At 72.0% G+C, this 57,671-nt stretch carries 43 protein-coding genes, 1 tRNA gene and 2 pseudogenes (1 of these 46 running past the window's edge); 16 read left to right on the top strand and 30 right to left on the bottom strand.

From position 1 onward, the window contains the following. Together ACLJWH_RS14285 and ACLJWH_RS14280 are read right to left on the bottom strand one after the other, a co-directional pair. Positions 1-291, bottom strand: partial view of a DUF6297 family protein gene (locus ACLJWH_RS14285; protein ID WP_411142037.1) — the beginning only. The gene continues 1,389 nt to the left of window position 1, outside the view; 291 of the gene's 1,680 nt are visible here — the first part of the coding sequence; it begins with the start codon at positions 289-291; its stop codon lies beyond the left edge, outside the window. After that, the gene (locus ACLJWH_RS14280) at positions 288-1,007 is read right to left on the bottom strand and encodes an ABC transporter ATP-binding protein (RefSeq protein ID WP_411142035.1); all 720 of its coding nucleotides are present in this window, start codon (positions 1,005-1,007) and stop codon (positions 288-290) included. Before ACLJWH_RS14280 ends, ACLJWH_RS14285 begins: the two co-directional genes overlap by 4 nt. A 269-nt stretch (positions 1,008-1,276) precedes the next feature. Between ACLJWH_RS14280 and ACLJWH_RS14275 the strand changes: the two genes are divergently transcribed. Together ACLJWH_RS14275 and ACLJWH_RS14270 are read left to right on the top strand one after the other, a co-directional pair. Next, entirely contained in the window at positions 1,277-2,500 is a 1,224-nt protein-coding gene (locus ACLJWH_RS14275; protein WP_411142033.1) for an aminotransferase class I/II-fold pyridoxal phosphate-dependent enzyme, read from the top strand. Between the two features lie 541 nt (positions 2,501-3,041). Next, entirely contained in the window at positions 3,042-4,196 is a 1,155-nt protein-coding gene (locus tag ACLJWH_RS14270) for an MBL fold metallo-hydrolase (RefSeq protein WP_411142215.1), read from the top strand. Between the two features lie 56 nt (positions 4,197-4,252). On the opposite strand, the gene ACLJWH_RS14265 is transcribed toward ACLJWH_RS14270, so the two are convergent. Next, entirely contained in the window at positions 4,253-4,900 is a 648-nt protein-coding gene (locus tag ACLJWH_RS14265; RefSeq protein WP_411142032.1) for a DedA family protein, read from the bottom strand. Beyond that, positions 4,897-5,679 (bottom strand): MBL fold metallo-hydrolase, encoded by a 783-nt coding sequence (locus ACLJWH_RS14260; protein WP_411142031.1) that lies wholly within the window; start codon positions 5,677-5,679, stop codon positions 4,897-4,899. Before ACLJWH_RS14260 ends, ACLJWH_RS14265 begins: the two co-directional genes overlap by 4 nt. A gap of 184 nt (positions 5,680-5,863) precedes the next feature. Here ACLJWH_RS14260 and ACLJWH_RS14255 point away from each other — a divergent pair, with 184 nt between their 5' ends. Both ACLJWH_RS14255 and ACLJWH_RS14250 read left to right on the top strand, forming a co-directional pair. Further along, on the top strand, positions 5,864-8,038 hold the full coding sequence (locus ACLJWH_RS14255) for a phage holin family protein (RefSeq protein WP_411142214.1): 2,175 nt from the start codon (positions 5,864-5,866) through the stop codon (positions 8,036-8,038). An 87-nt stretch (positions 8,039-8,125) separates the two neighbouring features. Continuing rightward, positions 8,126-9,484 carry an amino acid permease gene (locus ACLJWH_RS14250; RefSeq protein ID WP_411142030.1) on the top strand — a complete coding sequence of 453 codons (1,359 nt, stop codon included), beginning with the start codon at positions 8,126-8,128 and terminating at the stop codon, positions 9,482-9,484. Here the strand turns inward: ACLJWH_RS14250 and ACLJWH_RS14245 are convergent. Continuing rightward, complete coding sequence (locus ACLJWH_RS14245) at positions 9,481-10,548, bottom strand: fatty acid desaturase family protein (RefSeq protein WP_411142029.1); 1,068 nt, start codon at positions 10,546-10,548, stop codon at positions 9,481-9,483. The two genes, ACLJWH_RS14250 and ACLJWH_RS14245, sit on opposite strands and share 4 nt — an antisense overlap. Positions 10,549-10,870: 322 nt before the next feature. Between ACLJWH_RS14245 and ACLJWH_RS14240 the strand changes: the two genes are divergently transcribed. Beyond that, positions 10,871-11,293: a nuclear transport factor 2 family protein gene (locus ACLJWH_RS14240; RefSeq protein WP_411142028.1), complete on the top strand. Its 423-nt coding sequence runs from the start codon at positions 10,871-10,873 to the stop codon at positions 11,291-11,293. Positions 11,294-11,320: 27 nt separating this feature from the next. On the opposite strand, the gene ACLJWH_RS14235 is transcribed toward ACLJWH_RS14240, so the two are convergent. The 3 genes from ACLJWH_RS14235 to ACLJWH_RS14225 all read right to left on the bottom strand — a co-directional run bounded on the left by ACLJWH_RS14235 (position 11,321) and on the right by ACLJWH_RS14225 (position 15,019). Then, entirely contained in the window at positions 11,321-12,133 is an 813-nt protein-coding gene (locus ACLJWH_RS14235; protein WP_411142026.1) for a helix-turn-helix domain-containing protein, read from the bottom strand. A gap of 108 nt (positions 12,134-12,241) precedes the next feature. Continuing rightward, positions 12,242-13,198 (bottom strand): YihY/virulence factor BrkB family protein, encoded by a 957-nt coding sequence (locus ACLJWH_RS14230; protein ID WP_411142025.1) that lies wholly within the window; start codon positions 13,196-13,198, stop codon positions 12,242-12,244. Positions 13,199-13,918: 720 nt separating this feature from the next. Then, the gene (locus tag ACLJWH_RS14225) at positions 13,919-15,019 is read right to left on the bottom strand and encodes a DUF1266 domain-containing protein (RefSeq protein ID WP_411142024.1); all 1,101 of its coding nucleotides are present in this window, start codon (positions 15,017-15,019) and stop codon (positions 13,919-13,921) included. A gap of 473 nt (positions 15,020-15,492) precedes the next feature. Between ACLJWH_RS14225 and ACLJWH_RS14220 the strand changes: the two genes are divergently transcribed. Then, positions 15,493-17,580 (top strand): hypothetical protein, encoded by a 2,088-nt coding sequence (locus ACLJWH_RS14220; protein WP_411142023.1) that lies wholly within the window; start codon positions 15,493-15,495, stop codon positions 17,578-17,580. 166 nt (positions 17,581-17,746) lie between these two features. Continuing rightward, a complete protein-coding gene (locus ACLJWH_RS14215) occupies positions 17,747-19,447 on the top strand; it encodes a hypothetical protein (protein WP_411142022.1) in 1,701 nt (566 codons plus the stop codon). A 26-nt stretch (positions 19,448-19,473) separates the two neighbouring features. On the opposite strand, the gene ACLJWH_RS14210 is transcribed toward ACLJWH_RS14215, so the two are convergent. The 5 genes and pseudogenes from ACLJWH_RS14210 to ACLJWH_RS14190 form a co-directional block, all read right to left on the bottom strand. Then, complete coding sequence (locus ACLJWH_RS14210) at positions 19,474-20,070, bottom strand: hypothetical protein (protein ID WP_411142021.1); 597 nt, start codon at positions 20,068-20,070, stop codon at positions 19,474-19,476. After that, the gene (locus ACLJWH_RS14205; protein ID WP_411142020.1) at positions 20,070-20,348 is read right to left on the bottom strand and encodes a hypothetical protein; all 279 of its coding nucleotides are present in this window, start codon (positions 20,346-20,348) and stop codon (positions 20,070-20,072) included. The genes ACLJWH_RS14210 and ACLJWH_RS14205 overlap by 1 nt, the downstream gene beginning before the upstream one ends. 77 nt (positions 20,349-20,425) lie before the next feature. Beyond that, positions 20,426-21,637, bottom strand: a complete 1,212-nt coding sequence (locus ACLJWH_RS14200; RefSeq protein WP_411142019.1) for a hypothetical protein — start codon at positions 21,635-21,637, stop codon at positions 20,426-20,428. Positions 21,638-22,074: 437 nt separating this feature from the next. Next, positions 22,075-22,583, bottom strand: a pseudogene (locus ACLJWH_RS14195) (hypothetical protein). Between the two features lie 142 nt (positions 22,584-22,725). Beyond that, positions 22,726-23,247 (bottom strand): CGNR zinc finger domain-containing protein, encoded by a 522-nt coding sequence (locus ACLJWH_RS14190; RefSeq protein WP_411142018.1) that lies wholly within the window; start codon positions 23,245-23,247, stop codon positions 22,726-22,728. Between the two features lie 380 nt (positions 23,248-23,627). On the opposite strand from ACLJWH_RS14190, the gene ACLJWH_RS14185 reads away from it, so the two are divergent. After that, on the top strand, positions 23,628-24,935 hold the full coding sequence (locus ACLJWH_RS14185) for an MFS transporter (RefSeq protein WP_411142017.1): 1,308 nt from the start codon (positions 23,628-23,630) through the stop codon (positions 24,933-24,935). 451 nt (positions 24,936-25,386) lie between these two features. Here the strand turns inward: ACLJWH_RS14185 and ACLJWH_RS14180 are convergent, their stop codons facing one another. The 5 genes from ACLJWH_RS14180 to ACLJWH_RS14160 all read right to left on the bottom strand — a co-directional run bounded on the left by ACLJWH_RS14180 (position 25,387) and on the right by ACLJWH_RS14160 (position 32,213). Then, the gene (locus ACLJWH_RS14180) at positions 25,387-26,577 is read right to left on the bottom strand and encodes a sensor histidine kinase (RefSeq protein ID WP_411142016.1); all 1,191 of its coding nucleotides are present in this window, start codon (positions 26,575-26,577) and stop codon (positions 25,387-25,389) included. Between the two features lie 605 nt (positions 26,578-27,182). After that, the gene (locus ACLJWH_RS14175) at positions 27,183-27,689 is read right to left on the bottom strand and encodes a peptidase inhibitor family I36 protein (protein ID WP_411142015.1); all 507 of its coding nucleotides are present in this window, start codon (positions 27,687-27,689) and stop codon (positions 27,183-27,185) included. Between the two features lie 311 nt (positions 27,690-28,000). Beyond that, a complete protein-coding gene (locus tag ACLJWH_RS14170) occupies positions 28,001-28,840 on the bottom strand; it encodes an aldo/keto reductase (RefSeq protein WP_411142014.1) in 840 nt (279 codons plus the stop codon). A gap of 331 nt (positions 28,841-29,171) precedes the next feature. After that, positions 29,172-30,998 (bottom strand): AMP-dependent synthetase/ligase, encoded by a 1,827-nt coding sequence (locus ACLJWH_RS14165; protein ID WP_411142013.1) that lies wholly within the window; start codon positions 30,996-30,998, stop codon positions 29,172-29,174. Positions 30,999-31,349: 351 nt separating this feature from the next. After that, positions 31,350-32,213 carry a LysR substrate-binding domain-containing protein gene (locus ACLJWH_RS14160; RefSeq protein ID WP_411142012.1) on the bottom strand — a complete coding sequence of 288 codons (864 nt, stop codon included), beginning with the start codon at positions 32,211-32,213 and terminating at the stop codon, positions 31,350-31,352. A gap of 444 nt (positions 32,214-32,657) precedes the next feature. On the opposite strand from ACLJWH_RS14160, the gene ACLJWH_RS14155 reads away from it, so the two are divergent. Further along, positions 32,658-33,794: a bile acid:sodium symporter family protein gene (locus ACLJWH_RS14155; RefSeq protein ID WP_411142011.1), complete on the top strand. Its 1,137-nt coding sequence runs from the start codon at positions 32,658-32,660 to the stop codon at positions 33,792-33,794. A gap of 481 nt (positions 33,795-34,275) precedes the next feature. Here ACLJWH_RS14155 and fdhD read toward each other — a convergent pair whose 3' ends face one another. Both fdhD and ACLJWH_RS14145 read right to left on the bottom strand, forming a co-directional pair. After that, entirely contained in the window at positions 34,276-35,130 is an 855-nt protein-coding gene (fdhD, locus tag ACLJWH_RS14150) for a formate dehydrogenase accessory sulfurtransferase FdhD (protein WP_411142010.1), read from the bottom strand. Between the two features lie 495 nt (positions 35,131-35,625). Continuing rightward, on the bottom strand, positions 35,626-37,038 hold the full coding sequence (locus ACLJWH_RS14145) for an FAD-dependent monooxygenase (RefSeq protein ID WP_411142009.1): 1,413 nt from the start codon (positions 37,036-37,038) through the stop codon (positions 35,626-35,628). 417 nt (positions 37,039-37,455) lie between these two features. Between ACLJWH_RS14145 and ACLJWH_RS14140 the strand changes: the two genes are divergently transcribed. From ACLJWH_RS14140 to ACLJWH_RS14125, 4 genes and pseudogenes are all read left to right on the top strand, one after another. After that, positions 37,456-38,139 carry a GntR family transcriptional regulator gene (locus ACLJWH_RS14140; RefSeq protein ID WP_411142008.1) on the top strand — a complete coding sequence of 228 codons (684 nt, stop codon included), beginning with the start codon at positions 37,456-37,458 and terminating at the stop codon, positions 38,137-38,139. Between the two features lie 184 nt (positions 38,140-38,323). Further along, entirely contained in the window at positions 38,324-38,692 is a 369-nt protein-coding gene (locus ACLJWH_RS14135; protein ID WP_411142213.1) for a chorismate mutase, read from the top strand. A 321-nt stretch (positions 38,693-39,013) separates the two neighbouring features. Further along, a complete protein-coding gene (locus ACLJWH_RS14130; protein WP_411142007.1) occupies positions 39,014-39,364 on the top strand; it encodes a hypothetical protein in 351 nt (116 codons plus the stop codon). A 473-nt stretch (positions 39,365-39,837) separates the two neighbouring features. After that, positions 39,838-40,238, top strand: a pseudogene (locus ACLJWH_RS14125) (haloacid dehalogenase); the annotation flags it as partial. A 130-nt stretch (positions 40,239-40,368) separates the two neighbouring features. Here the strand turns inward: ACLJWH_RS14125 and ACLJWH_RS14120 are convergent. The 4 genes from ACLJWH_RS14120 to ACLJWH_RS14105 all read right to left on the bottom strand — a co-directional run bounded on the left by ACLJWH_RS14120 (position 40,369) and on the right by ACLJWH_RS14105 (position 46,977). Next, positions 40,369-41,793 carry an OFA family MFS transporter gene (locus ACLJWH_RS14120; RefSeq protein ID WP_411142006.1) on the bottom strand — a complete coding sequence of 475 codons (1,425 nt, stop codon included), beginning with the start codon at positions 41,791-41,793 and terminating at the stop codon, positions 40,369-40,371. A gap of 79 nt (positions 41,794-41,872) precedes the next feature. Next, positions 41,873-44,026: an acetate--CoA ligase family protein gene (locus tag ACLJWH_RS14115; RefSeq protein WP_411142005.1), complete on the bottom strand. Its 2,154-nt coding sequence runs from the start codon at positions 44,024-44,026 to the stop codon at positions 41,873-41,875. Further along, positions 44,026-45,282, bottom strand: coding sequence for a formyl-CoA transferase (frc, locus tag ACLJWH_RS14110; protein ID WP_411142004.1), 1,257 nt, complete (start codon positions 45,280-45,282; stop codon positions 44,026-44,028). Before frc ends, ACLJWH_RS14115 begins: the two co-directional genes overlap by 1 nt. Before the next feature lie 12 nt (positions 45,283-45,294). Beyond that, positions 45,295-46,977, bottom strand: a complete 1,683-nt coding sequence (locus ACLJWH_RS14105; protein WP_411142003.1) for a thiamine pyrophosphate-binding protein — start codon at positions 46,975-46,977, stop codon at positions 45,295-45,297. Positions 46,978-47,350: 373 nt separating this feature from the next. Here ACLJWH_RS14105 and ACLJWH_RS14100 point away from each other — a divergent pair, with 373 nt between their 5' ends. Both ACLJWH_RS14100 and ACLJWH_RS14095 read left to right on the top strand, forming a co-directional pair. Next, the gene (locus tag ACLJWH_RS14100) at positions 47,351-48,946 is read left to right on the top strand and encodes an aldehyde dehydrogenase family protein (protein WP_411142002.1); all 1,596 of its coding nucleotides are present in this window, start codon (positions 47,351-47,353) and stop codon (positions 48,944-48,946) included. Between the two features lie 576 nt (positions 48,947-49,522). Beyond that, positions 49,523-49,610: transfer RNA gene (locus ACLJWH_RS14095), tRNA-Leu, on the top strand. Between the two features lie 294 nt (positions 49,611-49,904). Here the strand turns inward: ACLJWH_RS14095 and ACLJWH_RS14090 are convergent. From ACLJWH_RS14090 to ACLJWH_RS14065, 6 genes are all read right to left on the bottom strand, one after another. Further along, entirely contained in the window at positions 49,905-50,324 is a 420-nt protein-coding gene (locus ACLJWH_RS14090) for a 3-aminobutyryl-CoA ammonia lyase (protein ID WP_411142001.1), read from the bottom strand. Then, on the bottom strand, positions 50,317-50,715 hold the full coding sequence (gene acpS, locus ACLJWH_RS14085) for a holo-ACP synthase (RefSeq protein ID WP_411142000.1): 399 nt from the start codon (positions 50,713-50,715) through the stop codon (positions 50,317-50,319). Before acpS ends, ACLJWH_RS14090 begins: the two co-directional genes overlap by 8 nt. Further along, a complete protein-coding gene (locus ACLJWH_RS14080) occupies positions 50,709-51,887 on the bottom strand; it encodes an acyl-CoA dehydrogenase family protein (protein ID WP_411141999.1) in 1,179 nt (392 codons plus the stop codon). Before ACLJWH_RS14080 ends, acpS begins: the two co-directional genes overlap by 7 nt. Continuing rightward, positions 51,880-52,482, bottom strand: a complete 603-nt coding sequence (locus ACLJWH_RS14075) for a hypothetical protein (protein ID WP_411141998.1) — start codon at positions 52,480-52,482, stop codon at positions 51,880-51,882. The genes ACLJWH_RS14080 and ACLJWH_RS14075 overlap by 8 nt, the downstream gene beginning before the upstream one ends. After that, complete coding sequence (gene asnB / locus ACLJWH_RS14070) at positions 52,479-54,674, bottom strand: asparagine synthase (glutamine-hydrolyzing) (RefSeq protein WP_411141997.1); 2,196 nt, start codon at positions 54,672-54,674, stop codon at positions 52,479-52,481. The genes ACLJWH_RS14075 and asnB overlap by 4 nt, the downstream gene beginning before the upstream one ends. A 493-nt stretch (positions 54,675-55,167) precedes the next feature. Further along, complete coding sequence (locus ACLJWH_RS14065) at positions 55,168-55,764, bottom strand: HDIG domain-containing metalloprotein (protein ID WP_411141996.1); 597 nt, start codon at positions 55,762-55,764, stop codon at positions 55,168-55,170. 187 nt (positions 55,765-55,951) lie between these two features. On the opposite strand from ACLJWH_RS14065, the gene ACLJWH_RS14060 reads away from it, so the two are divergent. After that, on the top strand, positions 55,952-57,001 hold the full coding sequence (locus ACLJWH_RS14060; RefSeq protein ID WP_411141995.1) for an aldo/keto reductase: 1,050 nt from the start codon (positions 55,952-55,954) through the stop codon (positions 56,999-57,001). Positions 57,002-57,671: the final 670 nt, after the last annotated feature.

Raw genomic sequence — 57,671 nt, 5'->3', positions numbered from 1 at the left:
ACCGAGGGCGAGGAAGACCAGACCGCCCGGGAGCGCGCGGCCGATCGCGACGCCCGTGTCCCCGTGCAGCGCGTCGTGGTGGAGATGCTGGGCGAAGCGGTAGGCGAACGTGGTGCCGTACCCGGCGGCGAGCAGCAGCACGGTGTAGAGGACGACGGCCAGATCGCGGTGGCGCTGCCGGCGGTGCCGGCGGCGCCTGGTGCGCAGCCAGCGCAGCGTCTCGGGGGTGCGGTCGTCGTCCGCGGCCGTCCAGACCGGTTCGTCGGCCACCAGGGGCGGCGCCTGGCTCATCCGCGCCCGCCGAGCCGGGCGAGCACCGCGGCGGGCGGTCCGGCCGCGATCACCGCGCCGTCCTCCAGGGCCACCATCCGGTCGGCCACCGCCTCGGCGAGCTCGGCCTGATGGGTGGCGATCAGCACCGCGACGCCGTCCTTCTTCTCGCCGATCAGCAACTCGGCCAGCCGGCGCCGGGAGTCGGGATCCAGCCGCTGCTCGGGCTCGTCCAGTACGAGCAGGTCGCGCGGCCGGACCAGGGCGGCGGCGAGCAGCAGGGACTGCAACTGCCCGGAGGAGAGCGAGGCGGGCAGCGCGCTCGCGTGGTCGGTGAGGCGGCGGTCGGCCAGCACCTGGTCGATCCAGGCGTCCGCGTCGTCCACGGCGTGCGCCACCGTGATCAGTTCGAGGTGCTCGCGGACCGTCAGGTCCGGGTAGCAGGCGACGGTGTCGCCGACGACCGCGACCCGGGCCCGTACCTCGGGATCGTCCTCGTCGATCTTCCTGCCGTCGAACAGCGCGGTGCCGCCGGTCGGTTCGTCCCGGCCACTGGCGATCCGCAGCAGGGTGGACTTGCCGGAGCCGTTGTGCCCGAACAGGGCGGTGCAGGTGCCCGCCCGGACATCCAGGTCCAGCGGGAGCAGCGCCCGCCGCTCGCCGTACGTGCGGCTGATCCTCCGCAGCTGGAGCAGCGGGCGGCCGGTGCCGCCGCCACCGTCGATGGTGCTGGGCATTCGACCTCCGAGGCACATGAACCGTCGCCCGACCCTAACGCGCGGGCGGTACGGCCCCCGGGCGGGCCCGCCCGGCCTCGTACAGGTGAGCGAGCGGCTGCGCCGTACGGCCCGACCGTGCCCCGCCGCGGCGTGCCGGGCCCCCACCGCCAGCCCCGCCTGACGTGTCGTCCCCCGCCGCCACCCCCGTGATCTGCCAAGGTGGTCGAGGCCGTCAATCATGTGATGGGCCCACCATCGACCTGCCGACGTGGCGTGTGGAGGTACGGATGCAGCGGACCGCACCGGACCCGCAGCGGGAGCCGGAGCCGGGGCCGGGGTCGCCGGCGGGCCTGCCGGTCCTCCCGGACCTCGCCGCCCGCCTCGCCGCGGCCGCCGGCCGCACCGCGCCGGAACCCCCGGGCGGCGGACCGCCGCTGCGCTCCGCCGCCTGCGGCTACTGGGAACGCCGCGGTCTGTTCACCGCCGCGGACCGGGTACTCGCCGCCCCCGGGGCGGCCGCCCTCCTCCTGGCCCTGTACGCCGCGGCCGACGGCGCCGTCCTGCTCCCGCGCCCCTGCGCCGAGGAGTACGCGCCCCCCGCCCACCTGCTCGGACTGCCGGTGCACCGCGTGCCGGTACCGGCCGAATCCGGCGGCGTGCCCGACCCGTTCGCCCTGCTGGAGACCGTCCGCCGGGCCCGGCTGCACGGCGAGAGCCCGCAGGTGCTCGTGCTGTCCGTCGCCGACGACCCGACCGGCACCTGCCCGCCGCCCGAGCAGCTGCACGAGGTCTGCGAGGCGGCGGCGGGGGAGGGGCTCTGGGTCATCAGCGACGAATCGCGCCGCGATCTGCTGCACGATCCGCACGACACGGTGCTGCTCAGCCCCGCCGAGATACTGCCGGCGGAGGTCGTGGTCCTCACCGACCTGCGGGCCGCGCTGGTCCCCGCCTCCTGGCCCGTCGCGCTCGCCCGCTTCCCGGCCACCGACCGCGGCGCCACGCTCCGCGCCGCGACGCTGGCCGCGCTCGCCGCCCTGCGCACCCCGCTCGCCGGACCGGTCGCCTGCGCCGTCACCCACGCACTCGGCGAACCCGCGTCCGTCCGCGCCAGGACCGCCACCGCGGCCCGGGTGTACGGCACGCTCGCCGCGGCGCTGCACCACACCCTCACGGCGGCCGGCGCGGTCTGCCGCCCGCCGCACTCCGGCAGCCACCTCTACGCCGACCTCGACCCGCTGCGCCGGCCCCTCGCGGCCCGCGGTATCACCGAATCGGCCGCGCTGGAACGGGAGTTGGCGCCCTGGTCCGCGCGCGGCGGGCACCGCTTCGGCGACGATCCGGGCGCCCTGCGGGTACGGCTGGGCGCCGAGGCGCTGCTCGGCGCCGGCACCCAGTTGCGTCAACGCGTCCTGGACGCCCCCGACCCGCTCGCCCTCCCGCATGTCAGGGAGGCGCTGACCACGCTCTCGCGTGAGCTGGCCGTGCTCACGGAGCCGGCGGGGGGTGGCTGATCCGCTGCCCGCTGCCCGCCGTCCGCCGTCCGCCGTCCGTTGCCCGTTGCCCGTTGCCCGCTGCCCGCTGCCCGCTGCCCGCCGTCCGCCGTCCGTTGCCCGTTGCCCGTCGCGCCCCGCCCGTCGTCGGTCGCCCGCCGCCCCTCGTGCCCGCCCGGGTACGTCCGCCGGCCGGACGGAACCCGCCCCGACCCGTCCCGGAACCGCTCCGCGCCCGCCCCGGGTCTGTCCCCGAATCCCGGTTCTGTCCACCGAATGGAGCCCCTCGATGACCGAACAGACCGAGCGCTCCCGCACCGAACGCTCTCTCGCCGAGCCCTCCGCCGCCGAGCGGCTCCCGTACGCCGGGCCGGGCCATGGCACCGGGCCGAGCGGCGGGGAGGGCGGGGGGAGCGGTGGGCCGGCCGCGGACCGGCCGGGCGAGCCGGATCAGCCCGGCCAGGTGAACCAGTTGGAGCAGCTGGACCGGATGAGTCAGGCGGGTCAGGCGGGTCAGGCGGATCGGGTGGGGCAGCTGGTCGGCGGGAGCGGCGTCGTGGCCATGAGCGTGGCGGCGCCGTCGCCGGACGCGGCGGCCGCCGGCGACGGCGCCGCCCTGGAGGTCCTCGACGGCGCCGCGGCCCCGGGGAGCTCCCCGAATCCGCCCGCCGCCACCGTCCCCGCGGACCCCCTCGCCCCCGACGGCCTGGTGGAGCCGCGGCCCGCCCCGCCGCCACTCCCCGAACCGCGCCCCCTGGGGGAGACCCGCAGCTGGCCGCGGGACTTCACGGACCGGCTGACCGCGCCGCTGCCCGGCGTCCGCGCACTGGCCAGGATCGCCCGGGACGGCAAACTGCGCCCGGCCCCCGAGGCGCTCCGGGAGATCCCGCAGCTCCCCTTCGAACCCGGCCCGCTGCCGGCCGCCGGCACCACGGCCGTCGCCCTCACCTGGGCCGGGCACGCCAGCTGGGTGATCCGGACCGGCGGTCTGACCGTACTGACGGACCCGGTCTGGTCCCGCAAGATCCTCGGCACGCCCGCCCGGGTCACCCCGGTCGGCGTCCGCTGGGAGGACCTCCCGCCGGTCGACGCCGTCGTCATCAGCCACAACCACTACGACCACCTGGACGCCCCCACCCTCAGACGGCTGCCCCGGCACACGCCTCTCTTCCTCCCCGCCGGCCTCGCCCCCTGGGCCCGCCGCCGCGGCTTCACCGAGGTCACCGAGCTCGACTGGTGGGAGGCGGCCGAACTGCCCGGCCCCGCGGGCCCGGTACGTTTCGACTTCGTCCCGGCCCACCACTGGAGCAAACGGACGCTGACCGACACCTGCCGCTCCCTGTGGGGCGGCTGGGTGCTCACCGCGCCCGGCGGGCGGCGGATCCACTTCGCCGGGGACACCGGCTACGGCCACTGGTTCGAGGAGATCGGCCACCGCTACCCCGGTATCGACCTGGCGCTGCTGCCCATCGGCGCGTACGACCCGCGCTGGATGCTGCGGCCGGTGCACACCGACCCCGAGGAGGCCGTCCGGGCCTGCCAGGACCTCGGCGCCCGGGTCCTGGTCCCGATGCACTGGTCGACGTTCCTGCTCTCCGCCGAACCGCCCCTGGAACCACTGCACCGAGTCCGCGCCGCCTGGGCCGCCACCGGCCGTCCCCGCGCGGACCTCTGGGATCTGCCGGTCGGCGCGTCCCGCGTGCTCGGCGAGGACTGAGCGGGGCAGCCGGGCAGCCGGCGCGCCGGGGGCGGGGGTCCGGCCCCGTGCCCGCGCTACACGTGCTCGCCGCCGCTGTCGTCGCGGCCCGCCGGCCGGAGGCGTCGCCAGAGGGCGGGGGCCACGCTGATCAGCACGGTCAGGGCGAGCGCCGCGACCACCCCCTGCCACGGTTCACGGAACAGCGAGCCGCCCAGCAGCCCGACGAGCTGGTACGTCGCCGCCCAGGCCAGGCAGGCCGGAATATCGCCGTGGACGAACCGGCGCAGCGGCATCTTCGAGAGCAGACACGCGAGCATGACCGGGATGCGGCCGGCCGGCACCAGCCGCGACAGCACCAGCACCAGGACCCCGTGCTCCCGCAGTTTGTGCTGTGCCTGCGCCAGCCGCTCCGGCGCGGCATGCGTGCGCAGCCGCTCCAGCCAGCGCGAGCCGCCCCGGGAGCGCACGCCGCGCTGTCCGAGCCAGTACAGCCCCAGATCGCCGAGGAGCGCCGCGAACGACGCGACCGCGAAGACGATCAGCAGGGCGAACGGCGACGTGTGGTGGAAGGCCACCACCGCGGCCGAGCTGACCACCGCTCCCGTTGGCACCACCGGTACCAATGACCCCAGGACGACCAGCAGAAAGAGCGACGGATAGCCCACCGCCTGCTGCGTCGACTCCGGTGGCACGCTCACCATCAGCTCGCCGGCGAGCGTCATCGCGCGACCACCGGCCGAACGGACTCGCCGTGCCCGAGCCGGTAGACCGTCATCGTCGGCACGAGGAGGGCCAGCCGGCGCTCGAACTCCCGCCCGGGAGCGTGGAATTCGGCCGGCCGTACGGCGGCCATGCCGATCGGCCAGTACGTGCCGTAGTGCACCGGGACGGCGCAGGCCGGTGCCAGCCGGGCCGCCGCCTCGGCGGCCCGGCTGGCGTCGAGATGGCCGGGCCCGAGGAACGGCCCCCAGCCGCCCACCGGCAGCAGCGCCGTCTCGCACGGTCCGACCTCGTCGGCCATCCCGTCGAAGAGCCCGGTGTCACCCGCGAAGTACGTCCGCGCCGCGCCGTGGATCACATAGCCGAGCGCGGGGACCCGCTGCGGCCCGTACGGCAGCCGCCGCCCGTCGTGCGCCGCGTGCACCGCCCGTACGGTCACGGCACCCGCCGCGACCTCGTCGCCCGGCCGCACCTCGGTCACCCGCAGCCGCCGGGCCCCGGCCACCCGGCGCAGCCCCGGCACGGCGTCCGCCGCCCCGCGCGGCACCACCAGCCGCGTCCCGGGCGCGAGCCGGGCCAGCGAGGCGGGGTGCAGATGGTCGGCGTGCAGATGGGAGACGAGCACGAGGTCGGCCCGCGCGGCCTCCGGCGGCGGCAGCGCGCCCCGCCGGCGCCGCAGATGCGCCAGCCGACGGGTGAACAGCGGGTCGGTCAGCACCCGTACCCCGGAGTCCTCGACCGTCACGGTGGCATGTCCCCACCAGGTGACCTCCACCGACACCGTCGACCTCCCGATTCGCCGCGCCCATCCGGTCGCGCCCTCCGATCCTCCACCATCCGCCCGGATCCGCGAGTGCCGGGGCCCCGCGGATCCGGCGCCCTGACGCCCACACGATGTACCGGGCATTTCGGATATCCGGGTGCACAAGTGGCTGACCAGGCGGTCTATGACACGCTGGACGGCGATGCCCGCTGCCGGTGCGGGCCGGAGCGTGAGGCGGGACGGCGTGCGGACGCGGTGGCGAACACGGGGCGGTGCCCTGCTGCGGGTGCTCGCGGTCTGGCTGGTGTCCTCGTGCACCCTGCTCGTGCTCGCCGCCCTGCTGCCCGACTTCCGGCTGCAAGCCGCGGGCGGCACCGGCAGCACGGACGCGGCCGTCACCGCCGCCCTGGGAGCCGGGGCGTTCGGCCTGCTCAGCGCCCTGGTGTGGCCGCTGCTCGTGCGCGCCCTGCTGCTGGTGCCCGCGTTCGTCCTCGGCCTGCTGGTCTTCTTCCTCAACGGTTCCCTGCTGCTGCTCGCCCTCGACCTGACGCCCGACGCCGGCCAGGCCGCCCCGGAGACCGCGGTGATCGTCGCGGCCGCGATGTCCGCGACCTCCTCGGCCACCTCCGCCTTCCTCGCGGTGCGCGACGACGAGGCGTACCACCGCCGGCTGGTGCGGCTGGCGGGCCGTCGCGCCCGGCGTGCCGCCCGCGGCCCGGACACCCCCGGCACGCTCTTCCTCCAGCTCGACGGGGTCGGCCACGACCTGCTGCGGGAGGCGACCGAGGGTGACCACCCGCTGATGCCGACCGTCGCCCGCTGGCGGGGCGGCAGCCACCGCCTCACCCCCTGGCGCACGGACTGGTCCAGCCAGACCGGCGCCAGCCAGCTCGGCATCCTGCACGGCAGCAACGAGGATCTGCCCGCCTTCCGCTGGTACGAGAAGGAGACCGGCGCACTCGTCGTCAGCAACCGGCCCACCAGCGCCGCCGAACTCCAGCGCCGCGCCGTCGAGCGCACCGGTGACCGCGGACTGCTCGCCCACGACGGCGCCAGCCGCGGCAACCTCTTCAGCGGCGGCGCCGAGCAGGTCGCCCTGGTCATGTCGGTGGCGGCCCGCCGCGGCAGGTACAACCGCTCCCGGGCCGGCTACTTCGCGTACTTCTCCGACCCGGCCAACGCGACCCGCACGGCCGTCTCCTTCGTCGCCGAGGTCGTCCGCGAGATCGTCCAGGCGCTGCGCACCCGCTTCCGGCGCGAGCTGCCACGGGTCAAACGGGGCGGGCTCTATCCCGTCATCCGGGCCTTCGCGACCGTCGTCGAACGCGATGTGGTGGTCGCGGCCGTCATCGGCGACATGCTCGCCGGCCGGACCGCCGTCTACGCCGACCTGGTCGCGTACGACGAAGTGGCCCACCACTCCGGGCCGCGCCACCGCGACACCCACCAGGTGCTGCGCCGCCTCGACCGGTCCCTCGCGCTGATCGAGCGGGCCGGCCGCCACGCCCCGCGCCCGTACCGCATCGTGCTCCTCTCCGACCACGGCCAGAGCCCCGGCGCGACCTTCCTGGAGCACTACGGGCTGAGCCTGGGCGATCTCGTACGGGCCGGGTGCGGGCTGCCGGTGCCGCGGCGGGCCGGGCGGACGCCGAGCGGGGCCGAGGCCAGGGAGGCGGCCCGCGCCGCGCTGCACCGCCGGGAGGGGGCGGCGGGGGACGGCTCCCCGGACCCGGCGGGGCCGCCCGCGGCGGCGGCGCACCCGATCGTGCTGGCCTCCGGCAATCTGGGCCTGGTCTCCTTTCCCGATGTGCCCGGCCGGATCACCCGCGAGGAACTGGACCGCAGGCACCCCGCACTGCTCAGCACCCTCGCCAATCACCCCGGTATCGGCTTCCTGCTCGTCCGCTCCGCAGCACACGGCGCCGTCGTGCTCGGCCCGGCCGGCGCCGAGCACCACCTCGACACCGGCCGGATCGTCGGCACCGACCCGCTCGCGGGGTTCGGCGACGGCGCGGCCGACGCGGTGCGCCGCACCGACCGCTTCCCGCACGTCGCCGACCTCATGGTCAACTCCGCCTACGACCCGCGGACCGGTGCGGTGCACGCCTTCGAGGAGCAGATCGGCTCGCACGGCGGGCTGGGCGGTGCGCAGCGCGAGGCATTCCTGCTGTGGCCCGCGGAGCTGACGCCGCCGGTCCCGGACGGCGAGCCGCTGACCGGCGCCGAGCAGGTGCACCGGGTGCTGCGGCGCTGGCTGCGGGAGGCGGACGGGCCGCAGCAGCCCCTCGAAGCCGAGGTGAACGAAATGCGGTACGAAGAGGTCGAACCAGGAGCTTTTCCGTCGCAGAGGCGTACCCCACAGGACAAAACTCGTTGATTTTGGTGCAAGGGCACCGGTCGCCGACGATATGCAGTCGTCCGGCAATCCCGGGCGTTCAGCGCACGACGAGAGGCCCACCACGCCATGCACGACCGGCACACCCGCCGCTTCGGTCTGGGCACCGCCACCTGCCTGGTGATGGGCAACATCATCGGCGGCGGCATCTTCCTGCTGCCGGCCTCGGTGGCCCCCTTCGGCACCGTCAGCCTGGTCGCGTTCGGCGTACTGACCATCGGCGCCCTCGCCCTCGCCCTGGTCTTCGGCAAGCTCGCCCGGCGCCACCCGGACACCGGCGGCCCCTACGTCTACGCGCGCGAGGCGTTCGGCGACTTCGCCGGATTCCTGTCCGCCTGGTCGTACTGGACCATGACCTGGGTCAGCAACGCGGCGCTCGCGGTCGCCGCCGTCGGCTACGTACACGTCCTCTTCCCCGGACACCAGTCCCGGGGCGTCGATCTCATGGTGGCGCTGGGCGCCCTGTGGCTGCCCGCCCTCGCCAACTTCGCGGGCACCCGCTACGTCGGTGCGGTCCAGCTGGTCTCCACCGTCCTGAAGTTCGTCCCCCTCCTCTTCATCGCGGTCGTCGGCCTCTTCTTCTTCGACCCGGACAACCTCGGCCCGTTCCACACCGGCGGCGGCAGCGCGATCGGCGGGATGTCCGCGGCGGCGGCGATCCTCCTCTACAGCTATGTCGGCGTGGAGTCCGCGGCGATGAGCGCCGGCGAGGTCCGCGACCCGGAACGGAACGTCGGCCGGGCCACCGTCCTCGGCACCATCGGCGCCGCCGTCGTCTACCTCCTGGGCACCGTCGCCGTCTTCGGCACCGTCGCGCACGACAAGCTGGTGAACTCCAAGGCGCCGTTCTCGGACGCGGTCAACGCCATGTTCGGCGGCCACTGGGGCGGCACCGCCATCGCCGCCGCGGCGGTGATCTCCATCGTCGGCGCACTCAACGGCTGGACGCTGATGAGCGCCCAGTCGCCGTACGCCGCCGCCAAGGACGGCCTCTTCCCGGCCCTCTTCCTCACCAAGCGGCGCGGGGTGCCGACGTTCGGTGTGCTGGCCGCCGTGGTGCTGGCCAGCGCCCTGACGGTGATCAACTACCTGACCGGGGCCGGCGGCGTCTTCGAGATCCTGGTGCTCATCACGACCTTCTCGGCGACCGTCCCCTACCTGCTCGCGGCCGGCGCCCAGATCTACTTCCTGCTGACCGGACAGCGCGACAAGGTCCGCCCGGCCCGCTTCGCCCGCGATCTGACGCTCGCCCTGGTCGCCTTCGGCTTCACCTTCTGGCTCGTCGCCGGTGCCGGCTACGCGGCCATCTACCAGGGCGTGCTGTTCCTCTTCGCCGGCATCCTCGTCTACGCGTGGATGGCGGCGCGGCGCACCGGACGCCTGCGGGCCGGGGCCCCGGACCAGAGCGCCCCGGACGGCCCCCGCTAGTCCCCCCGGCCGGCCTCCACCGGACGGGCCCGCAGGGGTTCGCCGACCCGGTGGAGGTGGCGCAGCGCCTCCGCGTACGAGGCGAACAGCCCGGTCTCGTGGTACGGGACGCCGATCTCGGCACAGTAGTCGCGCACGATCACCTGGGCCCGGCGCAGATGCGGGGTCGGCATGCTGGGGAAGAGATGGTGCTCGATCTGGTAATTGAGGCCGCCGAGCATCAGATCGGTGACCGGACCGCCGCGGACGTTGCGCGAGGTCAGCACCTGACGGCGCAGGAAGTCCGGGCGGTCGTCGCCGGTCAGGGTCGGCATGCCCTTGTGGTTGGGCGCGAAGGTGCAGCCCAGGTAGACGCCGAACACGGCCTGGTGGACGAAGAGGAAGGCCAGTGCCTTGCCGGGCGACAGGACGAGAAACAGCGCGCCCAGATAGCAGACGATGTGCGCCAGCAGGAGGGCGGCCTCGGTGCCCTTGCGCTTCATGGTGGGTGAGCGCAGCGCCCGGATGCTCGACACATGGAGGTTGAACCCCTCCAGGGTGAGCAGCGGGAAGAACAGCCGCGCCTGGTGGCGGCCCAGGAAACGGGGTATTCCCGTGGCGGCCCGCGCCTGGTCCTGGGACCAGACCAGGATGTCGGGCGAGACGTCCGGATCCAGCTCCTCGTGGTTGGGGTTGGCGTGGTGGCGGGTGTGCTTGTTCATCCACCAGCCGTAGGACATCCCCACCCCGAGGTTGCCGAACAGCCGGCCGCCGATCCCGCTGGGACGGCGCTTGCGGAACACCTGCATATGCGCCAGGTCATGGGTGACCAGCGCGATCTGACCGAAGACGAAGGCCAGGAGGACGGCGGTGCCCAGCTGCCACCAGCTGTCGCCGAGGAGGACGAACGCCACCCAGCCCCCGGCGAAGGCGGCGGTCACGAGCGAGAGCCGCGCGGCGTAGTAGCCGGGCCGCCGCTTCAGCAGTCCGGCGGCCGTGACCCGGCGGGACAGCCGCGCGAAGTCGCTGCCGGCGGGCGCCTCGGGAGCGCGGGTCGGGGAAGGGGGCTGGAGACTGGTCGTCATGCGCTCAAGTCTGCTGAGCGGACCGGGCCCCCGACAGCCGGTGCGCCCCCGGACACAAGGTGGGGCCTGCCGGTGTTCCTCAGGGGTGGTAAGCACGCCCCCCCCGCGAAAACATACGCCGCGACACGGCCAGGACGGGCCCCTCTCCCGCGTGGCGACACGGTGGCCGGGCCGAGTTCGCCCTTACCTCCGGAGTAATCGACCGCCGTGCGGCGGCCCGGCAGAGTACGGGTACCGGGTCACGGGCCGGCGCACTCCGGCCCGTGAACCCGGCCCACCCATCTCGTCCCTCCCCTCCCACGGAATTCACGAGGAGCCCGCCATGACCCGCACCGCGCAGCAGACCAACGCCCCCCGGACCGCCGACGCCGGGGCCCTCGACTACCAGGCCGCCGCCGCGCGGTACTTCGAGGCGTGGAACGCCGTCGACCCGGCGGCGCTCACCACCGCGGTGGCCGCGGCGTTCACCGAGGACGGCAGCTACACCGACCCGCTGGCCGATGTCGCCGGTCACGAGGGGCTCACGGCGGCGATCGCCGGGGTCCACCAGCAGTTCCCGGGCTTTGTGTTCCGGCAGTTGGGGGACGTGGACGGACATCACGACATCGCCCGGTTCGGCTGGGAGCTGGTCAGCGGGGCCGACGGGTCGGCGCCGGTCGCCGGCTTCGACGTGGTGCGGCTCGCCGCCGACGGCCGGATCCGCTCCGTACTCGGCTTCCTGGACCGGGTGCCGTCGGGGGCGTGAGACCGCGGCCGCCCCAGGGCGCACCCGCTACGGCACCAGCTTCCGCAGCCGGGCAGCCGTCTCCGCGTCGGCGGGCAGAAAGGTCTCCACCGCCAGTTCGGAGACGGTCACGTCCATCGGTGTGTTGAAGGTGGTCATGGTCGAGATGAAGGAGAGCACGGCGCCCTCGTGCTCGATCCGCAAGGGCAGTGCGAACCGCGGATGCTCGCCGCCGGCCGCCTGCTCCCGTCCGCCCCCGGGCAGCGGATAGCCGCTCACCTCGTCGTAGAGCGCGCGCAGCGGCGCGGACCGCAGCAGCGCCAACTGCCGTTCCATCTGGGCGAGGAGATGGCCGCGCCACTCCGGGAGGTTGCGGATCCGTGGCGCCAGGCCCGCCGGATGCAGGGTGATCCGCATGGCGTTCAGCGGCGGCCGCAGCAGCTCCTCGTCGACGCCCGCCAGCAGCATCGCGATACCGCGGTTCGCCGCCTGCACGTGGTACGTACCGTCCACCACCAGCGCGGGGAACGGCTCGTAGCCGGTCAGCAGCCGCGCCATCCCCGCGCGCAGGGCGTCCATCGACGGGTCGTCCATCGGCGTCTCCGGGAAGACCGGGGCGTAGCCCGCCGAGATGAGCAGGGCGTTGCGTTCCCGTACGGGCACGTCGAGATGCTCGGCGAGCCGCAGCACCATCTCCTGGCTCGGCCGGGAGCGGCCGGTCTCGATGAAGCTGATGTGCCGGGCGGAGGAGTCCGCGCGCAGCGCCAGCTCCAGCTGGCTGATCCGGCGCCGGTCACGCCACTCGCGCAACAGCCTCCCCACGCCCATGGCCTCCGGCGGGCACGCCGCAGCAGTCGTCATGGGCCCGAACCTAGCCGACGCCCGCGGCGGCGGGCGTCGGTGGGGCGGCCGGCAGGGCAGGGGTGGGGCCCGGTCCTGCCGGCTGGTGCCGCCCGTGGCGCGGCGCGGTCAGGAGCGGCGGGACGACCGCCGCCGCGGCCGCACGACCCGGCCCGCGCGTATCAGCTCCACATTGAACTGAGCGCCGCACAACAGCGACAGATGGGAGAACCACAGCCAGATCAGAAAGACCACGGGGCCCGCCAGCGAGCCGTAGAGCCGGTTGAAGGTACCCACGTACGACACATAGAGCGCGAAGCCCGCCGAGCACACCAGCCACATCAGCACCGAGACCAGCCCACCGGGCGCCGCGGCCCGCACCCCGCGCGAAATCGGCGGCCCGGACCGGAACAACACCATCACCAGGACACTGGCGAGCAGCACCAACAGCGGCCACTTCAGCAGGTCCCAGGACGTGTCACCGCTCGCACCCAGCTCCAGCGCACGCAGGACGGCGCGCGCGATCGGCCCGCTCGCCAGCAGCGCCACCGCACTGCTGATCAGCAGCGCCATGAGCAGCAGCGCCGTGGCGAGGATGCGCGGCGCCTTGTGCCACGGCGGACGGTCGTCCTGCATACGGTGCATGGCGTGCAGCGCCCGGCGGAACACCGCCAGATAGCTGCACGAGGACCACAACGCGCTGACCAGGGCGCCACCCACCACCAGCCAGGCGGCGGTGCGCTGCTGGGACATCCCGATCAGCGCGCGGCGCACGGTCGCGCCCGAACCGGTGGGGGCGATCGAACTGAGGTGATTGATGAGGACCGCGGTGGCCGAGGGATCGGCGAGACCGATCAAGGACACCGTGACGATCAGCGCCGGCAACAGCGCCAGCACCGAGTAGTACGTCAGGCTCGCCGCCCAGTCCGTCACATCGTCGTGCCAGACGGACACCGGCGTACGGCGCAGCGCGGTGCGGCACTGGGCCCACGTCGGCAGGGCGGTGCGCGACGGCTCGGCGGCGGACTCGGGGCGCGGCCCGGGGTCCGGCCCGGGGGAGGCGCGCCCCGTGGCGTCAGCACCCATGGCGGTCTCCCGCCGCCGTGGTCCGCGACCCGAGCGGCAGGCGCAGCCGCTGCCGCATCCGGAGCCGTGGCCGCAGTGCGTCGCGCGGACGGTCCCGGCCGGGCGCGGACGGCCCGGCCGTTACCACCACCCCTGGGCGCGCCGGCCCGTCGAACGCGATCCCGCCGCTCCCGCCCATGCTCTGCCCGTCCTCTCCGCCGATACGGTTCCGCCGGCCGGCCCGCTCTCCCGGACCGGCCCGGCCCTCCGGCCGGCCCGCTCTCCTCGACCGGCCCGCTCTCCCGGACCGGACCGCTCTCTCTGAACGGTCCGGTCGATGAGATAGATCCAGCATCTTCGACCGTGCCGCCTGCCCGAGGTGGTACCGCCCGTCCGAGGCCATGGTGGCCGCATCGTCCCCCGGCACCACGGTCATCCCCCGTATCACGGCCGACCCCGTGTCACGGCAGTCCCGGCCACGACAGCCGCGCTCGCGGCCGAGGCCCGTCCACCAGCTCAACCAGCTCAGGCCGCTAGACCAGCACAACTGACACAGTGCTCAGCTGCCCCATAGTGGCTCAACCGACCCATAGCGATCCAACCGGCCCAGGCCGGAGGAAGCCGAGGGACCGAAGCCAAGTACGGCACATACGGCGCGTACGGCACATACGGGCCGCACGTACCACCGTCGCCGCGACACCGGGCACCGACACCGGCCCCGGACGGCCGCCCGCCCCGGCGTCAGGCGAATGCCAGCCCCCGCCACGGTGAGCCCGGGTCCTGGGTGAGGACGCGGTGGATGTTCACCGCCTCGGCGTACTGCGGGCCGAACCAGCCGTTGTCGAAGGCCAGCATGCGGCCCAGCGCATAGCCCGCGGCGAACTCCGCCCACGAGCCGTACACCTCCCGGGCCCGCGCGCCGGCCCGCTGTACGGCCTGCTCGGCCTGGTGCGGCGCGCACAGCCGGGCGCCGAGGCCCCAGCGGACGAGGTTCACCGCGTGCGCGAGGTCCAGCGCGACGAGGGAGACCACCCGGCCGTCCGCCGGCAGCAGCCCGTCCGCCCGGAACCGCTCCTCGTACCGGCCCACCACCTCGGGAACCCCGTGCGCCGCCGCATCGCCGTCCGACCCCTCGGCGCCGCCGCGCTCGCCGTCCTCGGCGTGCTCGCCACCGTCAACGCGCTCGCCGCCGTCCCGGAGACGGGCACGGGCGCGCAGCGCCGCCTCCGCCTCGGCCGGTACGAACTGTCCGCCGAGCAGCTGGTCGAAGCGCTGTTGCCAGGAGGCGGGATCGGCCACCGACCACTGTTCGCGCAGCGTCTGCGTGTCCGTGGCGTGGTCCAGGAAGGTGGTGCCCAGTTCATTCCACGGCACGCTGTGCTGTACGGCGATCGGCGCACCGCACGCGAGCCCCTGCGCCAGCGGACCGTGCAGCGGACCGCCGAGATGTGTGGTCAGCAGACCGCCGGGCCGCACGCCGACCTGGGCGCGGAACTGGAGCCAGGTGGCGCGGTGCGCGGCGGAGGCCGCCAGGTATGTCGCGCACGGCGTACCCGGATTGACCGCGAGCCGCCATTTGTCGTTCGGCCAGTCCTGCGCCAGATCCTCGACCGAGACCCGGTCGAAGAACTGCTGCGGCTGCCACGGCGGCAGCATGCCGCGCGTCAGTACGGGGAGGCACCTACCGCCCGTCGCGGGGTCGTCGTAGACGGGCAGCGGGTCCTGCCCCTGCTGCGGCACCGCCAAGTACAGATCCTCGCCGGCGAGCGCCGCGAGCTGCCCGTTCCAGTCACCACGCGCCGTCGCCTCGCACAGCCGCCGTTCCGTCTCGGTCGGCGGCACCCATCCCGGAGTACCCACAGATCCAGACCCTACGGCGACCGACGGATCCGGCGGGAAGCGGGGCTGTCGTACCGACCGCGCGGACATCCCAGGAAGGCCGGAAAGCCGGAAGGCCGGAAGGCGTCGTCACGTGGGGACGGCCCGGCCCGTGGGCCCGTTCCAGGAGCCCCGCCCGCCGGGAGCCGGCCGCCGAGGGCTCCGCCCGTCCGCAGGCCGGCGCCGCCGCCGGAACCGCCGCGTGGGCAGGCCGGATCGCACCGGATCCGCAAGGCCCTGGCCCGGTACCGTCGCGCAGGCAATACGCTGGGCGGGCCGCACGGACGCCAGGGCGGCACACGGACGGGCGCAGGGGCGCGGGGCACACGGACGGATGCGGGGACGCGTGGACGCAAGGACGCAGGGTTCCCCCGGACCCACGCGCTCAGGGCAGGCCGGGACACGCCGTTCCGGAGTGCGGGACGGAGGGAGACCGGGTGGACAGCGGTAGGACTGATGGCGCCGGTGAGACCGTCCGCAACGTCGTATCGGGCGACGCCGTGGTGAACGGTCCGGTGTTCCAGGCCGGACGGATCGACTCCATCACGTTCGGCACCCCCACACCACTGACGCCGCGTCAGGTTCCCGCGCCCAGAGTGGGTTTCGTGAACCGTACGGCGGAGTTCGCCGAGCTGTCCGCGGCGGCCGGTGCCCACCGGCAGGACAGCCCGCCCGCCACGATCGTGATCACCGGCCTGGGCGGCGTCGGCAAGACCGAACTCGTCGCCCAGTGGGTCTGGCGCGAACTGGCCGAGCGTTTCCCGGACGGACAGCTCTACGCGGACCTCGCCGAGGTGCGCCGGGACGGCGGCATCGACGTCGGTGGCGTCATCGGGACCTTCCTGCGGGCCCTGGGCGTCCACGAGAGCTTCATCCCCGCGGGACTCGCCGACCGGTCGGCCGTGTTCCGTTCGGCGACGGCCGGCCGCAGACTCCTCGTCGTCATCGACAACGCGCAGCACGCCTCGGAAGTGCGCCCGCTGCTGCCCAGCCACGGCCTGACCGTCGTCCTCAGCCGCACCCGGCTCGCCTCCCTGGTGGTGGACGGCGCGGTGCCGGTCGCGGTCGAACCACTCGATCGCGACGCGGGCGTACAGCTGGTACGGCGCTGGCGGGATGCCGGGGCGGACCAGGGCGCGGACGAGGGGGCGGCGGCCCGGCTGGTCGAGGTGTGCGGCGGACTGCCGCTGGCGCTGCGGGCGGCCGGCGAATGGCTCATCGAGCGGCCGCACCTGAGCCTGCAAGCCGTGGTCCGCGATCTGGCCGGCGGGCGGTTCCCGTCCGGCGACGGCCGCGCACCGGTGGCGGCGGTCTTCGACGCGGTCGCCGAGACCTTCGCCGAACACACCCGGACCCTCTACCGGATCCTGGGCTGCTTCCCCGGTACCACCTTCACCGCCGCCCTTGCGCGGGCGGCCGGCGCGGAGCGGTTCGACGACGCGCTGCGCGATCTGCTCACCGCGCATATGGCCGTCGGCTCCGGCGCGCCCGACCGGTTCCGGCTGCACGACGTGGTGGCCGCGCATGCCCGTGCCCGTACCCGCGGCGAGCCGGCGGAGGAAGTCCGCGCCCTGCGGCACCGGGTGACCGATTTCTATCTCGCCACGGCCGCCCGCGCCGACCGGCTCGTCTTCGGCCGGCGCTTCCGCCTCCAGGAAGCCGCCGGGGACGGCACGGCCCCCGAGGCGCAGACGCTGTTCACCACCCGCGCCGAGGCGCTGGAGTGGCTCGACGCCGAACGTGCCAACCTCCTGGCGGTGCTGCGCGCCGCCGCCGACGAGGGCCGGCACGACGCCGTATGGCGCCTGTGCGAATCCCTCTGGGCGCTCTACCACAGCCGTAAGCACTACGCCGACTGGATCGAATCCCACCGGCTCGGCATCGAGGCGGCGCGCTGGGAGGGCCGGATCGACGCCGAGGTCAGAATGCGCAACCAACTGGCCCGCGCCCACTACGAACTGGGCGAGTACGAGCGCGCCGACGCCGAGCTGGACCGGGCCGGGGAACTGCTGGGATCGGTCGGGGACGCGCGGCTGCCCGGCATCGTCTGGGAGACCCAGGGCCTGCTCTGCCTCGCCCGCAGCCGCCCCGACGACGCCATCCGGCTCTTCGAACGCGCACTGCGCGCCAACGAGGGCGACGCGCACGGCATCGTCGTGCAGAGCTACAACCTCGGCCAGGCGATCCTCGCCGCAGGCCGTCCGCAGCAGGCCCTGGACCTGCTGACCGGGGCGCTGATGAGGGCGGAAGCCGACAACGACGACGCGATGCGGCCGCGCATCGGCATCGTCCGGGCCCGGTGCCTCCAGACGCTGGGGCTGCTCGACGACGCGCTGGAGGCCGTCACCGACGCCGCGTTGCTGGCCGAGCGGCTCGGCCAGGTCGTCAAGCTCGACCAGGCCCTGGAGCTCGCGGTGGAGCTGGGCGACCGTATCCAGAACGCCCAGGTGCAGCGCGCGAGCCGGGCGAAGGTCCGCGAGCTGCGGGCGCACGCGGGAATCGCCGAACCGGCGTTACCGGCATAGGCGGCCGGGGCCCGTCGCTCTTGGGCCCCGGCCCGGCTCCCCTCCGGTCCCGCCGCCATCCACATCCGCTTGCCCCGCCCTCCCCGTCCTCCCCGTCCTCCTCATCTTCCTCATCCCCTCATTCCCCTCGTTGCCGTTTCCCGTTCCCGCCGTCCGGAGAGTGGTTGTGCCCCTGCTGCCCCGCCGCCACAAGAGGCGCCAGTGGTCGCGCTGGAACACCGTGGAAGAGGACGCCCAGGTCCTGGGGGTCGCCCGCACCCTCACCTCGGCGACCCGGCTGATGGACGTGATGCGGCTGCTGCGCCCGGAGGACGGCATCAGCGTGTCCTTCACCGTCAACCCCGGTTCGGTCTTCGCCGACGGGCTGGAGGACTACTTCACCGGGCTGGGCGCCAGCGTGCTCAGCTGGCGGGAGGCCCGGCGGCGGTCGTTCGATCTGGCCGTCGCCTGTGCGGTGCACCCTTCCATGCGGCGGCTGGACGCCCCGCTCGTCGTCATGCCGCACGGCGCCGGATACAACCGCCTGGTCACCGAGTCCACCGGTGACGCGGCCGCGCCCGCGGGGCTGTCCCGGCGCGAACTGACGCGGTGGGGACGGGTGCTGCCCGCCGCGATCGGTGTCTCGCACGAGGACCAGATCGCGCGGCTGGCCCGGACCTGTCCCCAGGCCGTCCCCGTGGCCCGCCTCATCGGTGACTACTGCTGGGACCGGATCGAGCAGAGTATGCCCCGGCGCGATCTCTACCGGGCGAAGCTGGGCGTCGGACACGGCCGCCGACTGGTCGTCATCAACAGCACCTGGAGTGCGCACTCGCTGCTCGGCCGGTGTCCCGACCTGCCGTTGAAGCTGGTCACGGCGCTGCCGGCGGACGAGTTCGCGGTCGCCCTCGTCCTGCACCCCAATGTGTGGGCACGGCACAGCCGGGACCGCGTCCACCTGCGACTGGCCCCGGCGATGGACGCCGGGCTGCTCGTCCTGCCGCCGGAGGAGGGCTGGCGCGCCGCCGTGATCGCCAGCGACTGGGTCGTGGGGGACCACGGCAGCACCACCTTCTACTCCGCCGCGCTGCACCGCGTCCTGCTGCTCGCGGCCACCGGCCTCGACGAACTGGATCCGGCCTCGCCCACCGCCGCCTTCAGCCGCGCGGCCCCCCGCCTCGACCCCGACGGCGATCTGCTCGAACAGCTCCTGACCGCCGCCGAGAAACACACTCCGGAGGACTTCCAGGACCCCGTGGACCGGCAGCTGGCCGCCCGGGGCGAAGCCGGCCGACGGCACCAGGAGGTCATGTATCCGTTCCTCGGACACCGGAACATCACCCTGCCCCGGAACCACCCCGGGCCGGACCCCGTCCCCGAGCCGTCCCCCGAGCGGCACCTGGGGCCCACCACCTTCGACGTGACGGGCACGGTACTGCCCGACGACTCCGTGGCGGTCCGGCGGTGGCCGGTCATCGCCCACCACCACGAAGAGGCCCGCGGCTTCTACGCGGTGTCGGACCAGGAGACGCACGAGATCTGGCGGGCCACCGCGGCGGTGCTGGCCCGCACCGTCATCGATGCCGAACTCGCCCCCGAGGACTGGCTGCGCCACCACATCCAGCACCCCAACTCCGGCCTCGACGTCGCCGTCACCGCCCTCGCCGACGACCGCTGCCTGCTCCTCCTGCGGCGCGGCGACATCCTCCTGGAGGCCCACGCCCCACGGCCGTTCGGCAGCCCCCGCCCCCGCCTGGACCCGCTCCTGCTGGGCGCCGCCGTCACCGTATGGCTGCACGCGGCCCGCACCGCCGAGGACCTCTCCCGGGGGCTGCTCATCCGTACGGGGACGCGGGCCACCCGGGTGGCTTTCACCGCGCAGCCATAGCCGTCCGCCGCGTCCCCGAGGGCCGCTCAGCCCCGCAGCGGATTGGCCGTGAGATCGACCGCGGACTTGCGCGGGTCGGTGGCGGCGTAGGTGTTGAACTGGGTGACACAGGCGAGGACGAGGAGGCGGCTGACGCGGGGGTCGTGCACCGTGACCGTGTAGCGCGCCCGGACCCCGGCGAGGCGGGCGAAGGCGAAGCCCGCCGATTCGGCCGACCGGAAGCGCAGGCGGTACGAGAAGAGCGCGTCCCCCCAGGAGTGACCGAGCACCATCCGCAGCGGGGAGCTGTGGCGCAGCCTGCTGCCGGAGCCCTCCGGCAGCCCGCACAGGACGCCCAGGTCGTGCTGGGTGAACATCCAGTCGTCCGGGCGCAGCGTACGTTCCCGGTGGCGTACGGTGCCCACCTCGACGCGCTCCGCCGTCATGGCCGCGAACTCGGTGACGTAGCCGGCGAGTTCATCGAGACCGGCGCCGGTATAGACGCGGAAGGGGTACCGCGTCTCGTACGCGCCGTCCTTGTGCATACGCGCCGCCGGCTCCCGCTGCCCCTCCGGGTGGAGGAGGAAGGTCGTATGGGAACGGCCGTACTCGGCGGTGACGGTGAAGGAGTCGAGCGACTGCATCACGACCTGCCGCCCGTCGCGCGGTGCCCCCGGTGCCGGCCGGCGGCGTCCTCGGTGCCCGCTCTGCTGAGCCGGGCGATGAGGTGCTTGATGTCGTCCACCTCCGAGCCGGCCTTGAGCTGTTCGTAGATCTCGTGCGTCAACTCCTCCTGGCGCGCGGTCTTGTTCCCCTCCAGTTCCTCTCCGAGCCGGTTGGCCGCCTCCGCGCGCTCTTCGGCAGCAGGATCCTCCGGCTGGACGTCGGGCCCGTCGGGGTGGGGCGAGTGGTACGAGGACATGTCGCGCTCCAAGACGTCGAAGAACCGGGGATCGGCGGATCGGGGGCGGTGAGTCGCAGGGGTGGTCGGGCCGGTGGTCAGGCGGAGGGGAGCATCCCGATACGCGCGGCGCCGAGCGTCGGGCGCCAGCCTCCGCCCTTCTCGAATGTGAAGCCGCGCTGCTCGACGTCGTTGATGAGGCTGCCCACGCTCGGCATGGGAGATTCGAGGGCCGCGGTCACCTTTTCGGCCTCACTGGCAATGGTCTGCACCGCCTTGACGATCCCCTCATAGATTTTCTCGATGGCGGTGATGACGGTGACGATTCTCCGTACGATTTTGTAGATTTTATAGAGCTTGTACGCGGAGTAGATGCCCGCGCCGATATCCGCCAGCGGATCCTCCGGACCGAGCCCGGCCGCTTCGATCGCCGCGTCTCCTGCCAGCATTTCCCCTGCCTGCTCGGCGAGTTGCTTGATCTCGTTGTTGATCAGGTTGTTGATCTCTCGCAGTGCGGACTGCACCAGCACGACGATGGCGTCGTAGCCGACCTGATACGCCTTGGCCGTCATCTTGGCAGCGTCCCCGACCCCGCCGATACCCATCGTCCACCGGAACAGATAGGAGTCGAAGGCGGTGGCGGTGTCTCCCTGCCATTCGCTCCCGAGCGCCCAGGACCCCTTGCGCAGCGTTCCGGCCACGGTGTAGGTGCCGTCACCCAGCGCGTCGTACGCGTCGTGCAGATAGCGCAGTCGGCCGTAATTGCCGACGATGGGCTTCACCAGCAGTTCGACCAGACTCTGCCCGGTGCAGAACATGAACACCTTGTCCGCGCCCCGGAGTTCACTGTTGCGCCCCAGCAGCAACAACTGGTGGTGGATGTTCTTCTCCGTGTCCGCGTCCGCGTCGGCCGGCTCCTTGAGGGTGACGTCCTCATCGGTGAAGTTCCCGGCACGGGAACTGCCGGGGATCGCCCCGATGTCCGGAAAGTGGGACAAGGCGCCGGGATAGATGGCGTGCAGATCCGTCATGGCCTGGTGATCGGCCTTGGCGTAGTCGGCGCTCGTACGGTGGATCTTGTCCTCGATCACGCCCATGCCCCGCCCGCACTGGTCGAGTTTCCCGGAGAAGAAGTGCGAGGTTTCCGGGACGACTTCACGCAGTAGCAGGAGCAGCCCGTCCAGCCCGTCGGTATGGGCGCATTGGGTGCTGCTCCACTGGGAGAGCTTGCTCAGGTGATCGCTCTGTTTCGCCGTGAGACCGGCATAAGCATGGAAATCGTCCTGCGGCGGTGCCTTGAAACCGGACACTGACCCTCCCCGTCAGGCATGCTCTCCGGCCCGCTCGCGGTCCCTGATGGCGGACACGAATCAGCTCATCGCCTGGTGCGGACACGGGCTCCTTCTCCCATGGGGGCGGGCCTCCCGGAGAGGTTAGGCGGTTAATGTCATGCCTGAATCAAATCGATCTCTCGGCTACACCTCGCCGGCCTCAATGTTTCCCCATCTCGCCATTTACCTCCCGTTTGCCTTGCCGTTCACCACCGGCCGCTTCTTGTTCGTTGTTTGTGGCGGAGAGGGAGACCGGTGAAGAAGAAAGGGGGCAATGAGGAGTATGCGGATAACGGGAATCCGGAGAACGCGTCATACCGCTCGGCGAGAGCGCGGCCCACCCAGGTGGGTTGTCAGGACCACGGACAAGCCGGGCGGCCGCGACAGATGATCCCGCTGCCGTTGCCCGGCTCCGCTCACGCCGTGAGTTCGTACGCCTCCTGCCGCTTGATCATGCGGCGGACGATCAGCAGCGGGATCGTGCCGAACACGCCGAACGACATATCGACCAATTGCCAGTAGAAGGGATTTCCCGGATCTGACCACAGGTCAGGGCCAGCGGAATGATCCCGGCGCACGCGATCACGCCGAATTCGATGACCCAGATATTGCGGACCGGATCCCGGAACGGGCCGTAGAACGCGACCGCGATGACCAGGTGCGCGAAGGCCGGCCAGTCGGTCCCGTACAGCACGAACGGATGCTTCGCATCGGTCGCCGCCAGGCCCTCGCGGGTCCGGCCGAGCCACTCCATCAGACCCGGCATCTGCTCCGGTACGGGCGAGCCGGCGGACCCCAACAGCTCTTCCAGCCACCGCACTTCGGTGACCAGCGGAAAAGCCGTCAGCCCGCTCAGTACGAGGCAGACGATGAAGACGGACAACCACCCGCGAATGCGGCGCCGAAGCGCTCTGGGTTCGTCCATGATCGGAGCGTGCGCCCGGCCGTCCGGCCTCGCGGCACCGGGCCCCGCCGGACGCGCCCGGAGCGGTACCACGTGCGTCGGCCCGGAACCGACCGGTCCGGGGCGACTCATCGCGCGGCCGGGTCGCGGTGCACGGCGCTGTTCACGGCGCGGCTCGCGCGCGGTGCCGGCGTACCGCGTCGCGGTTGGCACAGCGCTGGGTGCAGTAGCGCCGGCGCCCGGTGCGGGAGGTGTCGGCGAAGATCGTGGTGCACTCGGTCACGGCGCACCGCCCGAGCCGGTGCATGCCCCGCCCTGCCAGGTGCAGCGCGGTACCGACGGAGAACAGCGAGAACAGCAGGGAGCCGAGCGGCTGCCGGTCGTCGCGGTAGTGCAGATGCCAGCCGTTGTCGGCGTGGTCGGTCAGCCGGGGGTGGGCGGCGGCCGCCACCAGCATCCGGTTGACCAGCTCGGCGCGTTCCCGCCCGGTGGTGGCGTCGACGACCTTCTCCCACGCCTCCAGTGCGACCCGGGTGCGGTCCAGGTCCTGCGACGTGACGGGACGCTCCAGCACCAGTCCGGCGGCGCGGCAGCGGTTCGCGAGCTCCCCGGCGTCGGCCGGGCGCCGGTTGGCGAGGTCCGCGGCCAGGTTCACGGCATCCTCGCCGTAAGGGTTGAGGTGCATAAGCCCATTACATCAGTCTGGCCTGCATGAGACGCCACACCGAGGTACGGGAGGTGGCGGAGGTGGAACGAGGCACCGCACCCGGTCCTGGCGGCCGCCGAAACCACCTCGCCACCACGCCCCTCTCACGCCGACGTCCGGACCAACTTCCCACGCCCCGCGGGCGATGAAGTCGCCGCCGCCTTCCCCGTACGGGGCATGCGGCGCTTCGACGGACGGCGGAAGCACCGTCCGCTGCCGGCCCGACGGCCCGCTCCGCCACGACAACTGCCGCATGCCGCCTGCCCGCAACGCCGTTGAAGTCCCCGTCGCCCCCCAGCGCGTCTGGATACCCGCCACCCACACCCCGAGCGCCCGGAACCCACCACACGGAGCCCACCATGCCACGGCTGATTCCCGATGCCGGCCCCCAACGCATCTTCACCGTCGCGACGTTCGCCAACTCGATCGGCAGTGGCATCTTCCTGACGGCCGGAGTGCTCTACTTCACCGAAGCGGTTCATCTCCCGGCGGCTCAGGTGGGATTCGGCCTCGGCGTCGCCGGCCTCGTCGCCCTCGGCGCCGGCATCGCCGTCGGACACCTCGCCGACCGCTGGGGCCCGCGCGGCGTGTACGCGGCCACTCTGGTGGTCCGCGCACTGGCCACCGCCGGGTTCATCCTGGTGAACAGCTTCTGGCCGTTCGTCGTCGTGGTCACCCTGGCCGTCTCCGCCCAGGCCGCCGGGCTGGCCGCCCGTGGTCCCCTCGTCAAACGGCACGGCGGTGGGCGTCCCCAGGAGTTCCGGGCGTACCTGCGGTCCGTCAGCAACACCGGCATCTCCCTGGGTGCGGTGCTCGCGGGCTGGGCCGTCCAGACCGACACCCGCACCGCCTATCAGCTCCTGTTCACCGGCAACGCCGTCTCCTTCACGGCCGCCGCCGCGCTCCTCTCGCTCCTCGCCCCGGTCCGTCCCCGGCCGGCCGACGACGGCCCCCGGTGGATCGCCCTCCGGGACCGCCCCTACCTCGCGCTCACCGCCCTGGACGGCATCATGGCCATCCAGTTCAAGGTCCTCACCGTCGCCATCCCGCTCTGGCTCGTGGCCTCCACCACCGCACCACGCTGGCTCATCTCCGCCACCATGCTCACCAACACGGCCATCGTCATCGCCTTCCAGGTACGAGCCAGCCGCAACATCGGCACCCCCACCACCGGAGGCCACGCCTACCGCCGCGCCGGCGTCGCCTTCCTGGCCTCCTGCGCCCTCATCTCCCTCTCCGCGGGAACCCCCACCTGGGCGGCCGGCGCCCTGCTCATGGCCGCCGTCGTCATCCACACCATCGGCGAACTCTGGCACGCCGCCGGCGGGTTCGAGATCTCCTTCGCCCTCGCCCCCGACCACGCCACCGGTCAGTACCTCGGCGTCTTCGGCATGGGCGCCGGCCTCGCCGAAGCCCTCGGACCCGCCCTCCTCATCGCCCTGTGCATCACCTGGGGCCGACCCGGCTGGTACGTCCTCGGCGCGCTCTTCACCCTCACCGGCCTCGCGGTACCGACGGCGGTCCGGTGGGCGGTGCGCGGGAAACCCGAGCGGCGGATCCCCCGGCGGGAGGCAACGGAAGCCGCCGGTCGCCGGCCGGAACAGACGGCCAACGGCAGCGGCGCAGCATCCGGACCCCGGCCAAGTCGTCCTCGGGGGCTTGCCTGACCGGTACGGCCTTCCTGATCCGTACGGCCTCATCGGGCCGTCCTCGTCGAGGGCCGTGATCCCCAACGCCTAGGCGGCTCACGCCCGTTGGTCGACGTGGGCGCCGCGGACGCGGGCGTCCGGACTCATCGCGGCTGACTTCGGGCGCGTACGACGGTACGCGTGCGCACGAACGCCCGCTCAGCCGGCTGCTGGTCGTCGGCGGCCCGCGTCCGCCGGCCGCCCCTCACCTCCGGTGCGATGTCTGCGAACAGGCCCGGCGAAAGTCCGCTCACCCGCAGCGCTCCGCCCTCTTGCCACTCACTGAACGACGACAGCTCCCTCCGTTGCCGTCAGGGCGACAGGGCGCGTTCCCTTGCTGCGGAGATCCACGCGGCGTGCTCGACAGCGCGACGGCGCCCCGGCGGTCAGCCGCTGCCGCGACCGCCCGGATCACGGAGGGAGGGTCACCTCAGGAACACGCCCGTGTCTCAGGAAGCTCGAACACGGCCGCGGCGCCGCCGTCCGGCGGGTTGTGGAACCGCAACCGTGCGCCGAGTACCGCTGCCTGTCCCACCGCGATGGTCAGGCCGAGTCCGTGTCCGGTGCCGCGGTCGGGGGCGCCCGTGCGGAACCGGCGCGGCCCGTGGTCCAGCAACTCCCGGGGAAAACCCGGACCGTGATCCCGTACGGCGATCGACGAGCCGCGCAGGGTGACCTCGATCGGCGATGCGCCGTGCCGGGCCGCGTTGTGCAGCAGGATCTCCAGGACCCGCGCCACCCGGCCCGCGTCCGTCTCCAGGATCCGGCCCTCGCCGACCACCGACACGGACGCGGCCGCCGCCTCACCCGCGCCGGACTCCCGTGCGACGCGGCTCACGATGCCCTGTACCAGGGACGCCAGGTCCACTGGCTCCCACCGCGCCTGTTCCTGGCCCGCGTCGAGCCGGGAGATTTCCAGCAGTGCCTCGACCAGTGAGCGCATCGCCTGCGCCCGGTCACGCACCATCTCGACCGCGCGTGGATGCGGCAGCAGCTCGGCGGCCGCCACCAGACCCGTCACCGGGGTGCGCAGTTCGTGGGCCATACCGGCGGTCAGCTCGTGGTCCGCCGCGGCACGGGTGGTGAGCGGGGTGGCCGAGTGGCGCACCGGCGGTGTGCCGGCCGCGGTCCGGCGTGCCGGGACCGCACCGAGCCGCAGCCGCCGGGACAGACCGTACGCCGTGAACCAGCCCGCCACCGCCAGCAGCGCGGCCGTCATCGCGCCCGCCGGCACCAGGGTCCGGTCGAGGGCGGACCGCAAGGGATCGCTCTGCGGCGAGTAGGACGCCGCCAGGGACAGCACCTTGTCGTCGACCCGGGCCGCCGCCCACACCTGCGGGGCACTCCCGCCGCTGACGTAGGTGGCGGTGCGCCCCTTCCGGGCGGCGTCGGCCAGGGGTTCGGGCAGCGCGGAATCGTCCAGCCGCGCGCCGTGGGCGAGGGTGCCGTCCCGCCGGTACGTCTGGAGCGCCGAGGTGAGCAGGCCGTTCTGCTGGTCACGGGCGTGGGCCTGCTGAGCACGCACGACGCCGGACGTCGAGTGCACGGCGCAGCCGAAGACGACGACGGCGAGTGCCGCGACGAGGGAGATCGCCGGCGCGATCCGACCGCGCATGCCCATCAGGCGGCCACCCGGGGTCGCACGCCCTCGCTCAGGCCGTACCGGCTGACCGGCTCGGGACACCGTGCCCGCGGGCCGACGGGTGTGCGCCGCCCGGCATACGGCGCGGGCGCAGGGTTCGTCGCGCGATCGGCCATCGGCCTCCCGACCTCCAACTCACGGGGCGGCCCCGGCGGGCGCCTGTGTCTGTGTCGGGGGAGAAGACGGCGAATTCACGCCCCGCGTTCCCCCTCGGACCACACCCACATCCGTGCACACGCCTGTAGCCGCACACCCCGTGCGTCCGCGGGCCGGGCGGGACCGGCCGTCCCGGCGGGCCGGTTTCTGTGCGGACAGCAGTTGCCGGGAAACCTTCGCGGGGTTTTGCGCGGCTGCCAGGGTCGGCCGGACCGGCCGGAATTCGCATTCCTCTGAATTCCACCGGCCGCGACCGATGGAACTGCGCCCCGGCGAATTTCTGCGCCGTGCACTTTTCTGTTCCTGCACGTGACCGTACCGGCCACGACAGGCGTGGCCGGCACGGGCCGGTGGAAATCACCGGGTACGCCTGGTGGAAAGGCCATCGCGGGTGGCGGCACGCGGTGACCTTTCAGTGGCGCGGTTTCTCAGCGGCCGTCGTCGCCCCAACCGTTGTCGCCTCGGCCGTCGTCACCCCAGCCGCCATGGCCTCGGCCGTCATCGCCCCAGCCGCCATCGCCTCGGCCGTCGTCACCCCAGTCGCCGTCCCCCCAGCCGCCGTCGTCCCGGCCGTCGTCCCCCCGGCAGTGCCCCGGCCGGGCGGAGTGGGCGCGGAAGCCGAAGTCGTACACGCGCTCACCGCGCTGCACTTCACGCTGGTGACGACCGTGGAAGTCCGATTCGTCGTAGAAGCACCAGGTTTCATTGGTGTGGTTCTGCGCGCTCCGGGCACCCGGGTCGATACGACGGGCCTCATTGAAAAGGACCCTCAGCTCGCCCCGGCCGCTCGGCTCGGTCCAGGTGCAGACCGCGTAGGCCCGAGGACAACGCTGCTGTTGCGCGGCCTGTGCGGTGGCCGTGGGCAGGATCGCGGTGCCCGCAGCCGCGGCGAAGACCGCGGAAAGCGTGAGTGCCTTTTTCACGAACTGCTTCATCTGGTGTTTCCCTCCCTGTATGCGGGTCGCATGGCCCGCATCCACAGAATTCCCGAGCGAGAAACGCGACAAACAAAAGAGGTAATACAAATACGAGCGGACGATAATATTAAGTTAATGAATTGAATTGCCGGTTGGCGGGGTGCGGAGTGGAATGGGGGAGGGGAATGGTGATGCGGACTTCGAACGCCCGGTGGGTGGCTGCCGGCAGGACGCTCGGGCCCTTTCCGCCGGGTCGAACAGGGCGGCGCCGCCGCCCGGTTGAACCGAGCGGCGGCGCCGTAGGACTGCCTCAGATCCGGCGGGCGGCCTCAGATGTCGAACGTGTCGGGGTCCGGGCCCAGCCGCGTCCCCTTGTCGAGAGCCGCGATCGCCGACAGGTCGGCGTCGTCCAGCTGGAAACCGAACACGTCGAAGTTCTCGGCGATACGCGACGGCGTCACCGACTTCGGGATCACCACGTTGCCGAGCTGAAGATGCCAGCGCAGGACGATCTGCGCGGGAGTCTTGCCATGCTTCTCGGCGAGCCGCGCGAGGACCGGGTCCGTCAGCAGACCCTTGCCCTGGCCGAGCGGGGACCATGCCTCGGTGGCTATGCCGTGCTTCGCATGGATGGCGCGCAGCTCGGGCTGCTGGAAGTGCGGGTGCAGCTCGATCTGGTTGACCGCCGGGACAACGGACGTCTCGTCCAGCAGCCGGGTCAGATGCGCGGGCTGGAAGTTCGAGACGCCGATCGCCTTCGCGCGGCCGCTCTCGTTGATTTCCTCGAAGGCGCGCCAGATCGTCAGGTAGTCGTCGCGCATGGCACGGGGCCAGTGGATCAGGTAGAGATCCACATGGTCCAGGCCGAGCTTGGCCAGCGAGGTGTCGAACTCGCGGAGGACGCTGTCACGCGTCCACGTTTCCGAGGCACCGTTCCACAGCTTCGTCGTGATGAAGAGGTCGTCACGGGCGATGCCGGAGGCGGCGAGGGCCTTGCCGGTGCCCTCTTCGTTGCCGTAGATCGCCGCGGTGTCGATGCTGCGGTACCCGGCATCCAGGGCGTGACCGACCGCGGTGGCCGCCTCGTCGTCCGGAACCTGCCAGACGCCGAAGCCGAGCTGCGGCATCGCGGTGCCGTTGTTGAGCGTGATGGAGGGGACCTTGCTCACGGGGGATTCGATCCTTACGTCGACTTTCTCGTTCTGAGATGTCAACGATCATCCGCCGTTCCGCATTCCCGGCAGATTGCCGCGATGCGGTGTGCGGGGTGGTGGACGGGCGGCGGCGGGGCGGGACGGGGACCGCCGCCCCGGGGGTGAGCGCCACCCGTCGTGGACCGCGCCGAAGGCCCAGGGCCGGACGAAGCCGCCGACCGTGATCGGGCCGGCACCTTCGGCGATCAGGGCGGTGCGGCCGGGCCCCCTCCGCAACGGGAAGGCCGGCGGTCCGGCGGCCGGGTCGGGGGTGCGTCACCGGAGCGGCGACGGCACGGCCCGCGTGTCACGTCTCGTAGAGCGCGCCCACCTCGGCCGCGTACGCCGCCTCGATCGCCCGGCGCCGGAGCTTCAGGGAGGGGGTCAGCAGGCCGCTCTCCTCGCTGAACTGGTGGGCCAGTATCCGGAACGTACGGATCGACTCGGCCTGGGAGACCAGCGTGTTGGCGGCTATGACGGCGCGCCGGATCTCGGTCTCCAGGTCCGGGTCGCGGACCAGGTCCGACGGCGGCAGCTCCGGTTTGCCGCGCACCGTCAGCCAGTGCGTGACCGCCTCCGGGTCCAGCGTCACCAGTGCGGCGATGAACGGCCGGTCGTTGCCGACGACGATGCACTGCGCGACCAGCGGATGGGCCCGTACCCGCTCTTCGAGCACCACCGGGGAGACCGTCTTGCCGCCCGAGGTGATCAGCACCTCCTTCTTGCGGCCGGTGATCGTCAGATAGCCGTCCTCGTCCAGCGAGCCCAGATCACCGGTGGCGAACCAGCCCTCGCTCAGCACCGCGCCGGTCGACCTCGCGTCGTTGTGGTAGCCCCGGAAGATCTGCGCGCCGTGCAGCCAGATCTCGCTGTCGTCCGCGATGTACACGGTGGTGCCGGGGACGGGCGTGCCGACGGTGCCGAAGCGGGTCCGCTCGGGCGGGTTGGCGGTGGCGGCCGCCGTGCTCTCCGTCAGGCCGTAACCCTCGTAGATGGTCACCCCCGCACCGGCGAAGAACAGGCCGAGCCGGCGCCCCATCGCCGAGCCGCCCGACATCGCGTGCCGGACGCGGCCGCCCATCGCCTCGCGGATCTTGCTGTAGACGAGCTTGTCGAAGAGCTGGTGCTGCATCCGCAGCGCGGCGCCGGGCCCGGCAGCGGTGCCGAACGCCTTGTGCTCCAGCGCCTCCGCGTAGCGCACCGCGACATCGACGGCCTTGTCGAACGCCGCCTCCTTGCCGTCCGTCTCCGCCTGCCGCCGGGCCACGGCGAAGACCTTCTCGAAGACGTACGGCACCGCGAGGATGAAGCTGGGACGGAAGGACCGCAGGTCGGGCAGGAGTGCACGGGCGGCCAGTTCGGGCTGGTGGGCCAGCTTGACCCGGCCGCGTACGGCCGCGACCTGGACCATCCGCCCGAAGACGTGCGCGAGGGGGAGGAAGAGGAGGGTGGACGCCTCATCGCCCGGCCTGGAGTGGAAGACCGTCTCGTAGCGCAGTACGACGTTGTCGGCCTCGGCCATGAAATTGGCGTGGGTGATGTCGCAGCCCTTGGGGCGGCCGGTGGTGCCGGAGGTGTAGACGATCGTCGCGGTGGCGTCCGGGGTGACGGCCATACGGTGCCGGTGCACCACCTCGTCGCCGAGATGCGCACCGGCCGCGGTCAGTTCGGCCACCGGGTCGCGGTCCAGCTGCCACAGCGTGCGGAGCTGTGGAAGCCGGTCGATGACCGAGCCGACGGTCATGGCGTGGTCCTCGTGCTCGACCAGACAGGCCGAGACGCCCGCGCTGTGCAGCGTCCAGAAGACCTGCTCGGCGGAGGACGTCGGATACAGCGGTACGGACTGGGCGCCGACGGACCACAGCGCGAAGTCGAACAGCGTCCACTCGTAGCGGGTCCGCGACATGATGCCGACACGGTCGCCGAACCGGATGCCCTGCGCGAGCAGGCCCTTGGCGAGCCCGATCACCTCGTCCCGGAACTGCGCGGCGCTGACGTCCGCCCAGTGCCCGTCCGCGTCCTTACGTGCGAGGGCTACCCGGTCGGGGTCGGTGGCGGCGTGTTCGAAGACCACGTCCGCCAGCCCGCCGACCGGGGGCGCGGTCGTCAATGGCGGGACGGTGAACTCGCGCAATGGCCCAGCTCCTTGTGGTGCTCCTCACCGGGGCCGCGACCGTACCCCAACGTGACGCCGTACGGGAGTGCCCTACTACGGTCCGAAACCGGTGCCCGGCTCCTGGCCGACCGGCTAAATCGGGTTACTTCGGAGAAGCGTGGACATGATCCGACCACTTGAGCGCCGAACGATCACGACGCCGGGACCGTATCTGCACCAAATCTCTGCACCAGATCTCTGCGCCGAATCTCGGCGTCGGCGCTGCGCGTCGGCTCGGTGGCTCGGCGCATCAGGTCTGTGCGACGGGCCTGTGCGCCGCGTCGCCGCACCGGATCGCCGGCCCCCTGTATCGGGGCCGGCGCAGGCGCGTTACGGCAGCTGCAATCGGTCGCCGCCCGCCAGTATCGCGTCGGCCAGTGCCTCGGCCGGGCCCCTGGCCGGTCCGTCGCGCTGCCCGTACAGCAGGACGAAGTCCACCCCGCCCAGCTCCGGCAGCCCCGCCCGCGACGGGATCCGCACCAGACCGGGCGGGACCATGCCCAGGGTGTGCGCCATGACACCCAGGCCCGCCCGGGTCGCGGCGATCAGTCCGTTCAAGCTGCCGCTGGTGCAGACGATCCGCCATTCGCGGCCCTGCCGCTCCAGGGCCTCCAGGGCGCGGGCCCGGGTCACCGCGGGCGCCGGGAAGACGACGAGCGGGACCGGCCGCTGCGGGTCGAGCCGCAGCCGGTCGGTGCTCACCCAGACCAGCCGGTCCCGCCACACCAGCCGCCCGCGCGCCTCGTCCGTGCGCCGTTTGGCCAGTACGAGATCGAGCCGGCCGGCCGCGAGCAGCTTGTGCAGCGTCCCCGACAACTCGACCGTCAGCTCCAGATCGACCTCGGGGTGCTCACGCCGGAACCCCTCCAGCACCTCCGGCATCCGGGTCAGCACGAAGTCCTCCGAGGCCCCGAACCGCAGCCGGCCGCGCAGCCGGGTGCCCGTGAAGAAGCTCGCCGCCCGCTCGTTCGCCTCCAGGATCGTGTGCGCGAAACCGAGCATCGCCTCGCCGTCCTCGGTCAGCTCCACCGCGTGCGTGTCCCGGGCGAAGAGGCGGCGGCCGGCGGCCTCCTCCAGTTTCCGTACGTGCTGGCTCACGGTCGACTGCCGCAGCCCGAGGCGGTACGCGGCCTGTGTGAAGCTCAGGGTCTGCGCCACGGTGAGAAAGGTGCGCAGCTGCACGGGTTCGAACACGGGGCCAGCCTAAGGGCTGGGGAACGGGGCCGGCCGGGTGTGTACCGGCCCGTCCCGCCCCGCGCGATTCCGGCCCGGCGATCTGCGCTGAACCGTGCCCGCGTTCTTGTCGTGATCTCCGTGCGATGCCGGCCCGTGATCTCGGCCCGTGCTCTCTGCGGCGGACCTTGTCGCGATGTCTGCTGCGGCCGTGGGCTGCGGCCTCGGTGACGCCGGCCGTGACTTCTGTGACGCCGACCGTGAACCGTGTGATGCCTGCTGTGATCCGGCCTTGAGGCGTCTATCGCGATTCGTGATGGCAGTCAGCATGGTCAGATGGGTTCCCGATTTCCGTGCGGGACGGCAGTCTGGAGAGGGCACCGTCCACGTTCCGGAGCGGGCACGGTCCTTGCCGCCGCCCGCGAGCTGCCGGACGACCTGAGCCGAACGACCCGAAGAGAGACCATGCGCCGCCCTTTGATCCCCCTGCCCTCCTGGCTCCCCGTGGACGGCTACGTCCTGGCGCTGGTAGGCACCGTCGGACTCGCCGCCCTGCTGCCCGCCCGCGGACCCGCCGCCACCGTCGCGGACGGCGCCTCCACCGGGGCCGTCGCGCTGCTCTTCTTCCTCTACGGTGCCCGGCTCTCCACCCGTGAGGCGATGGACGGACTGCGCCACTGGCGTCTCCATCTCACCGTGCTGGCCTGCACATTCGTGCTCTTCCCGCTGCTCGGCCTGGCTGCCCGCGGGCTGGTCCCCTACGTCCTGCCGCCCGCCCTCTACACCGGGCTGCTGTTCCTCTGCCTGGTGCCGTCCACCGTTCAGTCCTCCATCGCCTTCACCTCCATCGCCCGTGGCAATGTCGCGGCGGCGATCTGCGCGGGCTCGTTCTCCAGCATCGTCGGCATCGTCGTCACCCCGCTGCTGGCGGCCCTGGTCCTGGACGGCGACGGCGGTGGTTTCTCGTCCGATTCGCTGGTCTCGATCGTGTGCCAGCTCCTGCTGCCGTTCCTGGCCGGGCAGCTGCTGCGGCGCTGGATCGGCGGCTTCCTCATCCGCCGCAAGAAGGTCCTCGGCTATGTGGACCGCGGCTCGGTGCTGTTCGTCGTCTACAGCGCGTTCAGTGCCGGCATGGTCCAGGGCATCTGGCACCAGATCTCGCCGCTGCGCCTGCTGTGCCTGGTGGGGGTGGAGGCCGTACTGCTGACGGTGATGCTGACCTTTACCTCGTACGGTTCGAAGAAGCTCGGCTTCAACCGCGGGGACCGGATCGCGATCACCTTCGCCGGTTCGAAGAAGAGCCTGGCGGCCGGACTCCCGATGGCCAGCGTGCTGTTCGGCGCGCAGGCCGGTCTCGCGGTGCTGCCGCTGATGGTGTTCCACCAGATGCAGCTGATGGTCTGCGCGGTGCTGTCGAAGCGGTATGCGGCACAGGCGGACGCGGACACGGGCGCAGATACGGGCGCGGGTTCGGATTCAGATGCATCAGATGGGGATGCGGAGGTGCGGATGAAGGTGGAGGCCGGAGGTAGCGGTGGGGCCGTGGGCGGTGAGGAGGCTCGTTCCGCGGACGTGGTGGCGGTGAGCGGTCCGCGAGGGTAGTGCTGGGGATGTGGTGTACGTGCTGTTGAGCGGCCGTCAGCCGGCGCTGTCGCCGACGGCAGCCAGTTGTCGGGCCGGTTGCCGGTTGCCGGTTGCTGGTCGCCAACCGCCGGGTGTCGGCCGTCGGTCCTCCCCACGGCCGTGCCGCGCCCGGTCCAGCGGCAGTCGTAGGAGCGGAGGGTCGGGCGGTGCGGCGTCGGTGGTGCGGACGTTGGCGGTTCGGGCCTGGTCGGTTCGGTGTCGGTCAGTGTGCGCCGGTGGGCACGTACCTCGTTCACGGCGCCGGTTGACCGGGCGCGGCCGTCGGGCCGCCGGGCACGGTGTATGCCGGGTGTGGTGTGCGGTGGGGGCGTTCCACGCGCTGGATGTACGGGCGCCCAGTCGGACCGGACCGGACCGGACCGGACCGGTCGGCGCAGGGGACGCATCTCACCGGCCGGTCCGCCGCCCGTGAGGCGGGCGGCCTCAGCTCGTGGCGGCCTCAGCTTGTGGTGACCGCGGCGTGCAGGGCGAGGCGGTGGTCACCCGCGTACACGTTCATGGAGGTGCCGCGGAGGAAGCCGACCAGGGTCAGACCGGCCTCGGTGGCCAGGTCGACGGCGAGCGCGGAGGGCGCGGAGACCGCGGCGAGGACGGGGATGCCCGCCATCACGGCCTTCTGCGCCAGCTCGAAGGAGGCCCGGCCGGAGACCATCAGGACACAGGAGGACAGCGGCAGCAGACCCTGTTGCAGCGCCCGTCCGACGATCTTGTCCACCGCGTTGTGCCGGCCCACGTCCTCCCGGAGGTCGAGCAGTTCACCGTCGGTGGTGAACAGCCCGGCGGCGTGCAGGCCCCCGGTCCGGTCGAAGACGCGCTGGGCGGCCCGGAGCCGGTCGGGGAGGACGGCCAGCGTCTCCGGTTCGATGGGGGGCACGGCAGCGGCGACGGTGTCCAGGCTCCAGCGGGCGGTGGTGCGCACCGCGTCCAGGCTGGCCTTGCCGCACAGTCCGCAGGAGGAGGTCGTGTAGACGTTGCGTTCCAGGGTGATGTCGGGCACCGGGACACCGGGCGCGAGCCGGACGTCGACGACGTTGTAGGTGTTCGACCCGTCCTCGGTGGCGCCCGCGCAGTAGACGATGTTCGCCAGCTCGTCGGCGCTCCCCAGCACGCCCTCACTGACGAGGAAGCCCGCGGCCAGCGCGAAATCGTCGCCGGGCGTACGCATCGTGATCGCCAGCGGCTTGCCGCCGAGGCGTATCTCCAGCGGCTCCTCGGCGACGAGGGTGTCCGGGCGTGTGCTCACGACACCGTCGCGGATGCGGATGACGCGGCGTCGCTCGGTGACCCGTCCCATGTCTGATCAGTCCCGTCCTCACCGGCTGTGCTCAGTCCCGGTTTGTGTGTGGTGGAGGTGATGTAGGTGATGTACATGATCTAAGCGGTGGATGCGATGCATCTGAGGTGATACGTCGGTTGTGATACGTCGGTCGTGGTGCGTCGGTCGTGTGGTGTGGGCGACTGAAACGGCCCTGGCCTCGGGGTTCGGTGAGTGGGCGGGGAGAGCAGTGTGCGGGGTCGGCGCCCGGGGGTGCGGGTTGCCGGCTGTCGGTTGGCGGTTGCCGTACGGCGACGATCGTCGTTACGGCGAGGTGGCCTTGCCCGTCTGACCGTTCCTTGCCCGTCTGACCGTTTCATTCTCCTGCCATATGGGGTGAAGTCGCAGCCGACGTCTCGTAGGGCCCCACCGAATATTGTCTACGGTATTCCATTGGTCAAGGTCAAGGGTGGTCCGGGTTGGCGCCCGAGGCCGGGCCCGCCTCGACCATGGAGGTCACCGAGCCCGCGCTTTTCAGCCCTTGAGTTCGCGACCGCCGAACGTGCCCGAGTCGACGGCCGTGGCCCACACCGCCTCCAGCCCGGCCTGGTCCAGCGTCCGCCAGTCGGGGGCGTCCTGAACGAGGGCCCGCCCGAGCCGCCGCCCCAGCTCGACCATCGCCCGGCCGGTCGCCCCGCGTTCGGTGCCGTACGCGTCCAGTGCGCCGGGTCGTTCCGGTACGGCGCGCAGCGCGGACTCCAGGGCGGCGGCGTCCTGGAGTGCCTTGACCGCGCCGGCGCCGGTGTGCGGACGGGCCACGGTGGCCGCGTCGCCCGCGAGCAACAGCCGCCCGGCCGTGTAACGCGGCGCCGTGAAGTCGTACATCGGCTGAATGAAGACCTCCTCCGGTGGGGTGAGGAGGAGCAATTTGCCCCAATAGGGCGGAAGCTGCTCTTCGGCGAGCTGCGTCAGGTGGGCCTGCAATGCGTCGGTGAGGGTGCCGGGCGGCAGGCTGGTGGGTGCGTCCAGCCGTGGCGCGAGCCCCGGGGGCGGGGTGCTGTAGAGGGCCCAGTTGACGCGGTGGCCGCCACGGCCGTCCGGGATGCGGTAGATGATGGCGTGGCCGCCGGGGAAGACGCCGTAGGTACAGTCCTCCTCCGCCCAGGGAACCGGTGGCAGACCGGCGAGATCGAGGGCCGCCAGCCGGTCGGCGGGGATGGCGCCGCGCCAGGCCAGATAGCCGGCGTAACCGGGCCGTACGCCGGGGAACGCGGCGCGACGGACCACCGAGCGGTAGCCGTCGGCACCGATGACCAGGTCGAAGCGCTCGCAATGGCCGGTGCCCGTCCCGGCTCCGGCTCCTGGCCCGGCCCCCGTCGTCCCTGTGCCCGGGGTGGCCCCCGTCCCGGCACCCGTGCCCGTGGTTTTTCCTCCTCCCGGGCCGGGGTGCGCGCGGGTGTCGCCGCCGAGTCGCAGGACGGCGCCGTCCGCGGCGTCGGTGACCTCGTGGACCGCCACCCTCGGGCGGAAGTCGACCGAGGCGGGAAGCCGGTCCCGCAGTTCGCGCCAGAGCGGCCCCCAGCAGTACGAGCGGAACGGAAAGGGCAGGACGCCGATCTGGCGCCCCAGGGGTGCCGTGCCGTCGCGGACGTACCAGCGGCGGGTGGTCAGCTGCACCCAGGGCGTCGCGGCGTCCAGATAGCCGGCGGCCGCCAGCTCGGCGTACCGGGCGTTGTGCACGGCGAGGCCGACGCCGCGGTCCGCGAGGCGGTCGGCGGCCCGCTCGAAGACGGTGATCCGGCCCGCGCCGGCACGATGCGCGGCGAGTGCCGCGGCGCACCCGGCGACGCTGCCGCCCACGACGGCGACCTCGGCGCCCGCGATGGTGGTACCTGCGCCCGCGGTGGTGATGCCGGCGCCTTCGGCCGGAATGCTGCCCGTACGCATACGGTCCGTCCCTTGGCCCGTTCCGGCGGTGCCGGGGTTCCGGCATCTGGGGGTCCGGCGGCCTGATGGGGCAGATTCTCACAGGAGTTGACGCTGCCGCGGTTCGGCCGTGGCGTATTCGTGAGGTGGATCGCCGGGCGTGATGGTGGGCGTCACCGGCCACGCTGCGCGGTACGAAGGCGGACGGTAGACTGTAGACGATAACCAATCATCGTGACCGTGTGACCAGCCGTCGTCCTGTCCGTGCCGCGCCCGCAGCGCCTGTGCTTCCCTGTCTCCAGGGCTCGTGGGCCTCCGAAAGCTCCACCTGTCCGTACCGACCCATATCCGTACAGACCCATAGGCGCATGCGTCCACGTGCCCCTGCATGTGTCCGTCCACGCGCCCGTCCACGTGTCCACAACAGAGGGGACTTCGATGCTTTCCACCGGGCTACCGCAGGGCGCCGTGCCGAAGCTCGAACGGCCCGGTCCGCTGCGCGAGCGCGTCTACGAAGCGCTGCTCGAACTGATCACCACCCGTGCGCTGCGGCCCGGCCAGCACCTGGTCGAGAGCGAGCTCGCGGGCCATCTCGGGGTCTCCCGGCAGCCGGTCCGCGAGGCGCTCCAGCGGCTCAACACCGACGGCTGGGTCGATCTGCGCCCGGCGCAGGGCGCCTTTGTGCACGAGCCCACGGAGGAGGAGGCGGACCAGCTGCTGACGGTCCGTACGCTGCTGGAGGCCGAAGCGGCCCGGCTCGCCGCGGCGAACGCCGGCTCGGCCGGGATCGCGGAGCTGGAGCGGCTGTGCGACGAGGGCGAGCGGGCTGTGCGGGACGACGAGGTGGACGCCGTGGTGGCGACCAACGCCGCATTCCACGCCAAGGTGATGGAACTGGCCGGTAACGCGGTGCTCGCGGAACTGGCGGCGCAGGTCGGACGGCGGGTGCGCTGGTACTACACACCGGTGGCCCGGCAGCGCGGCAAACAGTCGTGGCTCGAACACCGCGAGCTGATCTCGGCGATCGCCGACCGCGACGAGGCGCGCGCCACCTCCGTCATGCGGGCCCACACCGAGCACACCCGCCGCACGTATCACGAGCGTGCGGGCGCGGACGCCTGACGCTCTCGCCGCCGGCCGTACCCGGCCGTACGGCGAGGTACGGGCGGCGTCCGGGTGAGGTCCGCGCCTCGCCCGGGTGTATCGGGTCCGATCCGTGAGACCGGACAGGGACCGCCGCCGGTGGCCGGGTAGGGTGCAGCCGATCGTGCAGCACCCGACCATGAAGATGAATGGCGAGACGTATATGAGCGAAGGGACAGCACCGGCGACCGGCGACGCGGCCGCCATCGCCGACGAGGCGGCCCGTGAGCGGCTGTGCTACCTGCGCGGCAGCATCGACAACCTCGACGCCGCCCTGGTCCATCTGCTCGCCGAGCGCTTCAAGTGCACCCAGCAGGTCGGTGAGCTCAAGGCCCGGCACAGCCTGCCGCCCGCCGACCCGGCCCGCGAGGCGGCGCAGATCGCGCGGCTGCGCACCCTGGCCGAGGACGCCCGGCTGGACCCGGCCTTCGCCGAGAAGTTCCTCAACTTCATCATCGATGAAGTGGTCCGCCACCACCGGGCCATCGCGGACCGGACTCTGGAGGAGCCGGGCGGACCGGCCGGCGGCTGAGTTCCCCGTGCGGCCGAGTTCCCTGTAGGAGGGGCTCCCGTGCGGTCCCGTGCGGTACGAGGGTGGGCGGCACCGCCCACCCTCGTGTCGTTCGCCCGTGGTCCGGGCCGTGGGCGTTCATCGGTGGCATCGCCGTCGCCACAGCCCTCGACGGCAGCGTGGGGTACGCCGCGCCGGTGGGCGGTGTCGGCGCGGGCCTGCGCCTTGCCTCGTCAAGGTCCGTCCTCATGGTCAGGTGCGGCGATGCGAAGAACTCGGCATCGCTCACCAAGGGTTTCGGATGCGCGGTTGAGCTGAACAGTGGTGAGAGCGGGGGTGGTTGTGTCTGCTGAGCTGTCGGTTGGTGAGATTTGGCGCACCGTCGTCGCGCTGGGCCAAGTGGTCCAGGCGACGGGTCAGGGCATCAACGGCCGTCTGAGCAAGGCGGTTTCGACCGGGGGCCTGTTCGCTCCAGTCTGCGTACATCGGCAGTGCATCAGTGACCTGAGCCAGGAGGTGGAGAAGGGACGGGATGCCTGCGGTGTCCTGGAGTGGGGGTTCGAGGCGCACCAGTTGGCGGAGGGGGACCGGCACGAGCGTGAGCGGCAGGCCCGTCGTTGCCAGATGGTCGTGCAGGTGGTGATGGGGCTTCTCGCGGCGGCGATCTCCGCGTGGGTCGTGGTCGCCAAGTAAAGGCTGATGAAACCTGATAGGGATGGTGGAGATGCAAGGGCTTCCCGATGCCCGGCCGGTGACACCGCGGGTGGACGAAACAGCTGGGGACGTTGGCGCTCTCGTCGACGGTGGGTGGATGGATCCGCCGGCAGAGCCGAGTTCGGAGCCCCCGCCGCCTCTGGACAGGTGATGGCACGCGTAGTTGGCGGGTGCCTTCCTACGGACGTCGTTCTGGAAAGGACGAGGGTAGGGTCGGTACATGGATATTCGGTTGGCCCGGCTGCGTCCACTCTGCTGGTCGGGGCGAGCGGAGGAGCGCACGCACGTATCCCCTATGTCCTGTTGGCCGGATTCCGTGAAAGTGCTCAAAAATCGCGTCGGCCCACGGTAAAACCGCAGGTCGCGCCTTGTGGTCCCCGCGCACGCGGGGATGGTCCCTCGCCGACCCCGGGCACGGCAGCATGGCTGTAGTGGTCCCCGCGCCCGCGGCTATGGTCTCCGGCGTCGGCGAGTGTTTTGTCGACGAGACGCCGGAGTACGGGACCTGGGCGGAATGGCTCGGTGCTTCCCGCCGCACGTTTGCCGCGATGTTTAGGGCGGTCATTGCGCAATGGCGGGATCACCGCGAGGTGTTCCAGGCGTTCGAGGCGTTCGAGATGTTCCAGGTGTGACCCGGCTTCGGGCTCTGCGCGTAGCGGGAGGCGCGCGCCGCGGTCGGCCCGCCCGAGTGTTTCGGCGGGGCGGACCTGCACCTGGTGTCCGCCCTGTCCTTGTCCGGCTCCGGGCCGACGGGCTGGGGGTCGGGATTGCCGGGAGTCAGATCGCCCGCGCGGGCGGGATCCGTCGCGAGATGTTCGCCGCCGATGTCGACCTCATCGGCGTGTCCCACGACTGCCGCCCCCGTGGAAGTGGTGCGCCGCTCGGGATGTCCGGGCGGTACGAGGGTGGGCGGTGCCGCAGAGGCACCGCCCACCCTCGTGTCGTTCGCCCGCCCGTGGTTCAGGTCGTGGGCGGGGCGTAGCTCAGACCGCCTCCCGGCTGATCGGTCGAGGGTTGGGAGTCAGGTCGCGGATCCGGGGCCGTCCCGGCTGGTGGAGGAGCAGGGTCAGGGCCGCGGCCGCCAGGGAGAGGAAGCCGGCGAGCAGGTAGGCGCCGCGGTATCCCCAGGCGTCCACCGCCATCGCGCCGAGACCGCCGCCGAACAGGCCGCTGACGAGCTTGCCGCTGTAGGCCAGGCCGTAGTTGGAGGCGTTGTAGTTCTCGCCGAAGTAGTCCGGGGTCAGCGTCGCGAACAGCGGGTAGAAGGCCCCGCCGCCGAATCCGGAGATGAACGCGAAGACGAGGAAGAGGACCTGGTTGCGGGTGTCACCGGCCCACAGCACCCCGAACTGCGACAGGCCCAGCACCACGATCACGAAGAACAGGGTGTTCTTGCGGCCCCACCGGTCCGAGAGCCAGCCGACGAAACCCCGTCCGATGCCGTTGATCACCGACATCACGCCCATCGACGACGCGGCCACCAGCGGCCCGAAGCCGACCTCCTTGGCGAACGGCACCTGGAAGGAGATGCCGAAGATCGACACCCCCGCGGTCAGCACCACCAGCAGCCAGATCAGCGGCAGCATGCCGGAGCGCAGGGCCTCCGTGGGGGTGTACTGGCGGACGGCCGGCGGGTTCTTGTCCAGGCCGGCCGGCCGCTTGGCGTGGCCGGTGCCGCCGAGCGGGTCCACGTCGTGCGGCCACCAGTTCTTCGGCGGGTCCCGGAAGAACCAGGCGCAGCAGCTCACGACGACCAGGATGTAGACGCCGATCAGATCCAGCACCCGGTGGTAATCGGCGGTGTTGAAGGCGTAGTTGAAGATGAAGATGAACGGCACCGCGCCGTAGGCGAAGCCGCCGTTGACGAATCCGGTCTTGCCGCCGCGCCGTTCCGGGAACCATTTGCCGACCATGTTGATGCAGGTCGCGTAGATCAGTCCGGACCCGACGCCGCCCAGTACGCCGTATCCGAGGATCGCCCCGAGGACGTGGCGCAGATGGGAGAGGGAGAGGAAGCCCACCAGGCAGAGCGCCGCCCCGATGAACATCGCCCGGCGGGCGGTCACGATGCCCTTCTCCCGTAACCAGCCGGCCGGGAACGCCACCCCGGCCTGGAAGAACACCCATACGCTCAGGATCCAGAACGTGTCGCTCTGGGACCAGCGGTGCGCGTGGGCCAGGGTGTCCTCGGCGGAGCCGTAGGCGTACTCGAAGACGCTGATCGCCAGCATCGCGAGCCACGGCAGATAGACCATCAGTTTGCGGGAGTGACCGAGGATGTCCCGGTCGGTCTCCCCGATGCGGTAGACGCGCCCTTTGGCGTCCCGTACTTCCCGGTACGCGACCGGTGGCGCGTACGGCCGTTCCCCGGTACTCGTGCTGTCCGTGCTGACATCGTCTGTGCTCACATCGTCCCCTTGGAATCGAAAGAACCCGGTCAGCGCCCCCTGTCCGACTCTCTTCGTGCTCCGGGAGAGCGGGGTCAGGTCACAGCAGCCCCGCAGCCCGCGCCCAGCGGTACTTCGCGCCGAGCGCCGCCACCGGCATTTCGGTGGTGTACGGGTAGGCGACGACCCCCCGTTCGAAGAGGTACGCGGCGGCCTCCTCGACCTCGGTGTCACCGGCCAGCGACGCCACCACCGGCTTCTCGATCCCGCGCGCCCGGAACTCCTCGACCACGCGCGCCGTCAGCTTCGCGAAGACCATCGGCGGGGTGACGATGGTGTGCCAGTAGCCCAGCACCAGCGCGTGGATACGGGGATCCGACATGCCCAGCCGGATGGTGGCCTCGTAGGTGGACGGCGGTTCGCCGCCCGTGATGTCCACCGGGTTGCCGGCCGCGCCGAACGGCGGGATGAAGCGCCGGAACGCCGCGTCCAGATCGTCCGGGATCTCCATCAGCCGGAGCCCGTTGTCGACGATCGCGTCCGAGAGCAGGACGCCGGAGCCGCCGGCCCCGGTGATGATGACGACGTTGTCGCCCCGGGGAGTGGGCAGGACGGGCAGCGCCCGCGCGTACTCCAGCATGTCGTGCAGGCCCGGCGCCCGGATGACGCCCGCCTGCCGCAGGATGTCGTCGTAGACCGCGTCGTCGCCGGCCAGCGCCCCGGTGTGCGATCCGGCCGCCCTGGCGCCGGCGCCGGTCCGCCCGGCCTTCAGCACCACGATCGGCTTCTTGCGCACCGTCGCGCGCGCCGCCTCGACGAACGCCCGTCCGTCCTTGAGGTCCTCCAAGTGCATGGCGATACAACGGGTGTGCGGGTCCTCGCCGAAGTAGGTGAGCAGATCGTCCTCGTCCACGTCCGACTTGTTGCCCAGCCCGACGATCGCCGAGACGCCGGTCCGCGTCGCCCGCGCGAAGCCCAGGATCGCCATCCCGATACCGCCGGACTGCGAGGTCAGCGCCACCCCGCCCTTGACGTCGTACGGCGTGCAGAACGTCGCGCACAGGTCCTGCCAGGGGGAGTAGTAGCCGTAGATGTTCGGTCCCAGCAGCCGTACGCCGTACTGTTCGCCGATGGCCACGATCCGGTCCTGCAACGCGTGTTCGCCGGTCTCGGCGAAGCCGGACGGGATCAGTACGGCGTTCGGAATGCCCCGGCGGCCGACCTCCTCCAGCGCCGCGGGCACCAGGGGGGCCGGGATGGCGAACACCGCCACATCGACCTCTCCCGGCACATCCCGCACCGTCCGGTACGCCTTGCGCCCGAGGATGTCATCGGCCTTGGGGTTCACCGGATGGATCTCGCCGGGGAAGCCGCCGTCGATGAGATTGCGCAGCACCGAATTGCCGATCTTTCCCGGCTCGCCGGAGGCGCCGATGACCGCCACCGACCGCGGCTGCATCAGCCGCCGCATCGCGGTGAGGATCTCCTCCCTGCCGTAGCGGCGGCGCTCCCTGACCGGCCCGTCGGCCAGCAGGATGCGGACGTCCGCCGCCATCACCCCGTCCGCCGAGGCGAACACCGGATTGAGGTCGGCCTCCGCGATCTCCGGGAAATCCGCGGCGAGTTGAGAGATCCGTACGATCAGGCCGGCGAGCGCGGCACGGTCCACGGGCGGTGCGCCGCGCACCCCGCGCAGCACCTCCGCCGCCCGGATGCCGTCCAGCATCGACTCCGCGTCGCCCGCCGAGGCCGGCGCGAGCCGGAAGGTGACGTCCTTGAGGACCTCCACCAGCACCCCGCCCAGCCCGAACGCCACGACCTTGCCGAACGTCGGATCGGTCACCGTGCCGACGATCACCTCCTGACCGGCGGGCACCATCTGCTGCACCTGGACACCGGCGATCCGCGCCGTCGGGTCGTACGTCGTCGCGTTCTGCACGATCGCGGTGAACGCGCCCCGCACCTCGGCCGCCGAACCCAGCCCGATCCGCACCCCGCCCGCATCCGTCTTGTGCAGGATGTCCGGCGACACGATCTTCAGCGCCACGGGGAAGCCCATCCGGTCGGCGAGCGCCACCGCCTCGTCGGCGCACTCCGCCAGCCCCTCGGCAGGGGTGGGGATGCCGTACGCGTCCGCGACCACCTTGCCCTCGGGCGCGGTCAGCGCCGTGCGCCCCTCGGCCCGCGCGGTGGCCAGTACCGCCCGCACCACGTCTTTCCGGTCGTCTCCCGCGGCTTCGTGCCGGTCCGCCATCAGATCACTCCATCCGCTGTGAGCTGTCGCAGTTCCTCGTCGTCGAGCCCCAGCTCGTCGCCGTACACCTCCGCGTTGTGCTCGCCCAGCAGCGGTGAACGGTCCACCTCGACGGGGGAGTCGGACAGCTTCAGCGGCGAGCCGACGGTGCGGAAGGTGCCGCGCTGCGGATGCTCGACCTCGACGACCATCTCGTTGGCGGCCAGCGAGGCGTCCTCGATGATCTCCTTCGTCGACAGGATCGGCCCGCACGGGACGTTGTGCGCGTTCAGCCGCTCCAGCACCTCCCACTTGGGCAGCGTGCTGCTCCACTCCTCGATCAGCTGGAACATCTTGGCGAGCTTGGGCAGGCGGGCCTCCGGCGTCGCCCACTCCGGGTCCTCGGCCAGCTCCGGGCGCCCGATCAGCGCGGTCAGCGGCTGCCAGCCGACCGGCTGCACGATCACATAGACGTAGTCGTTGGGCCCGCCGGGCGCACACCGGACCGCCCAGCCGGGCTGCCCGCCGCCGCTCGCGTTGCCGCTGCGCGGCACCTCGTCGCCGAAGCTGTCGTTCGGATACTCCGCCAGCGCGCCGTGCGCCAGGCGCTGCTGATCCCGCAGCTTGACCCGGCAGAGGTTCAGCACCGCGTGCTGCATGGCGACATTCACCCGCTGACCGCGGCCGGTGGTGGTGCGCTGGTAGAGGGCGGCGAGGATGCCCGCGACACAGTGCACACCCGTACCGGAGTCGCCGATCTGCGCGCCGGTCGCCAGCGGCGGCCCGTCCGCGAAGCCGGTCGTCGACATCGACCCGCCCATCGCCTGCGCCACCACCTCGTACGCCTTGAACTTGGTGTACGGGCCCTCGCCGAAGCCCTTGATGGAGGCGTAGACGAGCCGCGGGTTGATTTCCTGGATGCGCTCCCAGGTGAACCCCATCCGGTCCACCGCGCCCGGTCCGAAGTTCTCCACCAGGACGTCGCTGCGGCGGATGAGTTCGGTGAGGATCTCCTTGCCGCGCTCGGTCTTGGTGTTGAGGGTGATGCTCCGCTTGTTGCAGTTGAGCATCGTGAAGTAGAGGGAGTCGACGTCGGGGATGTCCCGCAGCTGCTTGCGGGTGATGTCGCCGCTGGTCGCCTCCAGTTTGATGACATCCGCGCCGAGCCAGGCGAGCAGCTGGGTGGCGGACGGACCGGACTGGACATGTGTCATGTCGAGCACGCGCACACCGGTCAGTGCCTTGGCGCTCTCCAGAGCCTCATGAGCCTTGCTCATCGGTGGCCCCTCTCACTTGTACATGGTCTGGTTCATGGTTCCGGGGGCGTACGCGTCCGGGTCGACCCAGACGTTGATCAGCGACGGCTTGCCCGACTGGCGGGCGCGCTCCAGCGCCGGCCGGATCTGGGCCGGGTCGCGGACCTCCTCGCCGTACCCGCCGAGCATCCGCGCGAACTGGTCGTACGGCACGTCGCCGAGGGTGTTGCCGATCCGCTCCCGGGCGTCGCCGTACTTGGCCTTCTGGCCGTAACGGATCTGGTTCATCGAGGAGTTGTTGCCGACGATGCCGACGAAGGGCAGATCGAAGCGGACGAGGGTCTCGAAGTCCCAGCCGGTCAGCGAGAACGCCCCGTCGCCGAAGAGCGCGACGACCTCCTTGTCCGGACGGGCCTGCTTGGCGGCCATCACGAACGGCACACCGACGCCGAGGGTGCCCAGCGGGCCCGGGTCCATCCAGTGCCCCGGCGACTTGGGCTGCACGACCTGCCCGGAGAAGGTGACGATGTCGCCGCCGTCCCCGATGTAGATCGAGTCCTCCGTCAGGAAGTCGTTGATCTCGCTGACCAGGCGGTACGGATGGATCGGGTCGGCGTCCGAGCGCAGCTGCGGCAGCCGCTTCTCGATCGCGGACCGCTCCGCCGCCCGCAGCTCGTCGAGCCACTCCTTGCGCTGCGCCGCGCCGCCGCTCGGCTGCCCGGACGCGGCGTCGGTGACCGCCGCCAGCACCACCCCCGCGTCGCCCACGATCCCCAGGTCGATATCGCGGTTCTTGCCGACGGTCCGGTAGTCCAGGTCGATCTGCACGACGGTCGCGGTGGGGGAGAGGCGCTTGCCGTAACCCATCCGGAAGTCGAAGGGGGTGCCGACGATCACGATCAGATCGGCGTTCGCGAAGGCGTAGCGACGGGAGAGCTGGAAGTGGTGCGGATCGCCGGGCGGCAGGGTGCCGCGGCCGGCGCCGTTCATGTAGGCGGGGATGTTCAGGGTGCGGACGAGCTCGGTGGCCGCGTCCGTCGCCCGGGTCGTCCACACCTGGCTGCCGAGCAGGATGGCCGGCCGCTCGGCCTGTACGAGCAGGTCGGCGAGGCGCTGGACGGCTTCCGGGTCGCCGGCCGAGCGGGTCGAGGCGCGGTAGTGGCCGGCCTGCGGAACGCGGGCGGTGTCCCGGGGCACCTTGGCGTCCAGGACATCGCGGGGGATCTCCAGGAAGGACGGGCCGGGCGCGCCGTTGAAGCACTCGCGGAAGGCCATCGAGACCATGTCGGCGGCGCGTGCGGTGTCCGGGACGGTGGCGGCGAACTTGGTGATCGGCGTCATCATGTCGACGTGCGGCAGGTCCTGGAGCGAGCCCATCTTGTGCTGGCTGTGCGCGCCCTGCCCGCCGATCAGCAGCATCGGTGACTCGGCGCGGAAGGCGTTGGCGACGCCGGTGACCGCGTCCGTCGTGCCGGGGCCCGCGGTGACGACGGCGCAGCCGGGCTTGCCGGTGATCCGGGCGTAGCCGTCGGCGGCGTGCGCGGCGACCTGCTCGTGGCGGACGTCGATGACGTCGATGCCCTCGTCCACGCAGCCGTCGTAGATGTCGATGATGTGGCCGCCGCAGAGGGTGTAGATGACGTCCACACCCTCCGCCTTGAGGGCCTTGGCGACGAGGTGCCCGCCGGAGATGAGGTCCTGGGCGTTCTCGGGCATGGGGTATCGCTTCCCTTCGAGGGGTCGCCACCGGAGTGGATTGCATACAGTCTACGAATACTGTATGAACCCGTTATCCCTCATCGGGCCGCCGATGTCCAGGGGGGTGGAAGACGATCAGGCCAATGGGGGATGCCGGGGAGGGGAAGCGGAGGTGGACGCGCGGATGCGGACCTGATCGCGCCCCGGCCGTCGCCCCGCCACATCCCGGTGGTCCCGCCCACCGCGCCGAGTGACACTCGCCATACCGGGCGCCGGATCGCCCCACAGCGCCGCCGCACACCGCTACCGTCCCGTAACGCGGACCCTCCGGGGGCCGCCCGAGCGCCACCACCCTGCCCCTCCGGCCGTGCACCGAGAGCGGAGACGAACGATGGCACCCACCCGTGAACCCCACCCCGGCCCGCGGTCACCACAGCCCGCGCCGCCGGCCCCGCCCCGCACCCTCAAACCCGGTACAACCTGGTCCGACGCCTGGCGACGCAGCCTCACCGCGGCCCCCGAGGCGTTCCGCGACGACCGGGTGCTCAACCTCTGGGCCGCCGACTGGCACCCCGACGGCACCCCGCTGCCCGCCACCAGCCCCCTCGACGGCACCTCCGTCGCCGGGCCGCCCCGCCTCGACACGGACGCCGCACGGCACGCCGTACGCGCCGCCCTCGACCAGCACCGCGCCTGGCGCCACGTCCCGCTCCCCGAACGCAAGGCCCGGGTCTCCGCCACCCTCGACGCCCTCACCGAGCACCGCGAACTGCTCGCGCTGCTCCTGGTCTGGGAGATCGGCAAACCCTGGAAACTCGCCCAGGCCGACGTCGACCGCGCCATCGACGGCGTCCGCTGGTACGTGGCCGAAATCGCCCGCATGCTCGCCGACCGCACCCCGCTCCCGGGCCCGGTCAGCAACATCGCCAGCTGGAACTACCCGATGTCGGTCCTCGTCCACGCGATGCTCGTCCAGGCACTGGCCGGCAACGCGGTGATCGCCAAGACCCCCACCGACGGCGGTCTGGCCTGCCTGACCCTGGCCTGCGCCCTGGCGGCCCGCGAGGGCGTCCCGGTCACCCTGGTCAGCGGCGGCGGACGGGAACTCTCCCCGGCCCTGGTCCGCTCACCCGAAATCGGCTGTGTCTCCTTCGTCGGCGGCCGGGACACCGGCGCCCGCGTCGCCATCGACGTCGCCGACCTCGGCAAACGCCACATCCTCGAACAAGAGGGCCTCAACACCTGGGGCATCTGGAACCACACCGACTGGCCGTCCCTGACCCCGCTCCTGCGCAAGACCTTCGACTACGCCAAACAGCGCTGCACCGCCTACCCCCGTTTCGTCGTCCAGCGCGCCGCCTTCGCCGACTTCCTGGCCGCCTATCTCCCGGCCGTACGCGGCGTCCGCTTCGGCCACCCGCTGGCGGTCGCCGCCCCCGACGACCCGCTCCCCGAACTCGACTTCGGACCGCTGATCAACGCGGCCAAGGCCAAGGAACTCGCCGACCTCACCACCGAGGCCATCTCCCGGGGCGCCGTCCCGCTCCACCGCGGCACCCTCGACGACGGCCACTTCCTCCCCTCCCAGGACACCTCCGCCTACTTCCCCCCGACCGCCCTGCTGTCCCCGCCCCCCTCGTCACCTCTCCACTACGCCGAACCCTTCGGCCCCGTCGACACCATCGTGCCGGTCGACACCGAAGCCGAGCTCCTCGCCGCCATGAACGCCAGCAACGGCGCCCTGGTCGCCACCCTCTCCTGCGACGACCAGGACACCTACGAGCGCCTGGCCTCCCAGATCCGCGCCTTCAAGATCGGCCACGGCACCCCCCGCTCCCGAGGCGACCGCGACGAACTCTTCGGCGGCTTCGGCAACTCCTGGCGCGGCGCCTTCGTCGGCGGCGACCTCCTGGTCCACGCGGTGACCGAGGGCCCGCCGGGCGAGCGGCTGCCGGGCAATTTCCCGGACTACCACCTGATGCCGTAGCGATGCTCTGGCCGGTCCCCGCCGCCGCGTAACCGGGCCCGCACCGGCCGGGCGGCTGCCCTACGGGTCTGGTGCGTCTCCGGCCCTGGCCGTGCCATCGGCCCGCTCCTCTTCCTGCCCCCTGCCCCCCGTCCCGGCCCGGGACCGTCATCCGCATCCGCATGGGGCGATCTCCTGGAGGCGGAGGCGGAGGGGCGGCGGACCGGCTGACCGGCCGCCGTCGGCGCCGTACGCTCCACCGTCTGCGACAGGGGGCGTACGGTGCCGCACCACTGGCTCACGCCGTCGGCTCCCACCGCCGCTCCGGCGCGCACCGCGACAGATCGCCGGCCCGACGGCGGGTGGCCGGACCGGGAGGGCGGGGAGCGCACCCGCCACCAGGACGACCCGTATCCGTCGCGGCCGCCATCGGCGAGCACACCCGCGGCCCGAGCGGTCCCCGCCGGTGGGCGATCTTGCCGACATCGCCGGTGGGCGGGGTGATGCGCCGGACGGATACGCAGGTGAAAGGCACTCCGAAACCTTGGTATCGTTATCCATGTCGCCGCGGGGAACACCCCGCGAAGGACACACCTGGTCCGGGTGGCGGAATGGCAGACGCGCTAGCTTGAGGTGCTAGTGCCCTTTATCGGGCGTGGGGGTTCAAGTCCCCCCTCGGACACCAGCAGAAACCCCAGTCAACCTGGGGTTTCTTGCATTTCTGGGCGATGGCGTGAACGACCCGCGACCAACGGCCCGCCTCCCTCCAGCTCGCTCCCGCCCTTCTGGGCAGGCAGGCCGCATCTCCGGTTCGACGGCGCGGGCCGGGCAGCCGGAGGGGGTAGGAGCGAGGCCGGTCCTGTCCGGCCTCGGTGGGCTTCGGCGGTTCGGGGCGTGGGCGTTCGAGGTCAGGGGCGACCGGGTGCGGGGCGCTGCCGGGGTCGTCGGGGCCCGGCAGCGCGGTGTATCGCCGGGGCGGTCAGCGCAGGGCGTCCGCCAGTTCTGTGGCGCGGGCGCTGGATACCGGGACCACCGTGGTGCCGATGGCGCGGCAGACAAGTGTGGGTTCGGACAGGATCTGGGCCGCGCTGGGGCCCAGGTCGTAGCGGGCGGAGATCACCTTGTGGGCCTCGAACTCGACGACCCGGCGCAGGCGGCTGCGCCGTACCAGCCGGGCCACCGCCTCGATGTAGTCACCGGCGTGGACCGGCCCGGTGAACTCGATGCTGCGGTACTCCGACAGGAGCCCCTCGTCGCCGTCGGTCCGGATGGCGATCTCTGTGACGAGGTCGCCGAACAGGGACAGAATGCGCGCGCCGTCGACGAGGTTCCCGCCGTAGTGGGCATCGCTGTGGCCCATCCGGACCCGCAACGTCGCGATGGTGCAGGTGTCAGACATTGCCGTCTCCTTTCTCGTGCCGCTGCTCGGCGATCGCCACCGCGATGACGAGGTCTTCCTTGTGCGCGATCGACACCTGGACGGCGGCGATGCCCAGGTCCGCGGCCCGGTGGGCGGCCGCCCCGGACAGCCGCACCACGGGGGCGCCGCTCTCCTCGCGCAGGATGGCCACCTGGCGGGGGGTGACGCCTGCCCCGACGCCGCTGCGGATCGCCTTGAGCGCGGCTTCCTTGCCCGCGAACCGGCCGGCCAGGAATTCCCTTGCCCGCCCGGCTCCGTACCGGTCGGCCACCGCCAGTTCCTCGGCGGCGTAGGTGTACCGGCGGAACCAGGCGCGGGTCAGCAGCCGGTCCAGTTCGCCGGTACGGAGCACATCCACCCCGATCAGCATGGTCCGCCTCCACCGTCGTCCGGGAGGAACGAGCCTTTGAGCACCCCTTGGAAGACCCCCAGCCGGTGGATCTGCCCGGTGCCCTCCTTGAACTCGAAGGCCCGCGCGTCCCGGTACAGCTTGTTCAGCCAGGGGTCTTCGAGCAGTGACGCCTGGCCCATCAGGTCGGCGGCCAACAGGGTGCTCTCCTCGGCGAGTTCGGCCGCTCGCAGCTTCACCGCCGCGATGTGGTCGGGGCGCAGCCGGCCCGCGTCGATCTCGGCCGCGACGCGGAAGGTCTGCGCACGGGCGGCGGCGACCCGGTCGGACAGCTCCGCCAGCCGCAGCCGCGGAACGCCGGCCAGTGCGGGCCGCTGCTCCTGGACATGGTCGAGCGCCGAGCGTGCCAGGCCCAGCGCCATCCCGGCGAGCACCGGGCGGAACCGCAGCAGGGTCCGGATCCCGCCGACGAGGCCGCGCCGGGTCGGCTTGCGCTCCAGGCCCAGCACCCGCTCCCGGGGTATCCGTACGCGATCGAACGTCATCGCCGTGATCCGCGCTCCACGCAGTCCCACGGTGGGCAGGACCTCGGCGTGAAAGCCGGGGTCGGCGGTGTCCACGAGCACCACCTCGATGCCCAGCGGCCCGGGGCCGCGGCGGCAGAAGGCGACCCCCAGCTGGGCATGTGCCCCGTTCCCGACGTAGCGCTTGGCGCCGTCGAGGACGAAGCCGTCGCCGTCCGGGGTGAGGGTCGCCGTCAACTCGACGGCGGCCGACCCCTTCTCCGGCTCGGTCAGCGCGAAGAACGTCCAGGTGGGGGCCTGGCCGAGCCGGGTGAAGTACCAGTCCCGCTGGGCGTCGTTGCCCAGGGCGTCCACTGTCACCCCGGACATCGAGGGACCCGGAGAGGCCAGCACGGCTCCGGCATCGCCGTAGGAGAGCGCCTCCCAGGTGACGGTGTGCTCCAGACAGGAACGCATGTCATAGGTGTGCCGGCCGATGCGCAGGGGGCGGTCCATGTACGAGTCGGGGACGGTGCACGCACGCAGGACGTGGACCGCCGGGAGCTCCAGCCACTTGGCGATCCGGTCGGGGGCGTGGTCGATCTCCGGGCCGATCTCGCGCAGCTGGACGGCGGCCTCCGCACAGTACGCGCGCAGCGCGGCGACCCGGTCCCGGCCGAGTTCATCCATGGTCCACCCTCCCCGGGCGCAGGTACACATTGCCGAGCAGCTCGGCCAGATAGATGACGGAGCCCGGCCCCGCCGCCAGGAAGCCGGCCGCGCCGGACAGTTTGAGCGTGGCGCGCCCCGCCCTGACGAGCGTCGTACGCGCCTGCCACAGCCGCCGCTCGCCCGCGTCCGCCGCGGCGCCGGGCAGACCCGGCGGGCCGGACTCGTCGGGCAGGCCGAGCAGGCCGGCACAGTCGTTCAAGGCCAGCGCCGCATCGGCGAGCGCGCCCTGCACCAGCTGACGGCTGAGCAGGTCCGTGCCCTCGGAGGTACGGGACCCCAGCCGCACCACCGTGGCGTCGAAGGCGGTGCGCAGGGTGCGCCAGTGCAGCCGGACGAGGGCCGAGGAGAAGGCCGCCAGCGCTTCGGGGCGCGGACCGCCGGTGCCGCGGGACGCCCGGAGCAGCCCCGCGCTGCCGGGCACCGGGTCGCCGGAGACTCGCCGCGCGGAGGCCACGGTCCAGCCGGTGCGCGCACACACGGCCCCGCCCGGGGACGCCTGCTCGTGGCAGGCGTCCAGGGCGGCCACGAAGTCCGTGACCTGGTCCGTGGTCACTGGGCGTCCCGTTCCCGGCAGCGGAGCACGGCGAGGTGACAGGTGCCGGTCCGGGGGTCGGTGTCGCACAGGACGACGGTGGCGAAGTCCCGCTGCCAGGACGCCCCGTGCTCGGCGAGCGCGCGCCACACGCTCGTGCAGTACGAACCGGGGCCGACCCGGTGGACCGGCAGGTTCGGGGCGAGCCCGCGCGGTTCCGTCCACGGGCCGAGGACGAGCAGCGTGCCCGTGGGGTCGTCCGCGGCCAGCTCGGTGAGCCGGCAGAGGCCCGCCGCGGCGGTGCCGGCGGTCTCGATCCTGTCGAGCCACGGTCCGCCCTCGCCGCCGAGGACGAGGAGGACCCCGGAGTCCACCAGCGGGTTGTCGTCCACCAGCGGAAAGGCCGTGGGCAGCGTGGTCTGTTCCAGGACGGCGATCAGCGCTTCGGAACAGCGGCCGCGGCGATGGAAGCCGGCGGCGATCCGCAGCGCCGTGAAGGGCGCTGCCAGACCCTGTTCGGAGATGCTGAAGCTCTTCGCCTCGCCACCGAACAGCATGTTGAGGTGGGATGCCACCGCGGTGAACGGGTGGACGTCCGGGAGCGCGTGCGCCACCACGATCAGCTCCGGCTTGCGGTCGCCGACCGGGTCGGCGGCCAGCAGCCCGTCCACCAGGTCGAGATGGAAGGTGTGGGGCCCCGAGCGCAGCAGTCCCTCGTCCACGGTGGAGCCGAGGACTTCGAGGCCGGTCGCCATGCTCATCCGGTCCTTGCGGTCCAGCAACTGGGGGAGAAAGCGGGTGATGTTGAGGTGGCAGGCGATGCGCATACGACGCTCCGCACCGCTCTCCCCGGGCAGCTGCGCCACCTCGGCCACCGCGGTCCGGTACTGGTCGGCGATGTACGTGGTGAGGTCGAGGGCCTCGGTGAGGCGGGGCGACAGGAAGTGCGTGGACTGCTCGCTCACCGATGCGGAGGTGAGCGCGTGCCAGGGGAACGTGTCGGCCTGCCGGGCCTTGGGGTCGTGAAACCACAGATAGCCGCCGAAGACCTCGTCCGCGGACTCGCCCGACAGCGCGACGGTGGAGTTCGCGCGCACCGCCTGGAACAGCAGGTACAGGGAGGGGTCGTGGTCGCCGATACCGTACGGCAGGTCCCAGGCGCGGAAGACGGCCTCCCGTACCGCGGGGTTCACCAGCTGTGCGTTGTCCAGCAGAACGGCCCGGTGATCGGTGCCGACATGCCGTACCAGGTCCGCGGCGAACGGCGCGTCCGGCGCCTCGCGGAACGGCTCGGGCTCGAAGTGGTCGGCGTGCCCCTCGAAGTCGACGGAGAAGGTGCGGACCCGGCCGCCGCCGTCGGCGCTCAGCGTGCGCTGGGCCAGCGCGGTCAGCGCGCTGGAGTCCAGGCCACCGGAGAGCAGGGTGCACAGCGGTACGTCCGAGATCATCTGACGGGAGACGGTGTCGTCGAGGATCTCGCGGACGGTCGAGATCGTCGTCGCCAAGTCGTCCGTATGCGGGCGGACTTCCAGTGACCAGTACCGCTCCTCGGTGAGCCGGCCCCGGCGGACCCGCACGAGATGGCCGGGACGCACCTCGTGCAGCCCCGTCATCGGGGTTCGGCCGGGCACCCGCATGAAGGACAGCGCCCCGCGCAGTCCCTCCAGGGAAGTCGACGCCGTGCACTGCGGGTTGGCCAGAACCGCCTTGGGCTCGGAACCGAAGAGCACGCCGTCGCCGAGCGGATAGTAGAACAGCGGCTTGATGCCGAGCCGGTCCCGCACCAGCAGCAGTTCCTCGGTGCGACTGTCCCAGAGTGTGAACGCGTACATTCCGTTGAAGCGCTCGACGAATTTCGCACCCCACTCCAGATAGGCGCGCAGTACGACCTCCGTATCGCTACGGGTGCGGAAGTGGTGACCGGCCAGCACCAACTCCTCACGGATTTCCGCGAAGTTGTAGACCTCTCCGCTGTAGCTGAGCGCCACATGCGGAACTCCGTCGCCGTCGGTCTCCGGTGAAAGCATCGGCTGGCGGCCGCCGGCGATGTCGATGACGGCCAGCCGCCGGTGGCCGAGCGCCACATGCGCATGCGTCCACAGACCTTCGTCGTCCGGGCCGCGGCAGGCCATGGTGGCCGTCATTCGCTGTGCAGTCGCACGCTCCCGGGATATGTCGCGTGTGAAATCAACCCATCCGGCGATACCGCACATGTCAGTCCTTCCCTGATTATGGAGGGCAGATACTGGAGAGCCAGGCAGTCCTGTGCCTGTGGAATGGTGCGTTCGACAGTAGGAGGGGCGCGGATTACGGGTCAATGTGCTTTTGGCCCGCGATTGTCCGGCCCCGTACTGCACAAACAGCGCGCTGCACGAACAGCGCGGGTGCGGTGCCGCCGTCGGCCGCCCGGGTGCGGAGGGCGCGGGGGCGCGGAAGGCGCGAAGGGTCGGGGCGTCGTTCGGGGTCTCGCCGGCCTCCGCGCGCCGGCGGTTCACCGCGTGGACGGAGGCGGGGCTGCGGCGTCGGCCGCACCGGGCAGGGCCGGACGGGCTCGGCGCCGGCGGGGCCCCGAGCTCACGACCGGGCCTTTCGCGGTGCTTCCCCTGTCTACGTGGCGGAGCAGGGCAGGTTCACGCGAAGGCCGCCCCTATGTCCGCCTGACGGGGCAGATCCTGATCCCTTTCGAGGCGCTTTTCGGTGATCGGCTCATGCTTGCGGGTGGCCGTACTGTGCTCTGAGGGAGGTGAGGTCGGGCTCGCCGAACCGGGTGCGCAAGAGGTGGAATGCGTGGACTTTGTCCCCGCCGAATTTCTCTGCGTACACACCGTAGGAGCTGGCTGTGAGGAACGTCGGTGGTGTGGTTTTGCTGTGAAACTTGTCCGCGTACATCACCAATTGCTCTTCGGTGGTCTCGGCCAGGTAATCGGCCTCGGGCAGGCCCAGTCCGTGTTCGCGTATGTCGTGCCTGGTGAGACCGACTCCGGTGTGGCAGGAGCAGAAACGGCAGAGTCGCTCCGGGAAGCCCTCCTGGCGGAGGATCTCGTGGCCGAGGACGCCGTGGCGGATGTAGTTGCTGTGATCGAGCCGTCCGGCGCGGTCGTAGAGCCGGTAGACGCCGATGTCGTGGAGCAGCGCACCGACACGTACAAGTGCGGAATCAAGCTGGAGAACGGTGTCCGCCATCAGCTGTTCCGCGATGCGGGAGACTATCTCGCAGTGGGTGTATACGAGATCGAGTGCCTCACGTGTGGGCGCGTACTTTTCGTGCAGTGCACGTATCTCTTGGGTCGTCGGCAGGATCACCACGGCAGCGTAACAATCCTTTTGCGCGGCGGAACGAAGGTGTTCGCCCCGGCCTGCGAAGCAGGGCTTGAGGCGGCCTGCGTCGAAGAGGGAAAGGCGAGCCGAGAGGGGGAAGCACGCTTGCCCTGGAGTGGACTCCAAGTCGTACGGTCGCGGCGTTCAAGTTGCCGACGGCCAAGGAGAGTTCATGCGCCACCGCGTTCTGGGCGGAACCGGCATCGAGGTCAGTCCCTACTGTCTCGGCACCATGATGTTCGGTTTCGTCGGCAATGCCGACCACGACGAAGGTGTCCGGATCATCCACGCCGCGCTCGACGAGGGGATCAACTTCGTCGACACCGCCGATATGTACTCGGCGGGAGAGTCGGAGACGATAGTCGGCAAGGCGCTGAAAGGCCGCCGCGACGAGGTGGTACTGGGGACCAAGGTTCATTTCCCTATGGGGGACGGCCCCAACCGGGGTGGTAATTCGCGGCGTTGGATCGTCCGGGAGGTGGAGAACAGTCTGCGGCGGCTGGGCACGGACTGGATCGACCTGTACCAGGTGCACCGGCCGGACCACACGACCGATATCGAGGAGACGCTCTCCGCCCTGACCGATCTCGTGCGCCAGGGGAAGATCAGGGCGTTCGGCTGCTCCACGTTCCCCGCGGACGAGATCGTCGAGGCGTACCACGTGGCCGACCGCCGGGGGCTCCAGCGGTTCCGCACCGAGCAGCCGCCGTACTCGCTGCTGGCCCGAGGCGTCGAGAGGCATGTGCTGCCGGTGACGCAGCGCCTGGGGATGGGGGTGCTGACCTGGAGCCCGTTGGCCTCGGGGTTCCTGACCGGGCGCTACCGCAAGGGCCAGGCTCTCGATCTGAGCAGCGGACGTCCCACCCTGAACCCGGACCGCTTCGACCCGTCGGCGCCGCGCACCGCCGCGAAGCTGGAGGCCGTCGAGCAGCTCGTCGCCGTGGCCGGGGAAGTGGGCTGCTCGCTGCCGGAGTTGGCCGTCGCCTTCCCGCTCGCGCATCCTGCCGTCACGTCGGTGATCATCGGCCCGCGCACGATGGAGCAGCTGCGGTCCACCCTCAAGGGCACTTCCGTGGTGCTGGACGACGCCGTCCTCGACCGGATCGACGAAATCGTCCCGCCCGGCACCGACCTCTATCCCCCGGACGGCGCCTGGACTCCGCCGACGCTCACCACGGCGGCGCTCCGGCGGCGCCCGGCCGGGACCAGGTCCGCCGCCTGAGGCCGGACCCGACGCGAGCCTGGCTGGAGTCTCGCGATGCGTGTCGGCTCCTGAGACGGTCCGATGCGAGGCGGCGGCCGGGGCCCGCCACCGCACGGGCCACGTCCTGGTGCCCGCGCTCGGCGCCGCGGGGGGCGCGGGCCATGGGGGCCGTACCGGGTGGCGCGGGACATGGTTCGTACGGGGCGCGAACCACAGCGGTGGTGACGGGCGCCGTGCGACCGGCCGGGAACGGGGCCCCGGTCAGCCGCGGATCCCCGCCGCGGGCACCCTCCACGGAGCCGGGTGGCAGCGCTGCCGGGGCGCCCGTCCGCAGACCCGTCGGCACGTTGCGGGGGTCCGTACGGGGGGAGGGCAGCGGGGGATGAACGGGAAGGTCCGGCACGTTCGGCGGCCGGTCAGGCGCTCGGCCGGTTCCGCGGCGGGCTGACGGCCAAGGGCCAACTCGCCTGTGAACCGGCTGGTCGGCAGGCCGACGGACAGACCGGCCGAGGTGACGTGGCGGACTCCGCGCGCCTCCGGGTTCCAGGACGCTGTCCGGGACCGCACCGCAGAGCGAAGCCGCCCGGCCGCCCGCCCCTCCGCAAGAGCCGGCAGCGCGCCCGAAGAGCCGACAGTGCGTCCGCAAGAGCCGACAGTGCGTCCGCGGAAGCCGGCAGCGCGCCTGAAG

The sequence above is a fragment of the Streptomyces sp. x-80 genome (genome assembly GCF_046549095.1).
Classification (GTDB): Bacteria; Actinomycetota; Actinomycetes; order Streptomycetales; family Streptomycetaceae; genus Streptomyces; species Streptomyces celluloflavus.
Note: the sequence above shows the minus strand (reverse complement) of the source record. Positions and strands in the feature narration are given on the sequence as shown.

What these genes read in the sequence shown, in the direction of transcription:
- ACLJWH_RS14270 (WP_411142215.1), top strand. Translation starts at nt 3,042, where the DNA reads ATGAGCGTGGCGGCGCCGTCGCCGGACGCGGCGGCCGCCGGCGACGGC.
- ACLJWH_RS14210 (WP_411142021.1), bottom strand. Translation starts at nt 20,070, where the DNA reads ATGCAGTCGCTCGACTCCTTCACCGTCACCGCCGAGTACGGCCGTTCC.
- ACLJWH_RS14090 (WP_411142001.1), bottom strand. Translation starts at nt 50,324, where the DNA reads ATGTCTGACACCTGCACCATCGCGACGTTGCGGGTCCGGATGGGCCAC.
- acpS (WP_411142000.1), bottom strand. Translation starts at nt 50,715, where the DNA reads ATGCTGATCGGGGTGGATGTGCTCCGTACCGGCGAACTGGACCGGCTG.
- ACLJWH_RS14265 (WP_411142032.1), bottom strand. Translation starts at nt 4,900, where the DNA reads ATGACGCTCGCCGGCGAGCTGATGGTGAGCGTGCCACCGGAGTCGACG.
- asnB (WP_411141997.1), bottom strand. Translation starts at nt 54,674, where the DNA reads ATGTGCGGTATCGCCGGATGGGTTGATTTCACACGCGACATATCCCGG.
- ACLJWH_RS14100 (WP_411142002.1), top strand. Translation starts at nt 47,351, where the DNA reads ATGGCACCCACCCGTGAACCCCACCCCGGCCCGCGGTCACCACAGCCC.
- ACLJWH_RS14080 (WP_411141999.1), bottom strand. Translation starts at nt 51,887, where the DNA reads ATGGATGAACTCGGCCGGGACCGGGTCGCCGCGCTGCGCGCGTACTGT.
- ACLJWH_RS14180 (WP_411142016.1), bottom strand. Translation starts at nt 26,577, where the DNA reads ATGGGCATGCGCGGTCGGATCGCGCCGGCGATCTCCCTCGTCGCGGCA.
- ACLJWH_RS14240 (WP_411142028.1), top strand. Translation starts at nt 10,871, where the DNA reads ATGACCCGCACCGCGCAGCAGACCAACGCCCCCCGGACCGCCGACGCC.
- ACLJWH_RS14155 (WP_411142011.1), top strand. Translation starts at nt 32,658, where the DNA reads ATGCGCCGCCCTTTGATCCCCCTGCCCTCCTGGCTCCCCGTGGACGGC.
- ACLJWH_RS14060 (WP_411141995.1), top strand. Translation starts at nt 55,952, where the DNA reads ATGCGCCACCGCGTTCTGGGCGGAACCGGCATCGAGGTCAGTCCCTAC.
- ACLJWH_RS14135 (WP_411142213.1), top strand. Translation starts at nt 38,324, where the DNA reads ATGAGCGAAGGGACAGCACCGGCGACCGGCGACGCGGCCGCCATCGCC.
- ACLJWH_RS14275 (WP_411142033.1), top strand. Translation starts at nt 1,277, where the DNA reads ATGCAGCGGACCGCACCGGACCCGCAGCGGGAGCCGGAGCCGGGGCCG.
- ACLJWH_RS14105 (WP_411142003.1), bottom strand. Translation starts at nt 46,977, where the DNA reads ATGCCCGAGAACGCCCAGGACCTCATCTCCGGCGGGCACCTCGTCGCC.
- ACLJWH_RS14185 (WP_411142017.1), top strand. Translation starts at nt 23,628, where the DNA reads ATGCCACGGCTGATTCCCGATGCCGGCCCCCAACGCATCTTCACCGTC.
- ACLJWH_RS14140 (WP_411142008.1), top strand. Translation starts at nt 37,456, where the DNA reads ATGCTTTCCACCGGGCTACCGCAGGGCGCCGTGCCGAAGCTCGAACGG.
- ACLJWH_RS14145 (WP_411142009.1), bottom strand. Translation starts at nt 37,038, where the DNA reads ATGCGTACGGGCAGCATTCCGGCCGAAGGCGCCGGCATCACCACCGCG.
- ACLJWH_RS14280 (WP_411142035.1), bottom strand. Translation starts at nt 1,007, where the DNA reads ATGCCCAGCACCATCGACGGTGGCGGCGGCACCGGCCGCCCGCTGCTC.
- ACLJWH_RS14230 (WP_411142025.1), bottom strand. Translation starts at nt 13,198, where the DNA reads ATGGGTGCTGACGCCACGGGGCGCGCCTCCCCCGGGCCGGACCCCGGG.
- ACLJWH_RS14205 (WP_411142020.1), bottom strand. Translation starts at nt 20,348, where the DNA reads ATGTCCTCGTACCACTCGCCCCACCCCGACGGGCCCGACGTCCAGCCG.
- ACLJWH_RS14255 (WP_411142214.1), top strand. Translation starts at nt 5,864, where the DNA reads ATGCCCGCTGCCGGTGCGGGCCGGAGCGTGAGGCGGGACGGCGTGCGG.
- fdhD (WP_411142010.1), bottom strand. Translation starts at nt 35,130, where the DNA reads ATGGGACGGGTCACCGAGCGACGCCGCGTCATCCGCATCCGCGACGGT.
- ACLJWH_RS14115 (WP_411142005.1), bottom strand. Translation starts at nt 44,026, where the DNA reads ATGGCGGACCGGCACGAAGCCGCGGGAGACGACCGGAAAGACGTGGTG.
- ACLJWH_RS14245 (WP_411142029.1), bottom strand. Translation starts at nt 10,548, where the DNA reads ATGACGACCAGTCTCCAGCCCCCTTCCCCGACCCGCGCTCCCGAGGCG.
- ACLJWH_RS14190 (WP_411142018.1), bottom strand. Translation starts at nt 23,247, where the DNA reads ATGCACCTCAACCCTTACGGCGAGGATGCCGTGAACCTGGCCGCGGAC.
- ACLJWH_RS14175 (WP_411142015.1), bottom strand. Translation starts at nt 27,689, where the DNA reads ATGAAGCAGTTCGTGAAAAAGGCACTCACGCTTTCCGCGGTCTTCGCC.
- ACLJWH_RS14235 (WP_411142026.1), bottom strand. Translation starts at nt 12,133, where the DNA reads ATGACGACTGCTGCGGCGTGCCCGCCGGAGGCCATGGGCGTGGGGAGG.
- ACLJWH_RS14250 (WP_411142030.1), top strand. Translation starts at nt 8,126, where the DNA reads ATGCACGACCGGCACACCCGCCGCTTCGGTCTGGGCACCGCCACCTGC.
- frc (WP_411142004.1), bottom strand. Translation starts at nt 45,282, where the DNA reads ATGAGCAAGGCTCATGAGGCTCTGGAGAGCGCCAAGGCACTGACCGGT.